The following is a 56,243-nucleotide window of genomic DNA, read 5'->3' as shown; positions in this document are numbered from 1 at the left end:
ACGGTTGCTCGTTTTTTGTAGCAGCTGGCGAAGCCTGCGTTCGGCTGCGTAGCAGTCGCAAAATCAGAAGTCGCGGTGTGTCAGATGAACCCTGCACACTGGATTTACGGCTGCTGTGCAGCCGAACGCAGGCTTCGCCAGCGGCTACAGGGAGTAGGAAAGCGTGGCAGGGTTTGGGGCTGCGTCGCCACCCGGCGGGAGCAAGCTCCCTCGCCACTATGGGAGCCGTCCTACACGTATTACGGACATGCAAAACATCAAAAAATCGCTGCTTTCGTAGCGCCTATTTTTGCGAAACAAACCTGCCCTTTCGCGTCCCTTGCGGATAGACGGAGCGTGTCGCATTGTCCAGATAACCACCCTGGCGCACAAAGCTGGCCACTTCATTGTGCCGACGACTGCGCATCCAGGTGATCCATCCCAACAGTTCAGGGTGCCCCAACGCTTCGATCAACAACAAAAACTGCTCACGCCAGCGTGTACTGCCGCCGATGCCCAACCCTGAGCGTCGTTTAAGGTCCTGGATGCTCTGGCCATCCATCACCCCTTTCACGAAATCGACCCAGAGCTCGGGTCGAATCATCCCGACCAGCGGTGTCCCGGACAGAATGGAGAAGCAGGTCACGCAGGTATCGCACTTGAATTTCGGGCGTATGCCTTTAATTCGATAGGTCCGCGCTCCCCCACACCTGTGGCATGTCGCGTGCTGTGCATTGAGCGTCGTCTCGATCCAGGTGACGACCGCTTGCTGTTGCTCCGCGATGTGCTCGGGTGGTTGCAGGTTTTCCCGGTAATGGCGTGTCGTCCACCACTGATGCAACTCCGGACACTCCTCAGCCATCACCTCCCCGACCGCCTGCCCCCAGTTGAAGTAGACCTTTGGAGTCACTTCCAAGCGAGACGCTATCTGAACGCTGGACCAACCGGCCAGCAGGTACACCGCAAACGTTGACCACAATTCCATCCGATGCATGTTCGCAAAGGGTGAATCGCTCAAACTATTGCAGCTCTTGCGACAGGAACCGCAGTAGTAACGCGGGAGCCGTTGTCGGCCGCGATTGTTATGGAGGGTCACGTTGGTATTGCCACACCAGGGGCAGTACTTCACTCGCCGATACGGCAATTCGTGCAGATAACGGATTAAACGATCGGCGTCGGGGCGCAGGTGCGCCGGGAGGCATACGTCGTAGTCCGGTAGTTCGCCGTGTCCGGGGATGGGTAGTGAGGGAATTTGAGACATCACAGTTTCTAAGACTGCTCCATAAGCAACGCTTGTTCCGCCTGCGCGGCCAGTTCAGCGTTGCGCTTGACTATGGCTGCTTCAAGTTCCGGGGAGCGTTTAACCCACTGCTCGGGAGGCAAGGGTTTTGACCACTCGATGATGTCGGGATAGGGCAAATCGGGTGGCGGATTCAGTTTCCAGCGTTCAAGCACGTCTATCAGCAGCGTGTTGAAAATGAAAATCCCGCAGAAACCTTCCCACAAGATGGTTAAAGGCCAGCCTCTCAATTTTGCGGCTCTTACAAGATCGTCCAGATAGGTCGCCCATATCCCTTTAGTCCTGTCGAAACGTGCCGTCTGATCCTCAACAGCCTCCGGACCAATCTCCATGTAACTGCGCATGCACTCCCACAAGGCCATGGCCGTGGTCCCGCCCCCACAGTTGAAGCCTAGGGAGAAATTCTTGTTGTCGTCCTTTGCTAGCGGGTCTGGGTTTTCAAAACCAATGATCAGTAAACCCATCGTGGCTTTACCAGCCTGACTGACTGACGAGTGCTGGGTGGCGGCGGCTGTCACGCTTTCCCATGGGACGATCCAGTACTCACCATCACCACGGGGGACACAGACTTCTCGGCGTTGGCGGTTGAAGCGCACGGGAAAGGGCACTTCGCGGAATAGGCCATAGACCACAAGCGAAATAGGGATGCCCACGATGATTAGCCCTCCGCCCCATATCAGAGGATCGGGAGTGATGTAGTTCAAAAGCGCAAACAGCAATACCATCGGCCACAGAACCATCACCGCAGAACCAATGCTGTAGCTACCAATATCGAGAAATACCTCGTTCTTGCGCCAGATGGTGTTGAGCACATCTGAGGGTTTTCTACCCGTGGGGATGGGCAACGGCGCCAGATAGTCATTGCGCGAAAACGTCCGTTTTTTCGTGGTGCCTGCCGGTGGCGTGCTCATCGTTTGTCCTTGGGTTGCAGGTACATAGCGCCGGGGTGGTCCTCACCGAGCGGGTAATTGGGCACACGATCCAGTTGGGGCGTCGGGTCGGCCCGCAGTTCTATCACGCCAGTGGTGTCATTCAGGGTAAAGGCAAGCCCTCGCTCGCCGCCGATAAAAGTGCGGGCGCCGAGTATCGCGGTCAATGGCGTGCGATATCGTAAACGTAGCGAAACAGTGCTGGGTTTTGTCCTCAATACGTTTTCCAGCTCTTTGAAGGGGCCGCTCAAGCGTAAGCCCTGACCTTCCTTAAACGGTATCCACTGACAGACGCTGCTGGACAGCCAATGAGGTGTCATATCTCGCCAAGGACGAGGTGGCTTGAAGTTACTGGTCGGGCTGTTTTTGATCAGATGGCGGTAGCCTTGGGTATCCTCCGGGTCACCGACCATGCTTAGTTCCAGGTAGACACTGCCGGGCTCGGCACCTGGCAAGTCGATGGTCAGGGCATTGATGGAACTGACGAAAGCGAGGCCGGAAGGGCCATGATCAGCGGTCGACTCCGAGCTGCTTTGCATGCTGACCCGAGGCGTATAAAGAATGAGGTACAGCCGGTCGAGCTCGTCCTGTTGGGCTTTGGGCGAGATAGGTTCCAGATCAATAGCTCGTGATTTTGACCAGCAGCAGAAGCTCAGGAAGTTTTGCAGCGGCGTCCGCTCAAAAAACCAGGCAGTCAGGTACAGCACACCCAGCACGGCAATAATCCAGTTCAACGGCCCCATGTACAGCGTGTAACGCAAGATGGCGACTTCGACTTCGACTAATCCCGCCAAGGCTCTGCCGGTTTGGGCCATCCCCAACAGTGCCTGAGCACCAAAAGCACCGACCTGCCCAGCGACCACGTTCTGACGCATCTCCAGCCACGGATCGATATGAGTATGTGCTCGCTCTAGCTGAGTTTGCAGAGATCTGTATTCGTTCACTGCGGCGGCAAATGAAAATCCACCAATCACCCCACCAAACAGCGTAAGTGTTGGCGCGGCTGATGAGCGAATAAAGAACCGATCCTTCCCGATCCCCTTCCGCACCTGGCTATCAACCACCGCCACCAACGCCGCCGCCGCATACAACGTCGCCGAAGCCGCGTCATTCACCCGCCGGCTGTCCATCCCCTCCAACACCCCGGCCTCTCTCAAATAGTTATGCGCATTCAGCACGTTCAACAACAACGCCGCCAACGGCACCACCCCGCCGCTGTTGGCCACAACAGGCGAATTAACAATCCGTCCCACACGCCCCGCACCAATGGCCTTCCCCGTCGCCGTCGCCCAGTCGCCCAGTGCTTCGGCCTGCTGCCCCAACAACTTCCACACCTGCCGGCCGGCCTCGGTGACGAACTGCAAACGCGTGTCGCTGCCCAGGCGCGCGGCGACAAAGACGCCCATCCATGAGCGGCTGAAGGCGCCGTCACCCTTGAGCAACAACAACGCAGCCGCCAGCCGGTTGACCAATACACTCCATTGGCTGCTCGCGTCTCGGGCCATGGCCGCGATGTCTTCCAGAACCGCTGCGCTCAACGGCGCCAATACCTGATGAGTGGCGCTGATGTTGTCGGAGGCCAGTGCGGCCATCAGCTCGCCCAGGCGAGAGGTGTTGTTAACGGCCGCATCGATCGAGGGCGTCCAGGCGTTGAACAGTTGTTTCAGGGCACCATCATCCGCGGCGCGCACGTAGTCGGCGTATTGCTCGGCGCCCTGGGCGCGCAGGCATTGGGCGGTCAGGCAGCCGGTGGCCAGTTCGGTCAGCCAGTGGCGAGTCTCCAGGTCGGAGTAGTCGACAAACCAGGTGCCGCTGACGGAACGGTTGAGGTACATGCCCCGGTCGGCAAACAACGCGGTGTGACGCTGTTCGATCTGCTGGTAGTGCGTCGCTGCCGTCTGCGCGAACCAGGTATTCATCGCCTCGAGGTCGATGTATTCGCCGACCTTGGCACTGAAGTGATGGTTGTTGAGGTTGGCATTTTTTTCGACGCGGTATTCGCGGACGACGAATTCCACTTCGTTGTACAAGTCCGCCGGAATAAAGGCCCGTACCGGAGCGACGATGGCCGCGATACGCGCATCGCGGGCGGCGGCTTCGGCATGAGTGGGCTGACCGCCGTATTGACGGGCCTGGGTTTCAGCCTTGAGTTCCTCATCCAGCCGATGCTGGGTGTCGAGCATGACTTGGCCCTGTTCGGGCGTGAGGGTGATTTCGCGGGCCTTGTAGCGGTAGCTGATGGACCCGGCCAGTTCGGCGCCATCTTCAGTGATCAGGCTGCGTACAAACCCGCCGATGCTCAGGCGCAGATTGTTATCCCCCAGCCACTTTTCGTGACGCGCCTCGACCCATTCCTGCTCGTGGTTGATGTCACGCAGCACACCCAGATCATCATCGAGGCAGGCAAAAAAGGAATAAAGGCCCTTGGCTTCTGCCTTGGCGCTGTCCAGCCAATCCTGAGTGCCCTGACCGTCCCACGGCTCGGCGCTCCATTCGCCCGGTGGTTGATCGCTGGCCTCGGGGTGTTGAGCGATGGTTTTCTTGCGCTCACGCGCGCGGCGCATGGCATCGGTGTAGGCCTTGTTGTTGAACGGGGTCGGGTCGCTCAATAGCGTTGCGCCCAGCGCGTCGGTGTCCTCGGCACCTCTTGACTGGTCCACTTTCATGGACCGGGCGAAAGTATTGGGCAGGAGCTCGGCCATGACCTCAACGGCTTTTTCCAGCGGCGGACAATGCTCGGCTTGTAGTTCGTTGGCCACGGTGCGCAAGGCCACATGGCGCATGTGCGCACGACGTTTGACGCTGCTGTCGCTTAGCAATTGGCAGTGCTCGGGGTTCAATGGGAACTCGCTGTAGAGCATCCACGCGTCGTGGATTTTTTCCAGGGCCAGGCCCGTCAGTGTGCCGTCGAGCACCGGGGTCGCATCGGCGTCCAGCGCTTGCTCTTTGAGCAGACCACTCGGCGAGACGGCAAAACGTTTAAGCGGGCCTTTGTCCTGCCACAGATAAACAAATCCGCCCCGCAAGCGACGCGCCGCCATGGGATGACTTTGTGTGGTCACGCCGGGAATGCAGCAAGGACTGTCGGCCTTTTCTTCAGCCAAGGCATAGCGCACGGGGACCACGAACAGCTCGGATTGGCTGGCTGGGCACGGCGCCATCGGGCTGTTGATGTCGACATGAGGCTGAGCCTTGGCCGCGCGCTCGGCCTGAGCAGCTCGGTCAATCATCGCCAGTTTTTCTGCGCTCATACGCCGGACTCCTTGCCAATGAGCTGCTGACGCGTCAGTTCGGCATTCAGGTTATCCAGCCGTTGCTCGGGCATTACACCGGGCTCGGCCAACATGTTTCGGTAAGTGGCGTGACCCGGTGCATCGGGAAAGTCAGTACCCAGCACCGCGTGGAAGCGAGCCCAGAGCAGGACTTCATCGATGGCGCTGTAACCATGACGCCCGGCAGTGTGCTGGCAGTGAGAGGCCCACTGTTGCAGCGCAAAGGCGTCCAGTCCTTGCAGGTATTCGGAAAAGTACTGCTGGCAGTGTTCGATCAACCGTTGGGCGAAGCGTTGTCGTTGGGCGGTGCCCAAGTGCTCCAGTTGCTCTGCAGACAGGAACAACCAAGGCTCATGCGCATACGGTGCCGCGGGTTGATCCGGGTTTTCTTGATGGATATCCAATTCCGGGAGCCGGATCAGTCGTATAGGCCCCATCAAGCGACCACGCTCGCCAGCAGCCAACGGCGCTAGCCACAAAGTCGCAATACGAGGGTCGTGGTAACGGAACAAGACCGTGACATCCCCTTCGACACGAACGTGAATCAGGCTACGTAAATGCTCAAGCACGGCCGTTTCTTGTGCCTCTGACTCCAGCCAGAGGCCACACGTCGCGCTCCAGTCCCGAAAAAAGGTCTGAGCCAACGGGCTATTAGGGGAAACAGGCACCAGTACCGGCCCGGCTTCCTCCAATGGGCTATAGACGGTTGTCTGATAGAGCGATTGAAACGTTGTACTCCCCAGCTCAAACAGACGCTCAGGCAGATGCTCAATCTGGGCGCGATCCAGCAGCAGGTAAGCCTGACTCATGCCGATATCTCCGCCAGTTTTTGACACACGGCGCAGATCGGCGCGGCCTGTTGTGCGGCCTGAGTCAATGCCAGTTTTTGCGCGGCCAGGGATGGCGCAATCAAGGCCTGTGGCGCCACGGGGATCAATGAGCGAGCAGCCTCCGGAGCTATCCCGGCCAACGGCGCCCCACCCTCGACAATGGCGACGCTGCTGAAAATCCCGCCGGCGTTGATCACGATGTGGTGACCGCCAGCCTTAAGCGTCAGGCTCATCCCCGCATCAATCACCACGTTGGCAGCGGTGACGTGGGCTTGCGAACCGGCCTGAATCACCAGCGTGCCGCCTGCCGTCGAGCTGCTATTGCCGGCGATGGTGATCAGTTCGTTGCCGCCGATCACCGTGTTGCGCACGCCTTGGGTGGTGTGCAACTCATCGCCCTTGATCAGGCTGGCACTGTGGTTGTCGACTTGCTCAAAACGGTCGTTACTGATCAGGCTGTGGCTGTCGCGAGTGATCTGCTCGCGGCGGTCGTTACCGATCTTGGTGTCGCTGTCGTTGAGAATCAGCTGTTCGAGGTCGCGTTGGGCGCGCAGATAGATTTGCTCCTGCCCGGCACGGTCTTCAAGCGACAGCTCGTTGAAACCGCCGGTGTGCGGGGAGCTGTGGCTGCGCAAGACGGTTTTGGTTTTGTGCTCGGGCAATGAATACGGCACTGAGGTGACGGTGTTGGCCACACACCCGGTGATCAACGGTTGGTCGGGGTCGCCTTCGAGGTAGGTCACCACCACTTCCATGCCGATGCGCGGGATGGTCACCGCCCCAAAGTTTTCTCCCGCCCAACTGGAGGAAACCCGCAGCCAGCAGCTGCTTTTTTCGCTGTTGAGTTCGGCCCTGCACCAAGGAAATTCGACCTTCACACGGCCAAACTCGTCGCAATAGATCTCCTCGCCGACCGGCCCGGTGACGCGGGTGGTCTGGCTGACCAGCACGGTGTTGCGTAAACGCATCGGCGGACGGTAGAGCACGTCCCACGGAATGGCGCGAAAACTGTTGCGATAGCCTTGGGTAAAGCCGTCTTCGGGTTTGACGTCGCTGGTGATGGCCTCTTCCAGTGACTGAGGTTGCTTGCCAGCGTGCGTCACACTAAGCACCAACCACAAATCGTTGCAGGTTTTGCGTGGGTGTTCGGTCAGTTCAAACAAGTGACCACTGCGTAGGCACGGCTGATCGCTGTTGCCCTCGGCCAACTGGTAATCGGTGCGGTGGCGCTCCAGGGCCTGGCGGGCGAGCTGCTTGCCGCGTTTTTCGTTCTCGATGAACACCGGGTAACGATAATCTTCCAGCTCTGGGCTGAACTCGGCGGTGAAGCGACTTTCCAGCAACAGACTCGGCCGTTTCAAGTCATAGTCCCGGCGCGTGACCGTACTGGTGCGAGTGCTGAAACGCATGGAAAACTGGCTGACCACCGGGTGCTCTGCCACCATGCCGGAGTCTTGTTGATAAGGGGTTTCGCCCAGTTTGGGGAACCAGGTCTGGTCATCGGTGAACACCAGCAGATGACCGTCGGGCGAATGCTGGTGATGCCAGGCGATGCCGTCCTCGGCGCACAGGCGCTGGACTACCTCGAAGTCATTTTCCCCATACTGCGTGCAGTATTCGCGCTCGGGGCTGGTGCTGACATGGAAGGTAAACGCATCGGCCTGAATGCCGTGGCCTTTGAGCACCTGAGCGATGATTTGCGGCACCGTCAGGTTCTGGAAAATCCGCTGATTGTGGCTGAACTGCAAGTAGTGCAGCGCCGGCACCAGGGTCAGGTGATAACGGGTCAGCCGTTTACCAGCCTCACCGACGAATACGTCTTCGATCCGGCCATGAAGGCCTTCGCCGTTATGACCGAACTGGAGAAATGCAGGCTGGCTGAGCAGACTCTCCAGATCGAAATCAGGATTTTCGCTGACCAGTTCAACCTGGATCGCATACAAGGCGCTGATGGCCTCGACACCGTCAAAGGCAAGGACTTTGAAATCGTTGCGAACTGCGGGGATGTGCAGCGCGAATTGCGCCGTATTGGCCGAACCGAACATACGCTTATCCTTAAGCAAAGAGGAAATGAAGCGCGATGTCCAAACCGTCCATGGTCTGTGCACGCGAAATTGGCGGGCACGTTAGCAACGGGGAAAAAGGATTAATGTCGGAAGGGTCTTCGAATACAGTCAGACCTTTCCGCTTTGCAGGCAGTTACGTCTATGCGATGAGAGGCCTGACCTTAAAAGCAGTAAAAACATCGTTCTGTAACGGCATAAGTTAGGCCCGAAGCAATGCTCCAGGCCTTTGGTTTTTACGCTGTTTTACGGAATACGAACACCAGACCGATGATGATCAGCAACATGCCAAGCATGCTCAACGCCGCCAGCCGGTTGCCGAAAATCAGGTAGTCCATCACCGCCGTCACCGCCGGCACCAGGTAAAACAGACTGGTGACATTGACCAGATTGCCCCGTGCAATCAGCCGATACAGCAGCAAGGTCGCCAGCACCGACACCACCAATCCCATCCACAACACCGGTACGATAAAACCGGTGCTGTATTTGAAATGAAAGGGCTGGAACGGCACGAAGACTCCGCAGAGCAACAGCCCCGCCAGGTACTGCACTGGCAGCGTGCCGAGTGGATTGTCGGTGATGCGTTTCTGCATGATCGAGCCGATCGTCATGCTCGCCAGTGCCAGCAATCCGAAGAGCATACCGGCCAGCGACATACCGGCCAGACCGATGCCCTGGTAAACCACCATGATCAACCCGGCCAAGCCCAGTGTCAGACCGAACATTCTGCTGGCTGATCGCTGACGCTCCATGATCACCACCGTGAGAATGGGCTGCACGCCCATGATCGTCGCCATCACTCCCGGGGTGACTTTCAGGTCCAGGGCCAGCAGATAGAAAATCTGATAAGCCCCCAACAACACCACGCCTGTGGCCATCGCATACACCATCGGCTTGCCGCCCTTGGGCAGTTTCAGCTTGAGCAACGGCACCAGCAGCACCAATCCGCAGATTGCGATAGCGAAGCGAAACAGCAGAAAGGCAAAGGGTGACGCGTGGGCCAGGCCCCATTTGGAGAAGATCGCCCCGCTGCTCCACAGCAAAACGAACAGGCTCGTGGACGCCGCCGCGAGAGCGGTGTTTTTCGAAAGGACAAACATGAATACCACCTGTAGTCAGGCAAAAAGCCAACTCAGCCGAAGCTGAAATTCAGTAGTTTTTTCAAGCGGGGGCTTTTTCAGACGGGCGTGGGAACAGCAGAAAAAAGCTGATCAGCCCGAAAAGCCAACGCCTGGCGGTGATACGACTGCGCACACCGGCGAGCTACTGACAGGTGGAGGGTAATGACTGATCTGCGCAGGCTGCTGATTCCCGCACGGCACGACGCCAGCGTTGACCGCTGAATCGACTACCGCGTTGATGTGGGAAGCTGGCATGGGCTGATCTTTTTTGAAGGGTAGAAAGGTGGGTTGGAAAACACCGAGCGCCGACTATAACCAGCGACTGACATGGATTGCAATGGCCAGTAAAAACAGCTCGCTGCAACGCGACCTGCTACAAAAGAGGGTGTTTCACTTGATATTTTTCTGTGTTCGGAATCACCCAAACAACCAATACCCCAACAACGTCAGCACCACCACCGCCAACACCGGTCGCAGCACACGGTAGGCCTTGGGATTGCGACGCTTCCATTGTTTGATCACACCACTGAACTTGTCGCTGGAGTTCTTGCTCCAGGCGTAAACATGGTTAATCCCGCCAACACGTTCATCTTCAAGATTCTGCGGTGCAGTGGCGCGACCCAAAAAGCCACTGATCCAGCGGTTGGTGCGGGTCATTAGGCGGTTGCTCAGCGGTCGTTCGATGTCGCAAAAGAGGATGACCCGAGTCTTGTCGGTTTCATTCTTGACCCAATGCACGTAGGTTTCGTCGAACATCACGTCTTCGCCATCACGCCAGGCGTAGACCTGACCGTCGACGAAGATCCGGCAATCGTCGGAGTTCGGCGTCGACAGCCCCAGGTGATAACGCAGGGAACCGCCGAACGGATCACGGTGCGGGTTGAGGTGGCTGCGGCCTGGCAGCAACGCGAACATGGCGCCTTTGACGTTGGGAATGCTGCTGAGCAGTGCCACGGTTTTCGGGCACAGGGCTTCGGCCGATGGCAGTGGTTTGTCGTACCACTTGAGGTAAAAGCGCTTCCAGCCTTTCTTGAAGAACGAACCGAACCCGGCGTCGTTGTTCCTTTCGGCGGCGCGGATGTAACCCTCGTCGAGCAAATGCATCGCTTCGTCGCGGATGCCTTCCCAGTTGTCCTTGAGCACATCCAGTTCCGGGAACTTGCTGCGGTCAAGATAGGGTTTGGATGGCACGCTGGAGAACAGGTACATCAAGGCGTTGTAGGGCGCGAACAAAGCCGAGTGGTTGACGAACTGACGCAAGACCGGCAAACGCGCCTTGCCGCGCAAATGCACATAGAGAGTGCTACCGAAGAACAACAGCAAAAGCGACGCCTTTGCGGCAAGGGAAACGGTCATCAACAACTCCTTGATAGTAGACAACTCTGCACCACGCCATTTACCCGACGTGGCAGCCGGCCATGATAAACACTACCGGCCTCGGGAAAAACCCGCATAACTCAACATTCAGTGTTAAGGCGTGCGCAATAAAGCACTTCTTAACATAAGGTTCCTGAACGGGGGCTGACCTGAATCACCCCCTCCCACTGGATCAAAAATCGCAACGCCTATTGCTGATTCTCCTGCTCGGTAAACAGATCACTGAACAGCATGCTCGACAGGTAGCGTTCACCGGAGTCCGGCAGGATCACCACGATGGTCTTGCCCTGCATTTCCGGGGTTTCCGCCAGGCGGACGGCCACCGCCATGGCGGCGCCGCAGGAAATGCCGCATAAAATCCCTTCTTCCTGCATCAGGCGCAGGGCCATGGCCTTGGATTCTTCATCGCTGACCAACTCAACCCGATCGACCATCGACAGATCAAGATTCTTCGGCACAAAACCGGCACCAATACCCTGGATCTTGTGAGGGCTCGGCTTGATTTCTTCACCGGCCATTGCCTGGGTGATGACCGGAGACACCGCTGGCTCCACCGCCACCGAGATAATCGGTTTACCTTGGGTATTCTTGATATACCGCGAAACCCCGGTAATGGTTCCACCTGTTCCGACGCCTGCCACCAATACGTCGACTGCACCGTCGGTGTCGTTCCAGATTTCCGGACCGGTCGTTTTTTCGTGGATGGCCGGGTTGGCCGGGTTTTCAAACTGCGACGGCATGAAGTAGGCAGCCGGGTCACTGGCGACAATTTCCGCAGCCTTTTCGATCGATCCTTTCATGCCCTTGGCTGGTTCGGTCAGTACCAGTTCGGCCCCCAGAGCCTTGAGCACTTTGCGTCGCTCGATACTCATGGACGCCGGCATGGTCAGCATCAGCTTGTAACCGCGAGCCGCAGCAACGAATGCCAGGCCGATACCGGTATTGCCTGAGGTCGGTTCGACGATGGTCATGCCAGGCTTGAGTTTGCCGGTGCTTTCGGCGTCCCAGATCATGCTTGCACCGATCCGGCACTTGACCGAGTAACCGGGGTTACGCCCTTCGATCTTGGCCAGGATGGTCACGCCGCGCGGGGCGATACGGTTGATCTGCACCAGCGGTGTATTGCCGATGGAATGGGCGTTGTCAGCGTAGATACGGCTCATGGCTGGGTCCTTATACAGCGTTAAATAAGCTCTCAAAGGTATGCCTGTTGCCCTTGATCGTCCAGTCAGTCGAACGTCCCGTAACCACAGCAGTCAATGACTTTACAACGCCAGAGATTTGCCATCATGAAACGCCGATACAGTTGGCCCCTATGGATCCTCGCCGGCCTCGTTGTGTTGCTGGTTGCCCTGCACATCGCCCTGCCCTATATGGTGCGCGACTACCTGAATGACAAGCTGGCAGACATGGGTGACTACCGTGGCCAGATCACTGATGTGGACCTGGCCCTGTGGCGCGGCGCCTACAAAATCAATGGACTGAAAATCGTCAAGGTCAATGGCAAGGTCCCGGTGCCTTTCGTCAACGCGCCATTGATTGACCTCTCCGTCAGCTGGCACTCGCTCTGGCATGACCACGCAGTGGTGGCCGAGGCGCAGTTCGACAAACCCGAGGTGAACTTCGTCGACGGCGGTGCCAACAAGAAAAACTCCCAGACCGGTGAGGGCACCGACTGGCGAGCACAATTGGAAAAGTTGTTGCCGATAACCCTTAACGAAGTGCGGATCAACGACGGGCGGATCACCTTTCGAAACTTCAATTCAAAACCGCCCGTGAACATGAATGCCACCCAGGTTAATGCCAGCATTTACAACCTGACCAACGTGGTCGACACCAAAGGCAAACGCGACGCTCGCTTCGAGGGCAAGGCGCTGTTACTCGGGCACGCGCCACTGGAAACTACCGCAACCTTCGACCCTTTAAGCAACTTTGAAGATTTCGAGTTCCGCCTGCGGGTCAAGGACATCGAACTCAAACGCATGAACGACTTCGCCTCGGCCTATGGCAAGTTCGACTTCAATGCCGGTCACGGTGATGTGGTCATTGAAGCCGAGGCTAAAAAAGCTCAATTGACGGGTTACATCAAACCGCTGCTGAAGGACGTCGACGTGTTCAATTGGCAGCAGGACGTCGAGAACAAGAACAAAGGGATTTTCCGTTCCATTTGGGAGGCCATCGTCGGGGGCACCGAGAATGTGCTGAAGAACCAGCCGAAAAACCAGTTTGCCACTCGCGTCCAACTCAGGGGCAGTGTGCATCAGCGAGATATCAGCGCATTCGAGGCTTTTTTGCAGATTTTACGCAACGGCTTCATCCAGGCCTTCAATGCCCAATACGAACGGCCCAAGCCGGACGCCGGTTAAGACTTACGCATGACGGTGTAACGACCGGTTTCTTCCGCCGCCCGCGCCGGGTTCGATTGCTGCTGCAAGAAGTCCCAGCCCAGGCAGGCTAGTGCCAGTGATCGCGGAACGGCTTCACGACCACTGCTGTAGCGCGTGATGCTGCGGGCACTGACCCCCAACGCTTCGGCCGCCTGATTGAGCGGCAACCCTGTGCGAGCGCGCCAGTCGATGAAGATCCGGGTATTTTCGTCCGATGCGTTTTGTGCGAGTGCATCCAGATAAAGGGTGTCAGCGCCGATCTGGATGTCCAGTTCGGGCCACTCAACGCTCCAGCCTTCATCACCCAAGGTTGCCCCTTCGAAAGCGCCAACCTCCAGCAATGGCTGCAACCCAGGGTAGGCGCGCAGGTCCCGACTCAAATCGAGGTTCAGTTGCTGACCGTCGATAAAGGTCAGCATAAGGCGGTGATCCGGCAGCGCCTGCACGGACGACAGCCGTGGTCGTTTCATGGGTAACATCGTTTCCAATCCTCCAGCAATTGCACCTGATGGGCCCTGACCCACTCCAGCGCTTCCTTGATAATCAGCGGCGGCAGCCTTGCCCACCATCACTTCAACGGTTTCCAGGCTGAGCATGACGTCCAGCCCACCACCGGTCAGGTGGACATGGGGCGGCGGATGATCCTTCTCGCGCAACTGAATGCGGTACGTATCGCGAAATCGGTATTTAGTAGACATGCCCAGCAAGCTATCGCCAAAATGGCGATATCTCAATACTGGCTAGCGGCCGAGACTGAGTCAAGATGTGACGCCCCATTCAGAGACTGAATAAGCCGTCTGCGTTCACAGTCGACCGGGCACCGCGTTATAGTCGGGTACTACAATTATTGCACCCCGCCCTGCTTCGTTCAGGTCGGCGTTACCGTTCGAGGATTAGCAGATGAAGTTCGAAGGCACCCAGGCTTACGTCGCCACCGATGACCTGAAGCTGGCGGTCAACGCCGCCATCACCCTGGAGCGTCCGCTGCTGGTCAAGGGCGAACCGGGCACCGGCAAGACCATGCTCGCCGAGCAACTGGCCGAGTCCTTCGGCGCCAAATTGATCACCTGGCACATCAAGTCCACCACCAAGGCGCATCAAGGCCTGTACGAGTACGACGCGGTCAGCCGTCTGCGCGACTCGCAGCTGGGCACGGAAAAAGTCCACGACGTACGCAACTACCTGAAAAAGGGCAAGCTCTGGGAAGCCTTCGAGTCCGAAGAGCGGGTGATCCTGCTGATCGACGAAATCGACAAGGCTGACATCGAGTTCCCGAACGACTTGCTGCAAGAACTCGACAAGATGGAGTTCTACGTTTACGAGATCGACGAGACTATCAAAGCCAAGAAACGCCCGATCATCATCATTACTTCCAACAACGAGAAAGAACTGCCTGACGCCTTCCTGCGCCGCTGCTTCTTCCACTACATCGCGTTCCCGGATCGCATCACGATGCAGAGAATCGTCGACGTGCACTACCCGAACATCAAGACGGACCTGGTCAGCGAAGCGCTGGACGTGTTCTTCGACGTGCGCAAGGTGCCGGGCCTGAAGAAGAAGCCATCGACCTCCGAACTGGTGGACTGGCTGAAGCTGCTGATGGCCGACAACATCGGCGAAGCGGTGCTGCGCGAGCGCGATCCGACCAAGGCCATTCCGCCGCTGGCAGGCGCTTTGGTGAAGAACGAACAGGACGTGCAGTTGCTTGAACGTCTGGCGTTCATGAGCCGTCGCGGCACTCGCTGATCCCTCTGTTTAACAAGATAGAGGGCGATAGCCATGCTGCTTAACCTGTTCAATGAAATGCGCGCAGCCAAAGTACCGGTCTCGGTACGGGAGCTGCTGGACCTGATCAACGCGCTGAAGCAACGCGTGACCTTCGCCGACATGGACGAGTTTTATTACCTGTCCCGGGCGATTCTGGTAAAGGACGAAAAGCATTTCGACAAGTTCGACCGGGCGTTTGGTGCCTATTTCAATGGCCTGGAAAAACTCGACGATCACCTTCAGGCATTGATCCCGGAAGACTGGTTGCGCAAGGAATTCGAGCGTTCGCTGACCGACGAAGAGCGGGCGGCGATCCAGTCCCTCGGCGGCCTGGACAAGTTGATCGAAGAGTTCAAGAAACGCCTCGAAGAACAGAAAGAACGTCATGCCGGCGGTAACAAGTGGATCGGCACGGGCGGTACCAGTCCGTTTGGCTCCGGCGGCTTCAACCCGGAAGGCATTCGCGTCGGCGATGCCGGCAAGCGCCAGGGCAAAGCGGTCAAGGTCTGGGATCAGCGCGAGTACAAGAACCTCGACGATTCGGTGGAGCTGGGCACGCGCAACATCAAGGTCGCCCTACGACGGTTGCGCAAATTCGCGCGCCAGGGTGCGGCGGAAGAGCTGGACATCGATGGCACCATCGACCACACCGCACGCGATGCCGGGCTACTGAACATCCAGATGCGTCCGGAGCGGCGCAACACCGTCAAGTTGTTGCTGCTGTTCGACATCGGCGGCTCGATGGACGCCCACGTGAAGATCTGCGAAGAGCTGTTTTCGGCCTGCAAGACCGAGTTCAAACACTTGGAGTATTTCTACTTCCACAACTTCATTTATGAATCGGTGTGGAAGAACAACATGCGCCGCACGTCCGAGCGCACGTCGACCCAGGATCTGCTGCACAAATACGGCGCCGACTACAAAGTGATCTTCATCGGTGACGCCGCCATGGCGCCGTACGAAATCACCCAGGCCGGCGGCAGCGTCGAGCACTGGAACGAAGAAGCGGGTTATGTGTGGATGCAGCGGTTCATGGAGAAGTACAAAAAGGTCATCTGGATCAACCCGTATCCGAAAGATACCTGGGGCTATACGTCTTCGACCAACATCGTGCGGGACTTGATCAACGACCAGATGTACCCGCTGACGTTGCGGGGTTTGGAAGAAGGGATGCGGTTTCTTTCCAAGTAATCTTCGTCGTCTGTTCGACCGCTATCGCGAGCAGGCTCGCTCCCACAGTTGATATCCAGCGAACACATTATTTGTGTACGACCAAAATCCAATGTGGGAGCGAGCCTGCTCGGGATGCTTTTAGCAGTTAAAAAAACGGCGTAAATACTCGACCTGCTCCCGATGCGCGACTTCCTGCACCACCGGCCGCAACCGCACCTGCGCCCCCGGCAAACACTGCGCCAGTCGCGCCAGCGCCAACGGCGTCAACGCCCCCAATCGCGGATAACCCCCAATGGTCTGCCGATCATTGAGCAACACAATCGGCTGCCCGTCCGGCGGCACCTGAACCGCACCCAGCGGGATGCCTTCGGAAATCATCGGTTTACCCTGATACTGCAACGCCGTTCCCAGCAAGCGTATGCCCATCCGGTCGGCACGGCTGTCGAGGGTCCAGATGCTGTTGAACGCGTCAAACGAACTCTGCCCACTGAACTCGCCGATCTGGGCACCGAGCACCAGGTCTAGCGGCGCGTTGAGTTTGAAATCCGGTACCTGTTCGCGCGCCAATTCCCGCAACAGTAGCAGTGAGCTCCCCGAGTAGCTCAACTGCGCATCTTTGGTCAACGCCCGGCCCATGCCATCCAGCCCGCCGAGTTCCTCACGGACAACCGTTGCGCTGCTGCCCAACACCTTTGGCGCATCAAATCCGCCCGGGGCTGCCAAATATGCCCGAGCGCCAAGCAGCGGCTGAGTGAATTGCAATTGCTGACCTTTGTTCAGCCTGAAACTGCGCCACGGCGCCAACGCCTCGCCATCCACCTGCGCCCCCAGATCCGCCCCGGCCAACGCCAGCACGCAATCCTCTTCGGCAACGACGGTGAACCCGCCGAGGGTGATTTCAATCACCGGTGCATCCAGGCCGTTGCCCAGCAACCAATTAGCCCACGACATCGATCGCCAATCCGCCGCCCCGCCCTGGGTCACGCCCAGATGCCGCACGCCGAAACGGCCAGCATCCTGCAACAAACACAGCGGTGTACTCGCTTCTATTGATAGACGACTCATGCCTGCGCCTCCAACGGCGTGTCATCACCGCCCAAATTGATGAATTCGGCATGACTGACGGCTTCGAAGCGCACTGTATCGCCCGGTTGCATCAGGCTGTAGCCGTCGCGTTCGCGGTCGAACAATTTGGCCGGGGTGCGGCCGATCAGATTCCAGCCACCGGGGGACACCACCGGGTAAGCGGCCGTTTGCCGTTCGGCGATGCCGACACTGCCGGCGGCCACCTTTTTACGCGGAGTGTTCAGACGCGGCGCGGCCAGCGCTTCTTCCACCAACCCCATGAAGGCGAAACCCGGCGCGAAACCCAAGGCGAACACCTGATATTCGCGCTCGCTGTGGCGGCGGATCACTTCATCCACGGCCAATCCGCTGCGCTGGGACAACAGGCTCAACTCCGGGCCAACGCTCAAGTCATACCAGACCGGCAACACATGACATTTGCCGCGGGGGCCGGTGTTGGGCGACAGATCGATCAGGGCCTCAGCGATCAGTTCCCGAGCCTGAGCCGGACTCAACGCGGTCAGATCGTAATGCACCATCAACGTCGTATAGGACGGCACCAGATCGATCAGATGCCCGGCGAACGCAGCACGCAGACTTTCACTGGCGGCGAGCATCCACGGCATGTTCGCTTCGGCTATCTCATCGAACAGGCGCACCATCAGGCAATCCAGCGCCACCACTTCGACCCGGATTTTCATGGCGCACTCTGCTGATCAAGTGCTTCGCGAATACGCCGCACGGCGGCTACCGAACTGGCATTGTCGCCGTGTACGCAGAGGGTATTGGCCTGCAAATGCAAGGCACTGCCATCGCTGGCCGTAAGGTTGCCCCCGCGGGCAATGGTCAGCGCCTGCTCAATAATTGTTTCGGGATCGTGATGCACTGCGCCTGGCAGTTGCCGCGAGACCAGCATTCCCGCGCTGTCGTAAGCGCGATCGGCGAAGGCTTCGAACCACAGGGTCACGCCGTATTCATCGCCCAACTGCTGGGCTGCGCTGTTGTCGCGAGTGGCCATCAACATCAGCGGTAACTCACGATCATAGGACGCCACAGCCTGAAGCACCGCGCGCAATTGCGCCGGGTTGGCCATCATGTCGTTGTACATCGCGCCGTGCGGCTTGACGTAACTCACCCGCCCGCCCTGAGCCCGGCAAATGCCGTCGAGGGCGCCGATCTGGTAATGCACAATGTCCTGAAGTTCCTGGGCGGTGTAGGCCATGGAACGGCGGCCGAAACCGACCAGATCCTGATACGCCGGATGGGCGCCGATCTGCACGCCGTTGCTCAAGGCCAGGCTGACGGTCTTGCGCATGATGCTCGGGTCGCCGGCGTGGAAGCCGCAGGCGATGTTGGCGCAATCGATGAAGGGCATGACCTCGGCGTCCAGACCCATGGTCCAGTTGCCGAAACTCTCGCCGATGTCGCAGTTCAATAGCAGGCGGTTCACGGTGAACACTCCTGTAGGTTTGATTCTTTTAGCTGTAGGCATTTGCCCGCAGATTATCAGCTACTCGGCTTCAAGTTGCTTGCCACGGGTTTCCGGCAGGCTCAGGGCCGCAAGGATCACCACCCCGTAGGACACCGCCGCAAAAGCACCGATGCCCACGCTCAATGGCACCTTCTGGCTCATCAAGCCGATCAACAGGGGGAACAACGCCGCCAACGCCCGGCCAATGTTGTAGCAAAAGCCCTGGCCCGAACCGCGAATCCGCGTTGGAAACAGCTCGGTCAAAAACGCGCCCATGCCGCTGAATATCCCCGAGGCGAAGAAGCCCAACGGGAAGCCCAGCCAGAGCATCACGCCATTGCTGACCGGCAATTGGGTGTAGAGCAGAACAATGGTGAACGAGCCGACCGCGAACAGAATGAAGTTCTTTTTACGCCCGAGGATGTCAGTCAAATACGCGCTGATGACATAGCCGACGTAGGAACCGACGATCACCATCGCCAGATAACCGCCCGTACCGAGTACGCTCAAACCGCGTTCGTTCTTCAGAAAGGTCGGCAACCAGGAGGTGATCGCGTAGTAACCGCCCAGGGCACCTGTGGTCAGCACCGACGCGCGAATCGTGGTGGAAAGGATGCCGGGAGCGAATATCTCGTAAAACTTTGCCGGATTACTGGGCTCTTGCTTAGCCTTGGCTTCGCGATAGATTTCCGGGTCCTTGACCAGTCGACGGACGAAGATCACAAAGATCGCCGGCACGATGCCAAGGATGAACAGTGCGCGCCAGGCGTCTTCCGGTGGCAGCACCGAAAACAGCAGCGCGTACAAGATCGCCGTCAGTCCCCAACCCAATGCCCAGCCGGATTGCACCATGCCAACAGCCTTGCCGCGGTCCTTGGCGCGAATCACTTCACCCATCAACACCGCGCCGGCGGTCCATTCGCCGCCGAAACCGAAGCCCATCAGCGTGCGGCTGATCAGCAGTTGTTCGTAGTTTTGGGCGAAACCGCAGAGGAAGGTGAAGAAGGCGAACCACAACACCGTCAGTTGCAAGGTGCGTACGCGACCGATGCGGTCGGACAGAATCCCCGCCACCCAACCGCCGATGGCCGAGGCGATCAGGGTGCTGGTGTGAATCAGCCCGGCCTCGCCGGTGGTGATGCCCCACATCGCAATCAGGGTTGGCACCACGAAGCTGAGCATCTGGGTGTCCATACCGTCCAGGCCATAGCCGATCTTGCAGCTCCAGAAGGTGCGGCGTTCCTGTTGATTGATGTTGCGGTACCAGTCGAAAGGTCCCGGGCGAACCGTGGCTTTTGGGATGTCGAGCGTGTCGGGCGCACTCATGGCAAATCTCCGCGCTAATTTTTATTGGTATTGTTCTGAGCCCCGACGACGCCTATCGTGGGAACCGGATGGCCTGATTTTTGGGCTGCCGGCCCTGCTGCGTCCAACTAATAAAACCCCGCTCTAGACATAAGAAAAACTTGTCCCTATGAACCTGAAGTTTCTCGAGACCTTTGTCTGGGTCGCCCGACTCAAGAGTTTTCGCCTGACGGCAGACAAGCTCTTCACCACCCAGGCGTCGATTTCCAGCCGCATTGCCGTGCTCGAAGGCGAGCTCGGGGTGAAGCTGTTCCTGCGCGATTCACGTGGCGTGAGTCTGACGCCCGAGGGCTTGAAAGTGCTCGAGTACGCCGAGCAAATGATGGACACCATGCAAGCCCTCAAACAGTCGATCGAAACCCGCTCGAGCAAGGTCGGACGGGTTCGTATCGGCGTGATGGACACGGTCATCCATACCTGGCTGAGCCCGTTGGTGGCGCAAATGATGGATCACTATCCGCTGGTGGAAATCGAGTTGGTAGCCGATACCGCACTCAACCTCTGCGATCAGCTGCAAAAAGGCTTTCTCGATCTGATCCTGCAAACTGACCTGTTGCGTCAGGAAAGCGTGCGCAGCCTTGAGCTGGCCAGTCATCCGATGGGCTGGATTGTGGCGACTAACTCGATCTACAACCGCGAGTATTCAGGCATTGCCGACCTGGCGCGGGAACGGATCATTACCTATTCGAAAAACTCCCATCCGCATCAGGAGATTCTCGCCCTGATGCAGGCGAACGGCATCATGACGCCACGCCTGAACTGCGTGAACTCGGTATCGGCGATCACCCGGTTGCTGCGGGACGGTTTCGGTATTGGCGCGCTGCCGCCGGTACTGGTAGCCGAGGAACTGGTGCGGGGGGAATTGACCTTGCTGGCCATCGATCAACGGCCACCGAATTTGCAGGTGGTGGTGTCGTGGCGGGTTGGCGTGGAGTGGGTCGAGGAGATTGTTCAGTTGTGTCAGCAGGTGCTGGATGGGTATGCGAAGAAGGTGGGTGAGAACTACATCGTCCTCGCGCGCTAACCTTGTAGCAGCTGGCGAAGCCTGCTGCTACAGGTCGGTGGCGCTCATTACAGCCCGCGCACATCCCGATCTTCGATCGGCCGGCTCTGGCGCAGGCGTTTGCCACCCAGCACCACCCAGTCGATCAGACGGAACAGGCATTCAATGCCGAACGACAACAGCAACGCCCCGCTCATGCCCCAGATCATCGCTTCCGGCGTCAGCAGGATCTGGTAGCTGTAGCCATTCCAGGTTTCCTTGCGAATATCCGGATCAGCCGCCAGTGCAACCTGCAGGAAGCGGATGTACCACGGGCCTTGCATGGCCTGGAACTGTTTATCGAGGGCCAGTTGACGGGTCAGCAAGGTGCTCAGGCTGTCGGCATCGCTGCGAAAAATCGGGTCTTCGCTGGCGCGGTAATGGGCCACCAGCGCCTGCATGTCACCCTTGAAGAACTGATTGGCAGTGCCCTGAAAACCGCTCAAACCGGTCTGTGCCTCAATCAGATGCGCTTCGACCCGCTTGGCATAATCGCTGATGAACCCCGGCACCTGGACACCGATCAACAGGCCCGCCGCGAACAACACCAGCCGTAGATAACTGAGCAACATGAGGGCAATCCTTATTCGGTCTTGCCTTGGCTGACGCATTCGCCGCGTCGCCAGAGGCTCCATTGGCCCGGTTCGTAGCGGGTCCAGGTTTCGTTTTCGGTCAAGGGTTCGGTGGCGATCACCGTGACCACGTCGTTAGGCGTAGTTTCGGCCTGGAAATCGACGATCACATCGACGTCCTTCAAGCGCGCCGGGCCAAATGGTGCACGACGAGTGATTTGCGCCAGTTTGGTCGAGCAATAGCAGAACAACCAATCGCCATCGCTGAGCAGGCAGTTGAATACGCCTTTGCTGCGGTATTCGGCGCAAGCGGCCACCAGGTCTGGCAGCAGCTCTTCGACCTCTACCGGTTCCGGGAACGCTGCGCGCACGCGGTTGAGCAAATCGCAGAACGCCGCTTCGCTGTCGGTATCGCCGACGGGGCGGTAAAAACTCTTGATCGGTTGAAACTCCGCGAGCTGGCCGTTGTGGGCGAAACACCAGTTGCGCCCCCACAGCTCACGCACAAACGGATGGGTATTGGACAGGCAGACCTTGCCGACATTGGCCTGGCGGATGTGCCCGATCACCACTTCGCTCTTGATCGGATAGCGCTGCACCAGGTTCGCGACTTCGGACTCACAGCTCGCCGCCGGGTCCTGAAACAGGCGCAGGCCACGGCCCTCGTAAAAGGCGATGCCCCAGCCGTCACGGTGCGGACCGGTGCGGCCGCCGCGCTGCATCAGCCCGGTGAAGCTGAACACGATATCGGTCGGCACATTGGCGCTCATGCCCAATAACTCACACATGCTCGGATTCTCGATGAAAGGCAGGGGCAAGGTTACAGACGCGGTTCGACCCGCAATCGCTGAGGGTTGCTCGGCACCGGTGGACGACCGTAACGATCATCGCCCGCCCCGCCGAATGGTTGATCTTCTTCTGCTTCATCGGCCCGGGCCGCAGCCTTGGCAGCGGCAGCCTGTTCCTTGCGAGCGTTGGACGCCCGTTCAATAGGGAACCGGATCGCCACGAACACCAGGTAAATGCCGAAGGCGATCATGCCGTACATGAACAGGTCGGACACCGCGCGCCAGGCGTTGTTGCCGACCTTGAACAATAGATCCAGGGCAGTAATGGCGATGGCCGGAGCGACCTTTTCCTTCACCGGATCAATGATGGTCGGGCTGAACAGCAACACGGCAACCAATAGCCGTAACGGCTCACGCAGCCAGCGCCACATCCAGCGGGTGATACGCATCCACACCAACAGGCAGCCCAAAGCGGCAAAGGCGTAGAGGCCCCAAGCGATCAGATAGTCGTTCTCGGTCATGGTGTCCATGGCAAGGCAGGCAAAGAGGCGCTTATAGTAACGACTTTTCGCACGTCAGGCTTGCCCGCCGTCTGCGAACCCTATTTCGTAAACGCTCGAGAGTCCTTCATGCCCCTATCCGTCAACGTTTCCGACGCTCCCATTGCCCGCAAGGCCGAAGGCGACGACCCGTATGCCTGGCTGCAGGAGCGCGACACCGACGCGGTGCTCGACTACCTGAAAGCGGAAAACCGCTACCAAGAGGCGCAAACCGCCGATCAGGCCGGGTTGCGTGAAACCCTGTTCGAAGAGATCAAGGCCCGGATTCTCGAAACCGACCTGTCCTTGCCCTCCCCTTGGGGTCCGTACCTGTATTACACCCGCACCACGGCCGGTGATGAATATGCCCGTCACTACCGCTGCCCGCGCCCTGCCGATGACAGCCTGCAGCTTGACGAAAGCCAGGAACAGCTGCTGCTGGACCCGAATGCACTGGCCAAAGGCGGCTTCTTTTCCCTGGGCGCGTTCAGTATCAGCCCGGACCACCAGCGTCTGGCTTATAGCATCGACGCCACGGGCGATGAGATTTTCACGCTGTTCGTGAAGGAATTATCCAACAGCCGTGTCAGCGAACTGGAATTCCAGGATTGCGACGGCAGCATGACCTGGGCCAATGACAGCCTGACGCTGTTCTTCGGCGAGCTCGACGACACCCATCGCCCGCACAAACTGTTCCGCTATCGGCTGGACGGTACGGCGGCCGAAGAAGTGTTCCATGAGCCGGACGGTCGATTCTTCATGCATTGCTACCGCTCCAGTTCCGAGCAGCAATTGCTGCTGTCCCTCGGCAGCAAGACCACCAGCGAAGTCTGGGTGCTCGACGCGTTCCAGCCGCAGCAGGCTTTTACCTGCATCGCACCGAGGGTTGAAGACCATGAGTACGACGTCGACCACGGCGCGCTCGACGGTCAATGGACCTGGTTCATTCGCACCAACCGCGACGGCATCAACTTTGCTCTTTACCACGCCGTAGACACCGGCATGGCACCGACCGAGGCCGACTGGCAGAACCTGATCCCCCACAGCGACACGGTGATGATCGAAGGCATGAGCCTGAATACCGGGGCCATGACCCTGAGCCTGCGTGAAGGTGGCTTGCCGATCATCGAAGTTCATCCGCAAGACCTGCCGAGCTACCGCGTGCAATTACCGGATGCGGCCTACAGCCTGCACGTGCAGAACAGTCTGGAGTTCGTCAGCGACAAGATCCGTCTGCGCTACGAAGCGCTGAACCGTCCGGCGCAAATCCGCCAACTGGTATTGGGCAGCGGCGAGCAGAAAGTCCTCAAGGAAACCCCGGTGCTCGGTCCGTTCGACGCCGATGCCTATGTCAGTCAGCGCCTGTGGGCGACCGCACCGGACGGTACGAAAGTGCCGATCAGCCTCGTCGTCAAACGCGAAGCACTCGGCAAGCCGACGCCGCTTTATCTGTATGGCTATGGCGCCTACGGTGAAAGCCTCGACCCGTGGTTCTCCCACGCTCGTTTGAGTCTGCTGGATCGTGGCGTGGCGTTCGCCATCGCTCACGTGCGTGGCGGCGGTGAACTGGGCGAAGCCTGGTATCGCGCTGGCAAGCAGGAACACAAACACAACACCTTCAGCGACTTCATCGCCTGCGCCGAACACCTGATCGCCAATGGTTTCACTGCTTCACAGCAACTGGCGATCAGCGGTGGCAGCGCCGGTGGTCTGCTGATCGGCGCGGTGCTCAATCAGCGGCCGGAGTTGTTTGCTGCTGCGATTGCCGAAGTGCCGTTCGTCGACGTGCTGAACACCATGCTCGACCCGGATCTGCCCTTGACCGTCACCGAGTACGACGAGTGGGGCAACCCTGAAGAACCGGACGTCTATGAGCGGATCAAGGCCTACGCCCCGTACGAAAACGTCACCGCACAAGCTTATCCGGCGACCCTGGTGATTGCCGGCTACAACGACAGCCGCGTGCAGTACTGGGAAGCGGCCAAGTGGGTGGCGAAATTACGCGCGACCAAAACCGACACCAATCCTCTGTTACTCAAGACCGAATTGGGTGCCGGGCACGGCGGGATGAGCGGTCGTTATCAGGGATTACGTGACGTAGCACTCGAATACGCATTTGTTTTCAAGGTTTTGGGCATCGCATGAGGAACTTGGCCCGGCGTGTCGGTCTTAAGACCAGACACCGGGCCCGAGACGACACAACTCCACTGTGGGAGCGAGCCTGCTCGCGAAAGCGGTCGATCAGTCGACATTGATGTTGAATGTGCTGGCCTCTTCGTCGGAACGCCGCCCGGAGCAGGCTCGCTCCCACAGGGGATTGGGGACGTCCAGAAAACCGGAACCAGACACAAGAAAAAGACCGTGACGACATGTCAGAACCGACCTTACTCAACAACGAAATTCGCGACTGGCTGATGGACTGTGGCCTGTTCGATCAACTGCTGCCGGCGGACTTCGCCACGGCCTCGGGCTACTTCAGCATCAGCACCATTGCTCAGGGCGAAGAGATTTTCCATGAGGGTGATGTCGGCAGCTTCATGTGCATCATCCACACCGGCCAGGTGGCGGTGCAGAAAACCAACAGCGACGGGCACCTGGTGACCATGGCAACATTACGCAGCGGTCGGGCGTTCGGTGAAATGGCCGTACTCGACGGCGAACGCCGCTCGGCCAGTTGCGTGGCCGCGAGCAATTGTCAGTTGCTCAATCTGGGCAAGGACTCGTTGGAAAAGATGCTCAACGATGCGCCGAAAATCGCCGCCAAAATCATCCGCGCCCTCGCCGTCTCCCTCTCCAAACGCTTGCGCATGGCCGATGGGCAACTGCTCTCGCAGCAGGTTTAACCGCCGGGTGATTTGGCTTTCGACGGGTTTTGCTCCAGCCCCGGCAGTGGCTGGTCCTTGGTGGGCGGGCTAGGCATTTCAATAGGCACCAACGGCGGACCGCCACTGCCGGGGCCAACCTTGGGTGCGCTGGTCGGGGTGATTTGCGGGTACGGTGTCGGTGTCGCGGTGCCGGGCGAGCCGGGCAGCGGCGCAGGGCTGGTCGGAATGGTTTGCAACTGCTGGGCCTGCACTGCAGTTATCGAGAGCGCGGCCAAGGTAATGACCGTTAGAATGGTGCGCTTCATCAATGGCTCCGTTGGCCTTGTTGTCTTTTTGCAGGCTACTCCCAACTGCGCGTGTTTGCCTTCCCCCTCTTATGCCAATTTCTCTTCAAGTGAGTCCCATGAAACGTTTCGTTCTGCTCGACACCACTCCAATTCCTGAAAATGGCGGTGCCTTGTGCCTGTTCGAATACGGCGAGGATTTCGTCATCAAGATCCAGGGCGGCGACGGCGGGCAACTGATGAACACCCGCATGCACGGCTCGGAAGACGCTCTGGCGGAGATCCCGTGCCGTAAAGTGGCTGGCCGGCCGAATTCGCGCGTGCTGATCGGCGGCCTGGGCATGGGCTTCACCCTCGCCTCGGCCCTCAAGCATCTGGGCAAGACCGCTGAAGTGGTGGTCGCCGAACTGGTGCCGGGCGTGGTGGAGTGGAACCGTGGACCGCTCGGCGAGAAAGCCGGGAACCCGCTGCTTGACCCGCGCACCGTCATTCGCATGGAAGACGTGGCCAAAGTCCTGCAGGCCGAGCCGCAAGGTTTTGACGCGATCATGCTCGACGTCGACAACGGCCCCGAAGGCCTGACCCAGAAGGCCAACAGCTGGCTCTACTCCGCTGGTGGCCTGAGTGCCTGCGCCAAGGCCCTGCGGCCTAAAGGCGTGCTGGCCGTCTGGTCCGCGAGCGCTGACCGACAGTTTTCCGACAAACTGAAGAAGGCCGGCTTCAAGGCCGAGGAAGTCCAGGTCTTCGCCCACGGCAACAAAGGCACCCGCCACACCATCTGGATTGCCGAGAAGCTCAAGGGCTGAGCTAAACTGCGTTTGTTACCGTCATTAGTCTTTTTACAAAGGTGAACCCATGAGTTCGTCAACACCTGCGACCAACACGTCGAAACTGGACCGCATCCTCGCTGACAACCAGCGCGACAAGGAAATGGGTTACCGCGACAAGGCCCTGAAAATGTACCCGCACGTGTGTGGCCGCTGCGCCCGTGAGTTTTCCGGCAAGCGCCTGAGCGAACTGACCGTGCACCACCGCGACCACAACCACGACAACAACCCTCAGGACGGCTCGAACTGGGAATTGTTGTGCCTGTATTGCCACGACAATGAACACTCGCGGTACACCGACCAGCAGTATTTTGGTGAAGGCTCGCTGAGCTCGCCGAAAATCGCCAAGGCGACGCATAACCCGTTTGCGGCGTTGGCGGGTTTGATGAAGAAAGACGAATAATATCTGCAGCGCCTCGACCGGCCCCTTCGCGAGCAGGCTCGCTCCCACAGGGGATTTTCTGTGAACACAACATTTGTGAACACTCAGGATCCACTGTGGGAGCGAGCCGGCTCCGGGCGGCGTTCCGACGAAGGCGGCCGACCAGACACCACCAATCTCAAACCGAACACCCCTCCCCCAATCCCCGTATAATCTCCGTTTTTTCCCCGAAGGCACCCGCTCGTGGCAGACAAACGGTACAGCTGCATTGGTTTGTATAACCCCAAATCACCGGAGAACGTCGGTTCGGTGATGCGCGCCGCTGGCTGTTATGGCGTGGCGTCCGTGTTCTACACCGGCAAACGTTATGAACGCGCCGCCGACTTCGTCACCGACACCAAGCGCGTCCACTACGACATTCCGCTGATCGGCATCGACGACCTGAAAAAAATCCTGCCGCTGGGCTGCGTTCCGGTCGCTGTGGAACTGGTGGTCGGCGCCCGTTCGCTGCCGGAATACACGCACCCGGACCGCGCGCTGTACATCTTCGGCCCGGAAGACGGCTCGCTGGATAAAGAGATTCGTGACTGGTGCGAAGACGTGGTCTACATCCCGACCACCGGTTGCATGAACCTGGCAGCCACCGTCAACGTCGTGCTCTATGACCGCATGTCCAAGGGGCTCAACACCCGCTCCGGGGCGAAATTTCGCTGATTCAGCGTACATTCGATGGAACAAGCCGCCCGCCTCGGCAGTCAGCTTAAGTATCTATTCCTGAAGCAGCTATTCCCGACTGGAGACAGATCATGAGCGAACTCAAACGCGTAGAACGCATCGAATCCACCCCGTTCCAGACTCACACTGAGCAGAACGTGCAGGGTTGGGAACGTATCGGTTCCCTGGCCGGCGGCGTGGTGATGGTCGGCAAGGGCCTGCGTCGCGGTGGTGTGTTCGGGTTGATTCAAGTGGCGATCGGCGGTGTGGCCCTGGCGCGTGGTATTACCGGGCACAGTTCGGCGAAAAGCCTGCTGGAGAAAAGCCGTCAGGACATGAACAACGTAAGGGCGAAGATTCAGCGGGCGGGTGAAGAGTTGAACCGGTTGAAGGCGAATGCCGAAGCGGCGACCAATACCGCTACCGTGACCGGTAATGATTCGTTGCAGTCGCCTAAAACCGGGGTTTGATCCGGGATTTTCATTGAGGCTTAGGGCCCCTTCGCGAGCAGGCTCGCTCCCACATTGGAATGCGGTCACCTGTGGGAGCGAGCCTGCTCGCGAAGGCGGTGCTACTGCAGTAATTCGGTATCGAGGACTTGGGAAGATTCACCAATGATGCTTTCCGCAAGTTGAACAAATTCCTTGGTATCCACGCTCTCCAGATGCATCGCCCCGCGCAACACATCATCCAGCGAACGCTTGTTGCGAGTCTTCAGGCGAATCTCGCGATCCAGTTCCTGCAACAACACGACCGCTTTCGACACCTGCGCCGGGCTGACCTGCTCAGCGCGCAAGGTCGTGACGTTCTGGCTGTCCTTGGCCAACTTCTTCTGCAAACTCTCATACCGCTCATCACTCATGCCGCCGGCGCGGCGCACCAGTTCGATGGCGTAATACTCGGCAAATCCTTCACTGATCCAGTCACTGCGCTGCTGGTCGTTGATCCGTCCAAACACCTGCGCCAACTCCCGCATCAGCGCACTGGTACCGCTTTCGCTGACCAGCGGTAAACGCGTGTTCAGATAGATCGATTCGCGCGCGCCGAGACTGCCACGCCACATCGGGTCGTTGGCGCCGACAATCAGCAGTTTGACGGGATGACGGGGATACACCGCCTGCACTTGCGGCCAGACAAAAGTCAGCAGCGTCAGCACATCCATGCGGCGCATGCCCTGGCCCTGAGGTGAGGCGACGGTGACCTCGGTTTCCCCAAGCCGCGTGCGACGGCTGCCGAGGTGGCCGGCGAGCATCCAGCCGGTGGGCCGGTCGAACAAGCGAGAAACGTTATCGACCCGGAATTTGTTCTTGCCGATTCGCGGCCAGGCTGTTTCAACGCTTTTCCAGCCGATGGGCAATTCGAATTCAAGGCGTGAAACCAACTCAATGCCGTCCTGCTGATCGAGTTTGGCCGCCGGTACCAGATCGTCGCCGCGCATCAGCGCCCAAGTTGGCGTCATGCGTGTATCGAAGCTGCCGCTCTTGCGGCCGTGGCTGATGCGTACGCGGTAAGTCAGGCTGGCCTTGTCGGCGGCCGGACGCCACACACCACGGGCCTGCTTGCCCGGCGTGAGCTGCCATTGGCCGTCGGCTTTGAAATCGCTGTAGTGGCTGCCATCGCCCAGGTCGAAATCCAGACTGCGTACCGCCGAACCCTGAGCCAGGGTCAGCCGCACTTCGGCTTGATCGCTTTGCGGCAACAGGCGCACGTGGTAATCCAGATCAACCTTCTTCGCCGCCCACGCGGGCGAACCCAGGACTAATAGTCCAAGGGTCAACGCCAGCCGCAATCCCACAGCCATACACACTCCTTCGTGAAACGTTAATACGCTTGGCGTTTAACCCGCCCGGAAAATCAGATGGTCTTCCCAATCGTCTTCGGCCACGCTGCCTTCGGCGAGCATGCGCCCTGACTGGGAAATTCGCTCGTGGTGCACCGCATCGCGATCACCGCACACCAGATGGTGCCAGAGCGGCAGGTCCTTGCCTTCGCTGACCAGTCGATAGCCGCAGGTCGGTGGCAACCATTTGAATTCGTCAGCCTTGCCCGGTGTGAGCTGGATGCAGTCGGGGACGAAATCGCGGCGGTTCGGGTAATCGGTGCACTGACAGGTTTTCAGGTCCAGCAGTTTGCAGGCGATACGCGTGTAATAGACGCTGTTGTCGTCTTCATCTTCGAGCTTTTGCAGGCAGCACAGGCCACAGCCGTCGCACAGCGATTCCCATTCCTCTTGATCGAGTTGATCGAGGGTTTTGCGTATCCAGAACGGTTCGACTTTGGCGGCCATGGCTCAAGCATCAACATCAGGTGGTGAAAAGGCCGCCAGTTTAGTGCCAAGGCCCTTGTGGGCCAAGCGTTGGCGACTGCCGGTAGAACGAGCTTGTCAGTTATTGCGCCGCCCAGTAGGGTTTTGCGTCGCCCCTCACCTTCAAACGTAGCAAGGAATCTCCTGATGAGTGCTAATCCACGCGTTGCCGACTATGCCATCCACCCTCAGTTCACCGACCGCTGGTCGCCCCGCGCCTTCACCGGCGAAGCGATCTCCGAAGAAACCCTGCTGAGCTTCTTCGAAGCTGCACGTTGGGCGCCATCGGCCTACAACTCGCAACCTTGGCGGTTTCTGTATGCGCGTCGCGACACGCCGAACTGGGAGCGCTATCTGGGGCTGTTGAACGAATTCAACCGCAGCTGGGCGCAACACGCCTCGGCATTGGTGATCGTGATCTCGAAAACTACCTTCGCGGTGCCTGGCGCCACTGAAGAAACCCCGGCCTTGTGGCACACCTTCGACACCGGTTCCGCTTGGGGCCATCTGGCGTTGCAAGCGAGCATCAGCGGCTGGCACACCCACGGCATGGCCGGTTTCGACCAGGACCTGACCCGCAAGGAGCTGAACATTCCTGAGGGTTATGTGCTGCACGCGGCGGTAGCGGTGGGCAAACTGGGCGACAAGGCGACGCTGGCGGACTACCTGCAAGCGCGTGAAGAGCCAAGCCCGCGTCGTCCGCTGAGCGAGTTGGCGGCTGAAGGCGACTTCACTCTCTAAGCCACACTGCAAAAAATGTGGGAGCGAGCCTGCTCGCGAAGGGGCCGTCACATTCAACGCCAATGTTGAGTGTGAGACCGCTTTCGCGAGCAGGCTCGCTCCCACAATTTGATCGGGGGTGGATTCAATACCCGCGATTGAAATCCACTTCCCCGCGCAACGCCTCACCTGCCTGATACGCCCGCAGGTTCTCGACGAACAGATTCACCATCATCGGTGGCGAGGTCGGTGCCGAGCTGTGGCCAGTCAGCAGCAAGCCCCAAGCGGTCCAGAACGGATGACGTTGCGGCAGCGGCTCCTGACGGCAGACGTCGATCACCGCACCGGCCAGATGCCCCTCTTTCAAAGCTTCCACCAAGTCCGCATCAACCACTGCCACGCCGCGCCCGACGTTGATGAACAACCCGGTCGGCTTGAACTGCTTGAACAGCGCCGCGTCGTACAGGTCGTGGGTGTTCGGCGTATTGGGCAGCAGATTGATCACGTAATCCACTTCACCCACCAGACGCGGCAAATCAGCCAGCGCCCCGACTTCGACAAACGGCGCCTGCTCGCGGGCTTCGCTGGCGATGCCGTACAACTTGACGCCAAACGGCACGAGGAACTGCGCCACGGTCTGCCCGATGTCACCGGTGCCAACGATCAACACTTTGCGGCCGGCCAGGCTTTGGCCCTGGCGACTGTCCCACTTGCGCTCGACCTGGCTGACCAGCCGCGGCAGCACTTCGCGCTCGTGGCCGAGCATGTAGGTCAGCACGTATTCGGCCATGACCTGACCGAAAATGCCCACCGCCCGAGTCAGGCGATAGTGCCGAGGCAAGCCGTCGGCCAGCAGCGGCGTAATGCCCGCCCAGGTCGATTGCAGCCATTGTGGCTCGTGGCCCTGACGCAGCAAGGTCGCCAGCAGGTCCGGCTGACCGAGCCAGATCGGACAATCAGCGGCCTGGCTGGCCAGTTCGGCGGAGTCGCCGCTGGTCAGCACTTCCAGGTCGGGCGCTGCTTGACGCAACAGCTGGGCGTACACCGGGTGGTCGTGTTCAGCAATCAGAACGCGCATGGTTCAAACCTTTCAAAAACAGAGCAGACGGCCGCCGACGGAGTATCGCTCCATCGCCCTGGCCATCGCCAAAATCATTCCAGTGTTTCATACAGGCTCTGAACAGAGCCTGTCTGCCGGTCACATCGGGTCGTTGCGGCGCAGCAATTCCTCCGGCAAGTGTTCGATGTATTCGTCTTCGGCCGGCGGCATTTGCAAGTGGTAACCCTGCTTCTCAAGGTTTTCCAGCACCACGGTGATGTCCTCGCGCGACAGTTTGCGCTCGGGGGTCAGCACCAGGTCGAAGGCGTGATGCGGTTTGCCGAAGGCGGCCATCAGACTTTCCGGGACGCGCTCCAGTGCATCGCTTTTGAGCACATAGAGGTACATCTCGTTTTTTTTCAGGCTTCGATAAATGGAGCAAATACGTTTCAAGGCTGTTCTCCGGCGGTGGCCAGGCTGTCGAGCAGCGCCTGGCCCATCAATTCGCGGCGCCAGCCACGCAGCGAATCAGGCAATTGGTAAGGACCGTTGGGATAGCCGCTCTTGAGCAGCGATTCCAGGGTTTTCTTGCGCAGCATCAGCTCCGGCGCAATGTTCAGGCGCTCGGCTTCGACCTGGCCGATCGCACGCAGCTGTTTGACCAGGGCGGCGGCGTCCACCGGCAAAGGCTCCGGCACCGCAGGCGGCCATTGATCAGGCGACACACTGCCAGAGCGCTTGATCAGATCAAGCAGAAATTCGCCGTCCTGACGCACGGTACGCGGGTGCATGTCTTCGATTTTCGCCAACGCGCCGAGGTTGTCCGGCTGAGTCCGCGCCAGCGGCCACAGGGAATGCTCACGCACGATGCGGTTGCGCGGCAGATCACGGGCACGGGCTTCGCGCTCGCGCCAGGCGCACAGTTCACGCAACACGGCGAGTTGGGCGCGGGAGAGCTTCCAGGCCAGCTTGGCTTCGCGATAGACCTCATACGGATCAACTTCGCGACGCAGGTTGGCCACCAGCTCGGCGCCGTCTTCCAGGACCCAGGCGTACTTGTCGTCAGACAGTTTCGGACGAAGCTGTACGAAAACTTCCGCCAGGTGCAAGGCATCTTCGGCGGCGTAGCTGATTTGGGTGTCGGAAAGCGGACGTTGCAGCCAGTCGGAACGGGTCTCGCCCTTGGGCAGGTCGATGCCGAGCACTTCCTGCACCAGCCGCGAATAGCCCATGGAAAAACCGAGGTTCAGGTAAGCGGCGGCCAACTGAGTATCGAACAACGGCGCCGGCAGGCTGCCGGTCAGGCGCAGCAGGACTTCGAGGTCTTCGCTGCACGCATGGACGACTTTGACCACCGCCGGATTTTCCAGCAACGCGGCCAGCGGCTGCCAGTTATCGATGCTCAGTGGATCAATCAGGTAAGCGCGTACGCCATCGCCGATCTGCAGCAGGCCTGCAATCGGATAAAAGGTGTCGACCCGCATGAATTCGGTGTCGAGGGCAACGAATGGCAGCTGCTGCCACTCGGCGCAAAACTGACCGAGGCTATCGTTGTCGCGAATCCAGTGAATATCGATGGCCACACGGCTCTCCCTTGAAGAATGGCGCGCAGTATATATCGCCCCCGGCGATTTCCGCGCATCCACTGAACAAGAGCTTTAGCGAAAATGCCTGCCAAACAGCAAGAAATGTCTGACAAGCGGAGACTAGCCGGCCTTACGCAGTACGTAGACGCGCATCCGCGCACAGCCGGGCAGGAAGTCCTGATGACTGAGCAAGCGCAAACCTGCGCGCTGGAACTCGGCTTCCACGTCGGCCTTGCTGGCCAACGGTCGGGCCGGAACGCCCTGTGCATCCGTGCGCCGGCCTTTGAAATGAGCATCGACCCGTACCGCCACAATCACCGTATCGCGACTGACCCGATGGAACTCCTTAAGCATGGCCAGGCGATGGTCGGGGCTGGTGAGGTGTTGAAACAGCTGCATGCAAAAAATGCAGTCAACCGCATTCGCCGACAAGCCGATGGTGAACGCTGAACTCTGAAAGGTCTTGACCCGTTTCAGCAGGTTCTGCGGATGATGGGTGCGGGCATGATCGAGTATGTCCTGCGACGGGTCGGCCGCGAGGATCACCCGGTTGGCATGCTCGGCCAGTACCGGCCAGAAGCGCCCGACACCACAAGCCAAATCGAGAACCAGGCCCGGCTCGCCGGCAACCTTGAGCGCGTTGCGCACCAGTTGCTCGTCACGCCAGAACGTCAACCGCCCGGCCAGGCCACGCGGTCGCGGCTGAAGACAGACGCGGGCGTGCTCCTGATCGTAGCGCCGGGCGATCTCAAGCTCGATGGCGGATGGGGGCTGAGCGGACATGTGCAATGGTTCTCGGGGGGAAACTCTAACCGGCCGCAGGTTAGCGGCCGGTGCGTGAAAAAAAGGTTGAAGCACTCACTCTTTGGCCAACACACCGTCGATCACCGCACCGCGACATCCGGCGAACATATCCAGGTCCTGGTTGTAGACCTTGCTCTTGACCTCCAGCAAACCGAGCATCGAATGGAACAGGTTGTCCTGGCTCAAGGGTTTTTCGCGACTCAGTTGCAGGCAATGGGTGTCCACCGAGAACGACTTTTGATAGCTGTCGGAAAACCAGGCCAGCATCGCGACATGCTTTTGTTGTTCCGGCGCCAACATGTAAGGCGTGCCATGGAGGAACAAGTTGTACTCGCCCAGGGATTCGCCGTGGTCCGACAGATAGAGCATCGCGGTGTCGACTTTGTCCTGATTGTTACGCAACAAATCGATCAGGGTGGACAGCACGTGATCGGTATACACCAGGGTGTTGTCGTAGCCATTGACGATACTTTCGCGACTGCAATTGTTCAGCGCGTTACTTTCACAAACCGGGGTGAAGCGCTCGTATTCTTTCGGGTAGCGCTTGAAGTATTCCGGACCGTGACTGCCCATCTGGTGCAACACCAGTACCGTGTCTTTATCCAGGGTATCGATGAAGTGCTGCAAACCCTGCAGCAGGATTTCATCGCGGCATTCGCTATTGGCGCACAGCACCGGGTCTTTCAGGTTACTGACGTCGTCGAGGGTGACCCGATCGCAAGTGCCTTTGCAACCCGATTGGTTATCGCGCCAGATCACCTCGAGACCCGCGCGTTTGAGTACGTCCAGCAGGCCTTCCTGGTTCTTTGCCTTGCTGGCGTTGTAATCCTTACGGCCCATGTCGGAGAACATGCACGGCACCGACACCGCTGTTTCCGTCCCGCAGGAATGCACGTCGGTGAACGCGATCAGGCCAGCCTCTTTATCCAGTTTGGGTGTGGTGTCACGGTCATACCCCAGGATGCCGAAGTTCTCGGCCCGGGCACTTTCGCCCACCACCAGCACGGTCAGGGATTTGCGGCCATGGGTTTGCCAGGCGGGATTTCGCTGGGCATCTTCACCCAGCGTGACAAAGGGTTGCCGCGCAGACGCGACCTGCTCACGCAGATAGCCGGCCGAGGCGCCAATGTAGTTGCTCGGCACCACCATCAGGCGCAACTCATGGTGATTTCGAAACAATGAAGACAAGCCTTGATAGTTAACCAGTGCGACACCACCGATCACAGCAACTGATGCGACACACACGAGAACTTTACTGAATAGTTCACGGTGCCAGCGACGGTAACTAACCGGCGTCCTCCACAACAAACAGGACGGCAAAATACCGAGCAAAACAATATAAACAAGCAACTTAATCGAGAGTAAGTCACGCACTTCCGTCGCATTGGTTTGCGCAAAATTACGCAACATCCCGGTGTCAATCAAAACACCATATTGGCTCATGAAATACGCCACCCCGGCGCTGATCATAAAGATCAGGGTCAAGACCGGTTTGAGTACAGGCCGGAACGCCAGCAGGGTCAGCACGATGTTGAAGGCAGCCAGAATCATCAAGCCGAAAGCCACGCGCATGACGATGCCCTGACCGTCAGATGCCGTGATTTCAAACAGGTGTTGCCAGAGAACGAGATTGAAGCCCGTTAATAGAAAGGTGCTGGCAATCAGTGTCACCCACTCGGGGCCCACGGCTTTAATCTTCAACATGATGATCGGCTGTTCCTGAAAAGAAGTGCCTTCGGCAAATGTGAAAATTTCATTTACCGAGACAGCACTAACTTTAGGCAGCCAACCATCAATTTTTTGTGAAAAAGAAGCCAACGATTAGTTGGCTCGTGGCACTAGGCCAAAACTTTTAACTTATTTGAGAATGGTTCAGGCTCTGTTCAGGCTTGATTCAAATACCAACGCCAGTCCTGTTCGCCGACCTCGCCCATGAACTGTCGATATTCGGCACGTTTTACCGCCAGGTACACGCCGAGGAACTCACCGCCGAACGCCTCCCGAGCCCAGCTTGAACCTTCCAGCGCCCGCAACGTGGTCAGCCAGTCAGTCGGCAACAGCTCCGTGGCCTGAGCATAGCCATTGCCCTCCACCGGCGCGCCAGGATCGAGTTGTTCACGAATTCCGCGATGGATCCCGGCCAGAATCGCCGCAGCCGCCAGATACGGGTTGGCGTCGGCGCCACAGATGCGGTGTTCGATATGCCGGGAAAACGCCGGCCCGCCGGGTACGCGCAAGCTCACGGTGCGGTTGTCCACCCCCCAGGTGGGTGCCAGCGGCGCATAGCTGTTGGTCTGGAAGCGACGGTAAGAGTTGGCGTTCGGACAAAACAGCAGCAATGAATCGAGCAACGTACTGAGCATCCCGCCGACGGCCTGTTTGAGCAACGGCGTACCTTCCGGGGCTTCGCTGGCGAACAGGTTGTTGCCCTCCTTGTCCGCCAGGCTGACGTGCATGTGCATGCCAGTGCCCGCCAGGTCATCGAACGGTTTGGCCATGAAGCACGCCGTCATCCCGTGCTTGTGCGCCACGCCCTTGACCAGTCGTTTGTAGCGCACCGCTTCGTCCATCGCCTGCAAGGCGTCGGTGCGGTGTTCGAGGGTAATTTCCACTTGCCCCGGCGCGTATTCGGAGATCGCCGTGCGCGCCGGAATGCCCTGGAGTTTGCAGGCGCTATAAAGATCGGCCAGAAACGGCTCGATCTGTTCCAGTTCACGCAATCCGTAGACCTGAGTCCCTCGCGGCCGCCCGCCATCGACATCCCGCGCCGGTTGCGGCCGACCGTTGCTGTCGCGCTGCTGATCCAGCAGGTAGAACTCCAGCTCCGCCGCCATCACCGGGTAATAACCGTCGGCCTGCAAGCCCTCGATGACTTTCGCCAGCAGATGCCGTGGATCGGCAATCGTCGCGGGCATGCCCTCCTTCGGGTGCATGCTGACCTGCACCGCCGCCGTAGGAATCAGCCGCCACGGCATGCGCGTCAAACTGCCGCTGATCGGGTACGCCCGGCAGTCGATATCGCCAACGTCCCAGACCAGGCCGGAGTTTTCGACGTCATCGCCGTTGATGGTCAGGCCAAGAATGGTGCTCGGCAATGGCCGCCCGCTTTCGTACACCGCCAGCAGTTCATCGCGGTGCAGCAACTTGCCCCGCGGTACGCCGTTGTTATCGAGGATGAACAACTCGAACATCTCGATATCCGGGTTCTGTTCCAGAAAAGTCAGGGCTTCTTGCTTGGAGGCGAAAGATGTCGTGGCAACACTCATGGGAATTCTCTTATTTCCGCGTCAGGCAAACGCACAGGCGTCGCCGCTTTGATCCCGGCGCATAGCGCGGGACCTGTAAGAACAATCAACGGGAAATGCTGGAATCCGGTGGGCGCGCGTGACGGCAGTGCCACAGCGCCCAAAAGGCTAATTCGGAGGGAAGTGCGACGGGACAACCGTCCATAGAAAAAACCACAGAGAACAGATGACCAGCAGCGTCACACGGGAGGTTAAGTCGTTAAATCGGGATTTGAAGAACTTTGGTTGCGGACTCGCTAAACATTGTTCGCGCCTTTCAGCTTCACACCGCTGTATTTAATTTCTAAATACTGCTCCGGACTTTCTGATTTGCGGCCTGCAGACCTCGCGCGCCTAATCGGCTCCTTGTCATTCAAGGTCCGATAGATGGAAAACGTTCGCGCAACCTCTCGCCCCGCCCTTTGGCTAATGTTCAGCATCATTCTTGTTGCCCTGAACCTGCGGCCTTCCATGGCCGCCGTCGGTCCTTTGCTGTCGGCGATTCGCGGCGACATTGCACTGAGTTTCAGCCTAGCCTCGCTGTTGACCATGCTGCCAGTAATGGCAATGGGGCTGGCGATGTTCTTTGGTCTGGGCGTCAGCCAACGAATCGGCGAACAACGCACCGTGGTGCTCTCGCTGCTGATCATCGGCGTGGCCACGGTGTCGCGGTTATTCCTCGAATCGGCGGCCGAACTGATCCTCAGCGCCGTGCTGGCGGGTATCGGTATCGCGCTGATCCAGGCGTTGATGCCAGCGCTGATCAAATCCCGCTTCAGCGACAACGTTTCCGTGTGCATGGGGCTCTACGTCACGTCGATCATGGGCGGAGCAGCAATTGCAGCGTCGTTTGCGCCGCTGGTGATGATCCGCACCGGCAGCTGGCGCGTGGGCCTGGCGATCTGGGCGGCACTGGCGCTGGTAGCGCTGCTGGTTTGGTGCATGCAACGTGAACGGATGCCGGCGCAGCCTGCTCAAGCGCAACGCAATGGGTCCTTCTTCGGCAATTCCCGCGCCTGGCTGCTCGCCATTTTCTTCGGCCTGGGCACGGCGTCCTACACCTGTGTGCTGGCCTGGCTGGCGCCGTACTACGTGGAAAAGGGTTGGAGCGAACAAAACGCCGGGTTGCTGCTGGGTTTCTTGACCGCCATGGAAGTGTTGTCCGGCCTGCTGACACCCGCCATCGCCAACCGCAGCCGTGACCGGCGCGTGGTGCTGGTGGTGTTGCTGGCGCTGATCATGGCCGGTTTCTGCGGGCTTATTCTCAGCCCGCAATACCTGAGTCTGTTGTGGCCCTGCCTGTTGGGGCTCGGCATCGGCGGACTGTTCCCGATGAGCCTGATCGTGTCCCTGGATCATCTGGACAATCCCCAGCGTGCCGGCGGCCTGACCGCGTTCGTGCAAGGCATCGGCTACCTGATCGCCGGTCTCTCGCCGCTGATTGCCGGGTTGATCCGCGACCAACTCGGCAGCTTCGAATGGGCCTGGTGGTCACTGACCGGCGTTATGGCATTGATGATCCTGATGGTCTTGCGCTTCGATCCGCGGCATTACGCCCAACACATTCGCTGACCCAGGAACCCACATCATGAAACACACCGGTTTCGCCACCGCTCACGTCGGCATGCTGCTCTGGGCACTGTTGATCGCTGCATCGTTTTCTGCGGCAGCACAGGTCAGCCAGGCCATCGACCCGATCCTGCTGACCGGTTTACGCCTGCTGTTCTGCGCCCTGGTGTTTTTGCCGCTGTTGCTGTTCAAGGGCGATACCGCCATGACCGCCTGCGGACTGTTCGGCCATGCCGCGCTCGGCTTGCTGCTGGCGGTGTATTTCGGCTCGCTGTTCGAGGCACTGCGCTACACCTCGGCCATCAATACCGGAACGATGTTCACCTTGGTGCCACTACTGACATTGCTGTTCGAAGCCGTATTGATGCCTGACAGCAACCTGAAACAGCGGGTGCTGCCGATGCTGATTGCCGCTGCCGGGGCCGTGTTGCTGGTTTTGAAAGGCGCAGGCCCTGATGAGCTGCCTTCGCTATATGCAGTGTCGGTGTATGGCGTCGGTTGCCTGGCGATGGCGCTCTACTCGCCCCTGAGTCAACGGCTCAAGGCCAGCAGCCTCAAGGGGCGCGACCCGGTGGGGATGACTTTCTGGAACATGCTGTTCGGCGCACTGTTTCTGCTGGCATTCTGTGGGTTCAGCGGCGGCTGGCGATCGGCGTCATTGCTGACCGTGAGCGATTTCTGGTGGCTGATTTACCTGGCGGTGTTCGCCACGCTGGCGACCTTCTGGCTGCTGCATCGGGCCATCGGCCTCATCGCCCCTTCCTCGGTCATTTCCTACATTTACCTGAGCACGCTGTTTCTCACATTGTTTCACTGGTTCTGGTTACGTCAGTCACCACTGCCGCTGGAAATCATCGGCGCGCTGCTGGTGGGAGTCGGTATGTGGGCACTGCTGATGTCCAGTCGCCGCGCGGTGCCTGCAGCCATTCAGGGCTGAAGGCCTCTGGAACTGCCCCACAACTTTCCATGAAAACTCCTACAGGGCATTCTCCTGGCACCATCGTTCCGTTAGGATCACTCGTACAAGTTTGCGCACAGTCAGCGCAAGGAGCACAGCGAGACGAAACGGATGTTGAACAGTAACTTGCTTAGAAAGCTCGATATGCAGGACCTCATGGTATTTATCGCCGTGTATGAGCAAAGCAGCGTCAGCGGTGTATCCGAGGCGCTCTGCGTCAGCCAGTCCACCGTGAGTTACTGCCTGAAAAAGCTGCGCACCAGTTTCGAAGACGAACTGTTCATCAATACCCGCGCCGGTATGCGCCCCACCTACAAAGCCAGCACCATGTACGCCCACGTGCTGAAGATCCTCGAAAGCATCAACCTGTGTCACGCCGGTGCGCCCGCATTCGACCCCACCCTGCAACCAGTCACCTTCAATATCTGTGCACCGGAATACTTCGAGCAGTTGATCCTGCCACGTCTATTGAAAAGCTTCGATTTCGCTGACCTGCCGGTGATGGTCAACATGCACAAGTTTGAAACCGACATCCCGGCCGAAGAACTGCGCGACGGCAGCCTCGACCTGGTAATTTGCTTCAGCCCGAACTTTCATCGCATTCACGGCGATTTCAAATCCCGGATGTTGCTGGAGGACGACCTGGTCTGTGTCTTCGATAAACGTGCCACACCACCGGAGCCGCGTTTAAGCCTGCAAGCCTTCGTCGAACGCCGGCACGTGTTCCCGACACCCTGGACGTCCACCACCAACATGGTCGACGGCTGGCTGGCGCAGCAGGCGCAAAAACGGCAGATCGTCGCGCGTTCCAACAGCTACAGCGCGGCACTGAAGATGATCACCGGCACCGACTTCATCCTGACTCTGCCTCGGCGTATCCAGCAATTGCTGGCCAACGAGGCGATCTTCAATCATTGCGAAGCGCCCAACGGCTTGCCGGGTTTCAGCCTCGACATGCAGTGGAGCCAGAATGTCGATCAGGACAGCGCCAACACCTGGCTGCGCGAGCAAGTGGTCAAGGCCTGCACCGAGCAGGAAATGGCCTGAAACTCAGTGGCTGATGGCGATCTTGGTGTAGGACTCTCGATCGATGTCGAGGATTTCCACGGCCAGTTGGACTTCAATGTCCGTCGGCCATTCATACAGCTCCTGCACCACAGCCAGCAAACTTTCGGACAACTGCTTCTTGATCTGCGGTGAGCGACCGCTCAACAGTGCCAGTTTCACATGCACAAAGGCTCGCTCAGCTAACACCGTGCCGACCTTGAACGTCTCAACCTTCACCGCTCGGCTCTTGATGTCGTATTCAGCAGCAAACTGACCGGAAGCCACCAACGCATTGTTGAGCCGGATCAACGCCACGTCGGCGTTGAGCTCGGGCAGGTTGGCGGTGTATTCCATGTGCAGGTGAGGCATGACAGAGCTCCTGAATGTGGGCAGAAAGGTCGTACATATAACACAGCACTGCCCTCACTCGGGCAGTGCTAACACCGCGCGTTCACTCATGAACGCCTCCAGCCTCGACCTCAACCAGCGCTCGGCAGGGTCGGTATCGACATGACTGAGCCAGACCATGGACAGATCCAGGGTCGGCGTCTTGAACGGGAATGGTTCCTTGAACAACTGGCCGGACGCGGCCATCGCTTCGGCGGCGTAGTCCGGCAGACTGGCGATCAGATCGGTCCCGGCTAGCAAGGCCGGTAGCGAGCTGTATTGCGGCACGGAAAGGACGACTTGGCGCGTACGACCAATCTCCGCCAGCCACTCATCGGCGTAACCACTGACATTGGCGGTGTGGGAAACCAGCACGTGCGGTCGCGCGCAATACTCATCGAGCGTCAGCATTGTGTCCGATGCGTCCGCGCGCAAAATGCAGGGCAGGATGTGCCGCAACAACTTGCGCTTGGCGTTGGCCGGCAGCCCGCGAGTCTGGCTGATACCAACGGTGATATCGCCGGACGCCAGCAAATCCGGGATCCGCCAGTAATCGACATGCTGCACCACGAACACCACCTTCGGTGCTTCATGGCGCAAGGCTCGCAGCAACGGCGGCAGCAGGCCAAACTCGACATCGTCCGACAGCCCGATACGAAAGGTCATGGTGCTGCTGGCGGGGTCGAAATCATGGGTCAGGCTCAACGCCACCGACAACGAATCCAGCGCCGGAGACAGGTGCAGAATAATCTCCTCGGCCCGCGCCGTTGGCTCCATACGATGCCCGACACGTATGAACAGCGGGTCATTGAACATCGTGCGCAAGCGATTGAGCGCCGAACTGATGGTCGGCTGGCCGAGAAACAATTTCTCCGCCACCCGGGTTACGTTGCGTTCGAGCATCAGCGTTTCAAACACCACCATTAGGTTGATGTCGGCCTTGCGTAGTTCGTTACGATTCATCCACTGACCCCGCTCCCAAATCTGCTGACCGTTTAGGCAGGTGTCGCAATCGGCGTCTATGCGACTCAAGCACATTACGTTTAACGCAAATGCAGACACCTGACCAATCCTACATCCCGTTCCTGATTTCGTTGCTCGTATGGCGGGACTCGCTAGCGCCTCTAAGCTCAGCAACGTTTGGGGCAAAACGGCCCTGGCCATCGAAAACCATTTGAACTCAAGGGAGCCTACCAATGGCTAGAGATAAAGCGAAAGACGACAAACACTTCAACTGCACCCAGGACCATGAAGCCGACTACGTCGCCGGACTTTACCCTCACGCAAAGGAAGAGGTTAAAACGTTCCTGGCATCGGCCTGCAAGGATAAATCCCTGCACAACTCCACCCACAAGGATGTCTACGACCTGATCAAACGAAAACTGGGCCACTCACAACCGTAAGACCGCCCGTTGAAACGAAGCTGCTCTGACCGAGCAGCTTCACCGCCTGAAGCCTAGATTTCCTTGACCGGCGTCTGATCGTGGGTCCCTTTGATCAAGCTGATGGCATGCACACAATCAGCCTTGTTGACGTAAGCCTCCCCGCTGGCAATCGTTTCATGGTTTCCCGCCCTCAAACGCCACCGCCATTGACCTTTGCCAGTCTGTGCGATGCCACGGGTTTGCCTGTAAATCTCAAAATACATTGCTCGCTCCTTGCGATTGCTGATGACGGCAGATCAGTGACCTGCGAAACCAGAGTAGATGAGGATTTTTTGAGGCAACGGGTTTCAATGTCAGGGGATATTTCGGAGAAATACCCTTGATTCGCGGGGCGGCCAATGGATACGGGGGGTGGTAAATAGAGTGACTTGGTTGAGTAGGTTTTCCTAGAAACTGGCTTAATTTTCTTACGCTGTAGCGTTACCTGTTCCGACGTCAGCTGACTAACTTTTCTGCTGAGTTGAATCGTCAGCTGACAAGGCCAGAGGCTGTTCCGGCATTAGCGCTGGATCTTCCTCAAGTGGTGCTGCCGTGGTGGCGACTGGGTCAGGACGGGGTAAAACCCCCCGTACAACCCTATCAATCAGTGAAAGGATTCCATAGGTGATGAAGCCGAAGATAAGCCCGACAACCACAATGCTCAAAGGATGTAGCTGCGCTGCGTCGGGGCTTTCCAACATGTAGCGAAAAGCCTCAACAGCAACGGTCAGGCAGGCCGCAAATGCTGCCACCAGCTTCACAAACACCCAAAGCCGTCGCCACCTGTTCATGCACTCCTCCGTCATCCGGTGATTTGCTCTGTTCTCATGATAGCTAATGACCTGGATGCATCTTACTTTCTGAATCAGTCTGCGCTGCGCTGACAGCTTATCAAGATGAAAAACTAAAACCCCAGAAACGAAAAAGCCCCGTAACTTTTCAGCTACTGGGCTTTTTCTAGGTAATTGTCTCGTCCCGAATAAGGTTTACACCTTCTGACTTCTTATCAGGAAGGTGCAATGGATACGGGCGAAAAACGCAGTCAGCGGGATTACACGCTGACTTTTAAATTGTCGGTCGTCGATCAGGTCGAAAAAGGCGAGTTGAGTTATAAAGAGGCTCAACGGCGTTATGGAATTCAGGCCCGCGTCGTCGGCTCCATGCGGCGGCCGACCCGGATAAACAGCGGATCCTCGAACATCGCACGCAAACGGTTGAGTGCCGAGCTGATGGTCGGTTGCCCGAGAAACAGCTTCTCCGCCACTCGCGTCACGTTGCGTTCGAGCATCAACGTCTCGAACACCACCATCAGATTGATGTCGGCCTTACGCAGCTCATTGCGATTCATCAGCGGCTCCCGGTCCCCAAGACTGACGACAGTTTATGAAGCTGTGGGGAACGCCGCCCTTAAACGCCAGCGCCATTGGCCCTTCCCGGTAAGCGGAGTGCCTCGCGACTGCCTGTCTACTACGACAGCTATCCGCCCGATGATGAACACCATGGGTGGATATACCTCAAAAAAGTCGCTTTTTTGTTCATCACCCGCCAAGGGATAGTCCTGCCATCTCATTGATTTCAGGAAATCCCCCATGTCGCCTCTAAAAGTTGAATATTTTCATGATGTTGTGTGTGGCTGGTGCTTTGTACTGGGCCCTCGTTTGAAAGCGTTGAGCGAAGAGTTCGATCTGGATATCCAGCATCGCAGTTTCGTCCTGCAATCGAACAACGCGCAGATGATCCAGCGTTTCGGTTCGATGCCCAAGGCCAAGGAAGTGATCCTCCAGCACTGGGAACAGTGCGCAAAAGCCGAAGAGGTCAAGCGCATCAATATCGAAGGCATGCGCCAACAGGATTTTGAATACCCCTCGGGCCTGCTGGCCGCCAAAGCCTGTCAGACCGCCCAGTCCCTGGCCGGGCCCAAGGCCCACGAACTGATGTTTGACCGCCTGCAGCACGCCCATCTGGTGGAGAGCCGCAACATCGGCAGCCTGCAGACCATCCTCGAAGTGGCCGAGGAGCAAGGCTTCACCGCGGAACACTTCGCCCAGTACCTGGAACAGCACGCGCTGAGTGACCTGGAAAACGACCTCGCCCGAGGCCAGGCCCTGAACATCAGCTCGGTGCCGAGCCTCGTGGTCGAAGGACTGTGGGTGATACCGGGGGCTCTGTCGCTGGACATGCTGCGCGGCAACTTCACACAAATCCAGCAAGCCACTGCCGATAACCTACCGATTGTCGAGGACAACTGAGATGAAAATGACTTATTGGCTCAGCGGCGGCACTGCGCTGGCAGTGGCTATCGGGATTGCCGCCTTCACCCCGCTGTTGGCCAGCGGCAAAGCCGACAAGCCTGCCGCATCAGTGGCCGCGCTGACTCCGGTGGCCGTGGCCAGCGTGATCTCCGGCCCTATCCCGGTGGAGCTTTCCGGCGTCGGCACCCTCGAAGCGGTGAATCAAGTCCAGGTCTCGCCGGAAGTCGGCGGGCGGATCGTGCAACTGAACTTCACCTCCGGCAAAAGCGTCAGCGCCGGCCAGGTGCTGATCAAGCTCAATGATGAACCCGAGCAGGGTGACATGAGCAAGCTACAGGCCCAGGCCAAGAACGCCCGGCTGGCCCTGGAGCGCACCCGCAAAGTCTTGCTGCTGGCCTCCACGCAATCGCAACTGGATCAGGCTCAGGCCAATTATGACCAGGTGCGCGGGGATATCGCCGGCGTCCAGGCAGTGATCAACCAGAAGACCATCCGCGCACCGTTCGCCGGGGTCCTGGGTATTCGCCGGGCCAACCTGGGCCAGTACCTCAACCCCGGTGATCCGGTAGTGACCCTGACCGACCTCTCGCGCCTGTTCGTCAACTTCCCGATGCCGGAACAGACCGCGGCCCAGTTGCAGCCTGGCCAAGAGGTCCATTTGCGCGTCGACGCCTACCCGGACCGGTTGTTCAAGGCCACCGTCAGCACCCTCGAACAGCAGATCGATCCAGGCGCCCGCTCCATGCAGGTCCAGGCCACGCTGGACAATCCTGACCTATTGCTCAAACCGGGGATGTTCGCCGACGTCACGATTTCACTGCCCAACCCGACCACCGCCCTGACCGTGCCGGAAACCGCGATCAACTACACCGCCTACGGCAACTCGGTGTTTGTGGTGCGCGACAATGGCGGCCAACTGAAGGTCGAGCAGGTGTTCGTCAAGGTCGGCCCCCGTCATCGCGATCGCATCGTCGTACTTGATGCGATCAAACCCGGTGAGCGCGTGGTGATTTCCGGCCAGATCAAGCTGAGCAATGGCATGCCGGTGCGCATCACCGAGGATGCCATGGCCCAGAACAATGGCCCGCTCCTGGATATGGCGCAAAAGCAATGAAGCGTTCCCTTCGCCAACGAGCAACAGAAGAAGGCTCTGTTCCGGTATGAAATTCACCGACCTGTTTATTCGTCGCCCCGTGCTGACGCTGGTGGTCAGCGCGCTGATCGTGATGCTCGGCGTTCTGGCGCTGCTCAATCTGCCGATACGCCAGTATCCGGCACTGGAAAGCGCAACCATCACCGTCACCACCAACTATCCCGGCGCCCGCTCCTCGCTGATGCAGGGGTTCGTCACCCAACCGATTTCCCAGGCGGTGGCCTCGGTCGACGGGGTCGATTACCTGACGTCCAGTTCGACTCAGGGCAAGAGCCTGATCAGCATCCGCCTGAAACTCAACGCCGACTCCAACAAGGCGCTGACGGAAATCATGGCGGCGGTCAATCAGGTGAAGTACCGCCTGCCCGAAGGCGCCTATGACTCGGTGATCGCCAAATCCTCCGGCGAAGGCACAGCGGTGATCTACATCGGTTTCTCCAGCAAGGATATCGGCCTGCCGGCCATTACCGATTACCTGTCGCGGGTGATCCAGCCGTTGTATTCCTCCATCGACGGAGTCGCCAATGCCGAAGTGCTTGGCGGTCAAACCCTGGCGATGCGCCTGTGGCTGGACCCGGTGCGCATGGCGGCGCGTAATATTTCCGCCAGCGACGTGGCCGAGGCGATCCGCAAGAACAACTTCCAGGCAGCCCCCGGCCAGACCAAGGGCGCATACGTTTCGGCCAACATCAACATCAACACCGATCTGACCAGCGTCGAGCAGTTTCGACAGCTGGTGATCAAGAGCAAGGGCGACACGCTGATCCGTCTGAGTGACATCGGCACTGCCGAGCTGGGCGCCACCGCCTATGAAACCAGCGGCATCATGGACGGTGAGAAAAGCGTCTTCATCGGCCTGCACCCGACGCCGAGCGGCAACCCGCTGACCATAGTCAAAGGGGTCGAGGACATGATGCCTCAAGTGCAGAAAACTCTGCCGCCGGGCATGACCATGAACATCGTTTTCGAGGTCGCGCGCTTTATCAAGGCGTCCATCGACGAAGTGATGCGCACCTTGCTGGAAGCAGTGGTCATCGTTGCCGTGGTGATTTTCCTGTTCCTCGGTTCGATGCGCACGGTACTGATTCCACTGGTGACGATTCCGCTGTCGCTGGTCGGCGCCGCGGCGATGATGAGCCTGTTCGGCTTCAGCATTAACCTGCTGACCCTGTTGTCGATGGTGCTGGCGATCGGGCTGGTGGTGGACGACGCCATTGTGGTGGTGGAGAACGTCCACCGACATATCGAGTCAGGCAAGTCACCGCTGCATGCGGCGATGGTGGGAGCACGGGAAATCAGTGGTCCGGTGATCGCCATGACCATCACCCTCGCGGCGGTTTACGCACCCATCGGCCTGATGGGCGGCCTCACGGGCGCACTGTTCAAAGAGTTCGCCTTTACCCTCGCGGGGGCGGTGATCGTCTCCGGGATCGTTGCCTTGACACTGTCGCCGCTGATGAGCTCGTTGCTGCTCACCAGCAAGTCCAACGAAGGCGTGATGGCCCGTGGCGCGGAACGGTTCTTCCACTGGCTGGGCGACAAGTACGGCCGGGTGCTGGACTTCTCGTTGCACCATTCGTGGATCACCGCTGTGATTGCCGTGCTGGTGTTCGCCAGCCTGCCATTTCTCTACCTCAACGCCCAGCGTGAACTCGCCCCCGGCGAAGACCAGGCACAAGTGCTGGCGGTGGCCAAGGCCCCGCAGTACGCCAACATCGACTACACCGAAACCTACTCGCGCAAACTCGACACCTTGCTGGGCACCTACCCGGAAACCGACATGACCTGGGTCGTGGTCGGCAACGACGGACCACGTAGCGCATTCGGCGGCGCCAACCTCAGCGAATGGGACAAACGCACCCGCAGCGCCGACACCATTCAGGCCCAGGTGCAGCAGGAAGCGAACGAGATCGAAGGCATGAGCATCTTTGCCTTCCAACTGCCCTCATTACCGGGTTCCACCGGTGGCCTGCCGGTGCAGATGGTGATTCAGAGCTCCCAGGATCACCGCGTGGTGTTCGAAGAACTGGAACGCATCAAGCAAGCGGCGCGCGCTAGCGGACTGTTCGCTGTGGTCGACAGCGATCTGGACTTCAACAGCCCGCTGGTCAACATCAAGATCGACCGCACCAAGGCCAACGATCTGGGCATCAGCATGCAGGCGATCGGTGATTCACTGGCGGTGCTGGTGGGCGAAAACTACATCAACCGCTTCGCCCTCAATGGTCGGGCCTACGATGTGATCCCGCAGGTGCCGCGCAACCAGCGCATGTCCGGCGAACTGCTGGTGGGCCAATACGTCGAGGCGGCCAACGGCGCGCACATTCCACTGTCGACACTGGTCAGTTTCGAGATGGCGGTGGAAGCGAACAAGCTGACCCAGTTCAACCAGCTGAACTCGGCCACCCTGCAAGCCGTTCCGGCGCCCGGTGTCAGCATCGGCGATGCGGTGAAATTCCTGACCGCGCAAGCCCAGACATTGCCTGCCGGCTTTACCCATGACTGGCTGTCAGATGCCCGCCAGTTCGTTCAGGAAGGCAGTGCGTTGATGATCACCTTCGCCTTCGCGATTCTGGTGATCTACCTGGTACTGGCAGCGCAATTCGAGAGCCTGCGCGACCCGTTGGTGATTCTGATCAGTGTGCCGTTGTCGATCTGCGGCGCGTTGATTCCGCTGTACCTGGGCTACGCCACCGTCAATATCTATACCCAGATCGGGTTGGTGACGCTAATCGGTCTGATCAGCAAGCACGGGATCCTGATGGTCGAGTTCGCCAACGAACTGCAACAGAGCCAGCAACTCGACCGGCGCACAGCCATCGAGCAGGCGGCGCTTATCCGTTTGCGGCCGATTCTGATGACCACCGCCGCCATGGTGGTGGGGCTGATCCCACTGCTGCTGGCCAGCGGTGCGGGTGCCCACAGCCGATTCAGCCTGGGTCTGGTGATTGTGGTCGGGATGCTGGTGGGCACGCTGTTCACGCTGTTCATCCTGCCCACCGTTTATACCTACCTGGCCAAGGATCACCGAGCCGCTCAGCACTCGGCCCGCAATCAAGAACTCAGCCAGGTCAGTAACGCCCTGACGAACTGATTCCGCCCCCAACTGTTTTCATCTCGCCACCTGCCGCAGAACCCGTACCGGGTTCTGCGGGACAGGCTGGCCGAAAAAGAGTACCTGTCATGTTCAGATTGTCTTTGATAACCCTGCTGATCTTCGCCACCCAGGCCAACGCCGTTGAAACGTCCCCACGCAGCACACTGATGTCGGTGTACAGCCAGGTCGTGGAACACAACAGCGAAATAGCCGCCGCTCAGGAAGACTACTTCGCCCGCCGCGAAGCTGTGCCCCAGGCACGGGCCGACCTGTTGCCACAGATAGACCTGCAAGCCCTGAACGGCAGCACCCGGACCAACCTGCATGATGTCGACACACGCAACGGCAGCCTGTACCGCGTGACCTTGAACCAGCCGCTGTTCGATGCCGCACACTGGTTCAACCTCAAGTCTGCCCACGCCCTGAGCGAACAGGCTCAACTGGACTTCTCCACTGTCCAGCAAGAGCTGGTACTCAAGACCGCCCAGAGCTATTTCGACACGCTGCTGGCCGAAGACACCCTGGCCGCCACCAAAGCCGAACTGCGCGCTTTCGAGCGTCAGTTGAACCAGACCCGGCAACGCTACGACGCCGGCCTCTCGGACCAGAATGATGTGCTTTCGGCGCAGGCCAGCTACGACCGCTCCCATGCCAGCGTGATCAATGCCCAGCGCCTGACCGACGATGCTTACCAGGCGCTGAATCGCCTGACCGGCCAGCCTCAGGCACCCTTGATCGGCATCCGCCATACCCTCCCTGTCGAGCCACCGGTGCCTAACGAAGCCCAGTCCTGGGTTGACCAGGCGCTGACGCAAAACCTGCGCCTGCGTGCCAGTCAGGTGAGAACCCAGGCGGCACAGGAAAACCTGCGCAGCAAAAAGGCCGAACACTTACCTACCTTGGGATTGCAATTGGGGTATGCCGAGGGTGACGCCGATGTGATGGACAACCCACCTGCCTTCGGCCAGCGCGGCGGTAATGAGAAACAGAGCTCAGTGCTGCTGAACTTCAAGCTGCCGCTGTACAGCGGTGGACGCACCAGCTCTCGGGTTCGCGAGGCTTATCACCGTTTCGACGAAAGCGAATACGACCAGACCAGCCTGCAACGGGAGGTGGTCGAGGCCTCACGCAATGCCTTTCGTTCGGTCAACAGCGAGCGCGAACAGGTGCGCGCCTTGCGCCAGACCATCATCTCCAGCCAAGGCGCGTTACACGCGACGGAAGTCGGCTATGAAGTGGGTAACCGCAACATCGTCGACATCCTGTCCGCCCAGCGTGATCTGTACAACGCGGTACGCGAATACAACCTGGCTCGCTACAGCTACATCCTCAGCGGCCTGCGCCTGAAGCTTGCAGCCGGAACCTTGAGCCCCGCTGACCTGCAAAGTCTGGCGCAGTACCTGAAACCCGATTACGACCCCGACAAGGACTTCCTGCCGGCAGACCTGGCGCAACAAGACGCCAAGACACTCTGAGGAAAGCTCGATCGCCACAGGTGGGTCACGGTTTCAGAGTGCCAGGGCCAGGGCCTCGGATTTGTCACTCTTGATTCCTTGGCACAGCTCACGAATGATGTCGGTCATCAGCCGGACTTCCGGGTTGAGCTTGTACTCTTCCGGGAAGCCCATATACATCGGCACTTCGCGTTCACGCTGATGACACAAAGGCACCGTGCGCAACTGACCACTCGCCAGCTTCTCGCTGACCATGTGCTCCGGCAGCCAGGCAAAGCCCAGGCCTCGTTCGACAAAGGTCAGCGCGGTGCTCAGGTTGCTCACGGTCCAGCGCTGCGACGTGCCGAGCCAACCGCTGTTCTGCGAGATGCGCATGCCCGAATCGCGAATCACGATTTGCCGGTAGTCTTTCATGTCGGTAAGGCTCAGCTCGCCGTTGAAATGGGCCAGTGCGTGATCGGACGCCACGACGCACAGCAGCGAGACGTTGAGCAAGAATTCCTGCATATAGCCCGCCGGCAGACTGCTGGCGATGCCTAGCTCGACCTTGCCGTCTTCCAGCAGTTCGCGTGCGCCGGACAACGCCGTTTCGTACAACCGGATACGGTGCCCTTGCAAAACGGAGGAAAACCGGAACAGCGCCTGCTCCAGCAAATCGGCGGGAAACAGCATGTCGACCGCCAGCGCGTGTTCGGTAAACAGCCCCGGCTGGTACTGATTGGCCAGTCGCTCAAGTTTTTGCGCCGAGCCCAGCAAGTGCTTGGCCTGAGGCAGCAGGGCTTGGCCCAGAGGCGTCAATACCGCCTTGCGTCCCTCGATCAGAAACAGTTCCTGACCCAGCAGGGCTTCCATGCGATTGACCGAATGGCTGATGGCCGACTGCGACTTGAACATGTGCTCGCCAGCCTGCTGGAAACCGCCACACTCAACCGTAGAAACAAAAGCCTGCCACTGGTCGAGACTGATCTTGGAAAACATTCGAACCTCCTTGTCCGTATCAGGTAAAAATCAAAGCTACTGCGACGTGGCGTTTTACCACAAAAAAACCTCTCACCCTACTCAATCGACGCGCTCGACTCGTGCGTGCTCACTGTCGATCCGTGTCATTTTAGAACACATGAAAACAATGATTGGTTTGACTCAACTTAATTCACTTTTCCAGACCCGCTCTTTACCTTTATCAATGTTACCCAGCGCGAACAATAGTACTCGCGTTCCAAATACCGCTATCGCGCGACACGCCAGGAGTCTATTTTAGAAAAACAAACAAGCGCCACAGGCTAATTAAAAAAGCACAGCCCCTCTCAACTTCCCTGCCACTGACTGGTCATTCCAGTGGGTGCGTAGTCTATTGCCTTGTTATTTAAGATTCTCCAACTCTTGATTGACTCCCTTCTTTAGCGTCCTCCTCCACAAGGCCATTGTCAGAGCCAAAAACCTTGTTTTTCCGAAGGATAAATCGACAAATACCTTAAGCATAACCCTTGTAACTTTTCTGTCACATCCAGCCTCTGCCGTTGTTCATAAAACAGCCACATCGCCGTGTGCAGCAGAATCACCGATTTTTTTAATGAATAATGCCTGCGCCGACACTGCGCATGATGACTGAGGGCTGCCTAAAAAACATTCACATGCATAGGCGTAATGAAAAACATGAAGGGAGGTACTGGATCCAATCTGAATATTTCACTTTTCCAACTTGAGAGGGTTACGGCAATAATTGGTCGTCATTTGATTGCTTACTAAAGCGACGCCGCATTGCAGAACACCAACACCTCACCTATGGAATAAAAGATCATGGAATTAAACATGAAGATCGGCATCGATGACATTGGGTTGTATGTACCGGAGCACTTCTTCCCGCTCCACGAACTTGCCGTGCGGCATAACATTGATCCCAACAAATACCTGGTGGGTATTGGTCAGGAATTCATGGCGGTTCCAGCGCCTGACGAAGACATCGTCAGCATGGCCGCAAACGCCACCCAACCGCTGTTGACCGACGATCTGAGAGCGTCCATTTCGACCGTCATCCTCGCAACCGAGAGTGGTATCGACCAGTCCAAGTCCGCCGGGCTTTTCGTGCACCGGATGCTGGGGCTCAAAGCCGATTGCCGAGTCATCGAGTTCAAACAGGCATGCTACGGCGCGACCGCCGGCCTGCAGATGGCCTGTGCACTGGTGCGCCAGCGTCCAAACGAAAAAATCCTGCTGATTGCCTCGGACATCGCCCGCTACAAACAGGACTCGGAAGGCGAATGCACCCAAGGTGCCGGGGCTATCGCAATGATCATCGCCAAAGACCCACGCATTCTGGAAATTCACCCGCATGAGGGTAAATACAGCCTGGACGTCATGGATTTCTGGCGTCCGAACTTCGCCTCCACCGCGTTTGTCGACGGCAAGCTGTCGATCGATATTTACATGGAATCGCTCAAGCATTCCTGGCAGAACTACCGCAACGACGGTGGCCTGGCGCTCACCGATTTGAGTTACCTGTGCTTCCATCAACCGTTCACCAAAATGGCCAAGAAAGCCTTTTCGGTGTTCGAAACCCTGGAGCCAGCCGCAGCCGCCGCGCTCGGCGAAAGCAGCTACGCTGACAGCCAGATCTACGGTAAAGCCATCGGCAACTGCTACACCGCCTCGCTCTACATCGCACTGTTGTCACTGCTGGAAAACAACGCGCAAGACCTCTCTGGCAAAAACATCGGCCTGTTCAGCTATGGCTCCGGCAGCGTCGGCGAGTTCTTCTCCGGCACGGTGGTCAAGGGCTACGCAAACCATTCGCGCAAGCACTTCCACGCCAACATGCTCAAGCGCCGCACACAGCTGAAACACGCGCAGTACACCGACTGGTTCTATGGCGACAAACAAAGCGATGCCGAAACCTATCAAACGCCACGCATCAGCAGCGCCAGCTATCGCTTCGCCGGTACCGAAGGCTATCGCCGGCTGTATGAAGAAAACACTCAGCAAGCCTTGAGAGTCGCGTAATGAGTGAGGTTCTGCTGAGCTGGATCAATCCAGACGTCGCCTGTCTGACACTGAACAGGCCCCATGCAGGCAACGCGCTGAACGAAGCAATGTTGCTGCAACTGGCCGAGCATCTCGAGCTGCTGGCCAGCCAGGATGACCTTCGGGCCCTGGTGCTCGATGGGGAGGGACCGCACTTTTGCACCGGCGCAGACCTGCACTGGATGCGCCGCAGCCTGGAGTTCTGTCACGCGCAGAACCTGGACGATGCTGAACGCCTGGCCATCGTGCTACAGAGGCTCGACGAGTTCCCGGTTCCGGTGCTCGCCCTGGCCAAGGGCTCGGTGTTCGGCGGCGCCCTGGGCTTGATCAGCTGCGCCGACTATGTGCTCGCCAGCAGCGATGCGCGGTTCTCGTTCAGCGAGGCCCGCCTGGGGTTGGTCCCCGCATTGATCAGTCCCTATGTGGTACGCGCCATCGGTATGCGCCAGGCCCGGCACTACATGCTGTCGGCCGAGATTTTCGATACCGCCAGCGCCGTGCACCTCGGCCTGGTGCATCGACAGACCGCGACCTCGGCACTCCACAGCAGTCGCGATCAGTGGCTTGGACATATCCACAAAGGCGGGCCGCAAGCCTGCCGCGAAATAAAAACCATGCTGCGCCGACTGGGCAAGCACGACGGTCTGCTTGAGGAGCAGCCCGACAACCTTCGCCTGATCGCCAAGGTGCGCACCTCCCCCGAAGGACAGGCCGGCCTGAATGCGTTCTTCAACAATCGCAAACCTGATTGGGCCCTCTGAAACATCGCCCGGACCTGCGTGAACACTCGGTCCACGGGCACGGAGCTGACGCAGTGAAACGTCGCCAACATTATTGATTTTCTCAAGGAAAAATTTTTATGTGTGGTTTTATCGGTATGTATCAAACCGCTCCAAGAGCCATGTCCGAACAGGCCATGGCCGACGCCCTTCAGAGCATCAACCATCGCGGTCCGGACGAAAGCAGTGTCTGGCACGATCCGGCGGGTCGTGCGGCCCTGGGCCATACGCGCTTGAGCATCATCGGTCTGGACAATGGCGCACAACCTATCGTTGCCGACGAAGGCGACCTCGTGATCGTAGTCAACGGCGAACTCTATGACCATGAGCGTATTCGCCTGGAGCTGGAAGCCGAAGGCTGCGTTTTCAAGACCGAGTCCGACAGCGAAATCGCCTTGCACCTGTACCGTCGCTACGGCATGGCCGGCTTGAAGCGCCTGCGCGGCGAGTTCGCGTTCGTGCTGTTCGACCGCCAACGTCGCCTGATACTGGCGGTGCGTGATCGTCTGGGCATCAAGCCGCTGTTCTACACCCAACACGAAGGCACTTGGTATTTCGCCTCGGAAGTCAAAGCCATCCTCGCGGCCGGCGTGCCTTGCGAGTGGGATGAAGATGCTTACGCCAGCCGCGCGTTCTACCTGCGCGACCATACCCTGTTCAAGGGCGTGCGCAGCGTCAAACCCGGTTGCTGGGTGATGGTGGATAACGGCGGCATGCAGAGCGGCCGTTACTGGGACATGGAGTTCGCCCGCAAGGATGCGCCAGACCCTACCGACGAGCAGGGCATGATCGAAGCGATTCGCTCGGCCGTCGAAGAGTCGGTTCGCCTGCGCCTGCGTGCCGACGTGCCAATCGGTGTCTACCTGAGCGGCGGCATCGACTCCTCGGCGATGCTCGGGCTCGCCACGCAGCTGACAGGCAAACCCCTGGATGCGTTCAACCTGTCGTTCACCGACATGGAAGACTACGACGAAAACCGTTTCGCCCGCCTGGCCGCCGAGCACAACGGCGCACGCTTTCACACTATCGAAATTACCCAGGATGACCTGGCAGACAATTTCGAACAGGCGCTGTGGCACAACGAAACACCCTTCTTCAACGCCCACGGCGTAGCCAAATACATCCTCAGCCAGGAAGTGCGCAAGGCCGGCATGAAAGTCGTGCTCACCGGAGAGGGCGCCGATGAAGTGTTCGCCGGTTACCCGCACTTCCGTCGTGACATGCTGCTGTACAACGTCGAACGCCAGGACCCGCAGGTCATCAGCAAGCTGCGCCAGCGCATCCAGGAAAGCGAA

General features: G+C 58.8%; 52 protein-coding genes and 3 pseudogenes (1 of these 55 running past the window's edge). 23 read left to right on the top strand and 32 right to left on the bottom strand.

The features are described 5' to 3' along the window. Positions 1-283 precede the first annotated feature (283 nt). The 8 genes from QFX16_RS07570 to cysK form a co-directional block, all read right to left on the bottom strand. Positions 284-1,240, bottom strand: a complete 957-nt coding sequence (locus QFX16_RS07570) for a hypothetical protein (RefSeq protein WP_283183439.1) — start codon at positions 1,238-1,240, stop codon at positions 284-286. Positions 1,241-1,248: 8 nt separating this feature from the next. Next, entirely contained in the window at positions 1,249-2,190 is a 942-nt protein-coding gene (locus QFX16_RS07565) for a hypothetical protein (RefSeq protein ID WP_283183438.1), read from the bottom strand. Continuing rightward, positions 2,187-5,459: a toxin VasX gene (locus QFX16_RS07560; protein WP_283183437.1), complete on the bottom strand. Its 3,273-nt coding sequence runs from the start codon at positions 5,457-5,459 to the stop codon at positions 2,187-2,189. Before QFX16_RS07560 ends, QFX16_RS07565 begins: the two co-directional genes overlap by 4 nt. Next, positions 5,456-6,289: a DUF4123 domain-containing protein gene (locus QFX16_RS07555; protein ID WP_283183436.1), complete on the bottom strand. Its 834-nt coding sequence runs from the start codon at positions 6,287-6,289 to the stop codon at positions 5,456-5,458. Before QFX16_RS07555 ends, QFX16_RS07560 begins: the two co-directional genes overlap by 4 nt. Then, positions 6,286-8,355, bottom strand: a complete 2,070-nt coding sequence (locus QFX16_RS07550) for a type VI secretion system Vgr family protein (RefSeq protein WP_283183435.1) — start codon at positions 8,353-8,355, stop codon at positions 6,286-6,288. Before QFX16_RS07550 ends, QFX16_RS07555 begins: the two co-directional genes overlap by 4 nt. Positions 8,356-8,609: 254 nt before the next feature. After that, positions 8,610-9,473 (bottom strand): DMT family transporter, encoded by an 864-nt coding sequence (locus QFX16_RS07545; RefSeq protein ID WP_283183434.1) that lies wholly within the window; start codon positions 9,471-9,473, stop codon positions 8,610-8,612. Positions 9,474-9,911: 438 nt separating this feature from the next. Next, a complete protein-coding gene (locus tag QFX16_RS07540) occupies positions 9,912-10,850 on the bottom strand; it encodes an aspartyl/asparaginyl beta-hydroxylase domain-containing protein (protein WP_283183433.1) in 939 nt (312 codons plus the stop codon). Between the two features lie 209 nt (positions 10,851-11,059). Further along, entirely contained in the window at positions 11,060-12,034 is a 975-nt protein-coding gene (gene cysK, locus QFX16_RS07535; protein WP_283183432.1) for a cysteine synthase A, read from the bottom strand. A 96-nt stretch (positions 12,035-12,130) separates the two neighbouring features. Between cysK and QFX16_RS07530 the strand changes: the two genes are divergently transcribed. Further along, a complete protein-coding gene (locus QFX16_RS07530; RefSeq protein WP_439900107.1) occupies positions 12,131-13,237 on the top strand; it encodes a DUF748 domain-containing protein in 1,107 nt (368 codons plus the stop codon). On the opposite strand, the gene QFX16_RS07525 is transcribed toward QFX16_RS07530, so the two are convergent. Continuing rightward, the gene (locus QFX16_RS07525) at positions 13,234-13,737 is read right to left on the bottom strand and encodes a DUF2442 domain-containing protein (RefSeq protein ID WP_283183430.1); all 504 of its coding nucleotides are present in this window, start codon (positions 13,735-13,737) and stop codon (positions 13,234-13,236) included. The genes QFX16_RS07530 and QFX16_RS07525 overlap by 4 nt on opposite strands. Continuing rightward, positions 13,725-13,956: pseudogene (locus QFX16_RS07520) on the bottom strand (DUF4160 domain-containing protein). Before QFX16_RS07520 ends, QFX16_RS07525 begins: the two are co-directional and overlap by 13 nt. Before the next feature lie 202 nt (positions 13,957-14,158). Here QFX16_RS07520 and QFX16_RS07515 point away from each other — a divergent pair. Both QFX16_RS07515 and QFX16_RS07510 read left to right on the top strand, forming a co-directional pair. Then, positions 14,159-15,004, top strand: coding sequence for an AAA family ATPase (locus tag QFX16_RS07515; protein WP_283183429.1), 846 nt, complete (start codon positions 14,159-14,161; stop codon positions 15,002-15,004). 33 nt (positions 15,005-15,037) lie between these two features. Beyond that, positions 15,038-16,216: a vWA domain-containing protein gene (locus QFX16_RS07510; RefSeq protein ID WP_046046088.1), complete on the top strand. Its 1,179-nt coding sequence runs from the start codon at positions 15,038-15,040 to the stop codon at positions 16,214-16,216. 120 nt (positions 16,217-16,336) lie between these two features. Here QFX16_RS07510 and QFX16_RS07505 read toward each other — a convergent pair whose 3' ends face one another. The 4 genes from QFX16_RS07505 to QFX16_RS07490 are packed head-to-tail and all read right to left on the bottom strand — an operon-like array spanning position 16,337 to position 20,060. After that, complete coding sequence (locus QFX16_RS07505; protein WP_283183428.1) at positions 16,337-17,263, bottom strand: 5-oxoprolinase subunit C family protein; 927 nt, start codon at positions 17,261-17,263, stop codon at positions 16,337-16,339. Beyond that, a complete protein-coding gene (locus QFX16_RS07500) occupies positions 17,260-17,964 on the bottom strand; it encodes a 5-oxoprolinase subunit B family protein (RefSeq protein WP_283183427.1) in 705 nt (234 codons plus the stop codon). Before QFX16_RS07500 ends, QFX16_RS07505 begins: the two co-directional genes overlap by 4 nt. Next, positions 17,961-18,713 (bottom strand): 5-oxoprolinase subunit PxpA, encoded by a 753-nt coding sequence (locus tag QFX16_RS07495; protein WP_134422161.1) that lies wholly within the window; start codon positions 18,711-18,713, stop codon positions 17,961-17,963. The genes QFX16_RS07500 and QFX16_RS07495 overlap by 4 nt, the downstream gene beginning before the upstream one ends. A gap of 60 nt (positions 18,714-18,773) precedes the next feature. Then, positions 18,774-20,060 (bottom strand): MFS transporter, encoded by a 1,287-nt coding sequence (locus tag QFX16_RS07490; RefSeq protein WP_283183426.1) that lies wholly within the window; start codon positions 20,058-20,060, stop codon positions 18,774-18,776. A gap of 148 nt (positions 20,061-20,208) precedes the next feature. On the opposite strand from QFX16_RS07490, the gene QFX16_RS07485 reads away from it, so the two are divergent. Further along, on the top strand, positions 20,209-21,123 hold the full coding sequence (locus tag QFX16_RS07485) for a LysR family transcriptional regulator (RefSeq protein WP_283183425.1): 915 nt from the start codon (positions 20,209-20,211) through the stop codon (positions 21,121-21,123). Between the two features lie 47 nt (positions 21,124-21,170). Here QFX16_RS07485 and QFX16_RS07480 read toward each other — a convergent pair whose 3' ends face one another. From QFX16_RS07480 to QFX16_RS07470, 3 genes are read right to left on the bottom strand one after another with little or no spacing between them, the layout of a single operon-like run. Further along, positions 21,171-21,713, bottom strand: a complete 543-nt coding sequence (locus QFX16_RS07480; protein ID WP_123366761.1) for a DUF2937 family protein — start codon at positions 21,711-21,713, stop codon at positions 21,171-21,173. A gap of 11 nt (positions 21,714-21,724) precedes the next feature. Next, positions 21,725-22,501: a class II glutamine amidotransferase gene (locus QFX16_RS07475; protein ID WP_046046095.1), complete on the bottom strand. Its 777-nt coding sequence runs from the start codon at positions 22,499-22,501 to the stop codon at positions 21,725-21,727. Positions 22,502-22,533: 32 nt separating this feature from the next. After that, on the bottom strand, positions 22,534-23,031 hold the full coding sequence (locus tag QFX16_RS07470; RefSeq protein WP_283183424.1) for an MFS transporter: 498 nt from the start codon (positions 23,029-23,031) through the stop codon (positions 22,534-22,536). A 99-nt stretch (positions 23,032-23,130) separates the two neighbouring features. Between QFX16_RS07470 and QFX16_RS07465 the strand changes: the two genes are divergently transcribed. Together QFX16_RS07465 and QFX16_RS07460 are read left to right on the top strand one after the other, a co-directional pair. Continuing rightward, a complete protein-coding gene (locus QFX16_RS07465; protein ID WP_283183423.1) occupies positions 23,131-25,185 on the top strand; it encodes a S9 family peptidase in 2,055 nt (684 codons plus the stop codon). Between the two features lie 224 nt (positions 25,186-25,409). Beyond that, on the top strand, positions 25,410-25,883 hold the full coding sequence (locus QFX16_RS07460) for a cyclic nucleotide-binding domain-containing protein (RefSeq protein WP_283183422.1): 474 nt from the start codon (positions 25,410-25,412) through the stop codon (positions 25,881-25,883). Here the strand turns inward: QFX16_RS07460 and QFX16_RS07455 are convergent. Next, the gene (locus tag QFX16_RS07455) at positions 25,880-26,170 is read right to left on the bottom strand and encodes a hypothetical protein (protein WP_283183421.1); all 291 of its coding nucleotides are present in this window, start codon (positions 26,168-26,170) and stop codon (positions 25,880-25,882) included. The two genes, QFX16_RS07460 and QFX16_RS07455, sit on opposite strands and share 4 nt — an antisense overlap. A gap of 98 nt (positions 26,171-26,268) precedes the next feature. On the opposite strand from QFX16_RS07455, the gene QFX16_RS07450 reads away from it, so the two are divergent. The 4 genes from QFX16_RS07450 (at position 26,269) to QFX16_RS07435 (ending at position 28,542) form a co-directional block, all read left to right on the top strand. Further along, positions 26,269-26,955 (top strand): spermidine synthase, encoded by a 687-nt coding sequence (locus tag QFX16_RS07450; RefSeq protein WP_007898703.1) that lies wholly within the window; start codon positions 26,269-26,271, stop codon positions 26,953-26,955. A 49-nt stretch (positions 26,956-27,004) separates the two neighbouring features. After that, positions 27,005-27,379: a YajD family HNH nuclease gene (locus tag QFX16_RS07445; RefSeq protein ID WP_283183420.1), complete on the top strand. Its 375-nt coding sequence runs from the start codon at positions 27,005-27,007 to the stop codon at positions 27,377-27,379. A 222-nt stretch (positions 27,380-27,601) separates the two neighbouring features. Further along, entirely contained in the window at positions 27,602-28,072 is a 471-nt protein-coding gene (locus QFX16_RS07440; protein ID WP_283183419.1) for an RNA methyltransferase, read from the top strand. 92 nt (positions 28,073-28,164) lie between these two features. Further along, positions 28,165-28,542, top strand: a complete 378-nt coding sequence (locus QFX16_RS07435) for a YgaP family membrane protein (RefSeq protein WP_283183418.1) — start codon at positions 28,165-28,167, stop codon at positions 28,540-28,542. Between the two features lie 101 nt (positions 28,543-28,643). Here QFX16_RS07435 and QFX16_RS07430 read toward each other — a convergent pair whose 3' ends face one another. Then, on the bottom strand, positions 28,644-29,873 hold the full coding sequence (locus tag QFX16_RS07430) for a hypothetical protein (RefSeq protein ID WP_283183417.1): 1,230 nt from the start codon (positions 29,871-29,873) through the stop codon (positions 28,644-28,646). A 36-nt stretch (positions 29,874-29,909) separates the two neighbouring features. Continuing rightward, on the bottom strand, positions 29,910-30,359 hold the full coding sequence (locus tag QFX16_RS07425) for a YcgN family cysteine cluster protein (protein ID WP_007898698.1): 450 nt from the start codon (positions 30,357-30,359) through the stop codon (positions 29,910-29,912). A 165-nt stretch (positions 30,360-30,524) separates the two neighbouring features. Between QFX16_RS07425 and QFX16_RS07420 the strand changes: the two genes are divergently transcribed. Further along, positions 30,525-31,118, top strand: coding sequence for a nitroreductase family protein (locus QFX16_RS07420; protein WP_283183416.1), 594 nt, complete (start codon positions 30,525-30,527; stop codon positions 31,116-31,118). Positions 31,119-31,242: 124 nt separating this feature from the next. Here QFX16_RS07420 and QFX16_RS07415 read toward each other — a convergent pair whose 3' ends face one another. The 6 genes from QFX16_RS07415 to QFX16_RS07390 form a co-directional block, all read right to left on the bottom strand. Beyond that, on the bottom strand, positions 31,243-32,175 hold the full coding sequence (locus QFX16_RS07415; RefSeq protein WP_283183415.1) for a D-2-hydroxyacid dehydrogenase: 933 nt from the start codon (positions 32,173-32,175) through the stop codon (positions 31,243-31,245). A 120-nt stretch (positions 32,176-32,295) separates the two neighbouring features. After that, positions 32,296-32,589 carry a YcgL domain-containing protein gene (locus QFX16_RS07410; RefSeq protein WP_007898694.1) on the bottom strand — a complete coding sequence of 98 codons (294 nt, stop codon included), beginning with the start codon at positions 32,587-32,589 and terminating at the stop codon, positions 32,296-32,298. Continuing rightward, entirely contained in the window at positions 32,586-33,719 is a 1,134-nt protein-coding gene (gene rnd, locus QFX16_RS07405; protein WP_283183414.1) for a ribonuclease D, read from the bottom strand. The genes QFX16_RS07410 and rnd overlap by 4 nt, the downstream gene beginning before the upstream one ends. A gap of 123 nt (positions 33,720-33,842) precedes the next feature. After that, entirely contained in the window at positions 33,843-34,505 is a 663-nt protein-coding gene (locus QFX16_RS07400; protein ID WP_283183413.1) for a class I SAM-dependent methyltransferase, read from the bottom strand. A gap of 75 nt (positions 34,506-34,580) precedes the next feature. Continuing rightward, positions 34,581-36,230, bottom strand: a complete 1,650-nt coding sequence (locus tag QFX16_RS07395) for a phosphoethanolamine transferase (protein ID WP_283183412.1) — start codon at positions 36,228-36,230, stop codon at positions 34,581-34,583. 179 nt (positions 36,231-36,409) lie between these two features. Further along, positions 36,410-37,792, bottom strand: coding sequence for a glutamine synthetase family protein (locus QFX16_RS07390; protein WP_283183411.1), 1,383 nt, complete (start codon positions 37,790-37,792; stop codon positions 36,410-36,412). A gap of 405 nt (positions 37,793-38,197) precedes the next feature. Here QFX16_RS07390 and QFX16_RS07385 point away from each other — a divergent pair, with 405 nt between their 5' ends. The 3 genes from QFX16_RS07385 (at position 38,198) to QFX16_RS07375 (ending at position 41,384) form a co-directional block, all read left to right on the top strand. After that, the gene (locus QFX16_RS07385) at positions 38,198-39,382 is read left to right on the top strand and encodes a cyanate transporter (RefSeq protein WP_283183410.1); all 1,185 of its coding nucleotides are present in this window, start codon (positions 38,198-38,200) and stop codon (positions 39,380-39,382) included. A 16-nt stretch (positions 39,383-39,398) separates the two neighbouring features. Beyond that, a complete protein-coding gene (locus tag QFX16_RS07380; protein WP_283183409.1) occupies positions 39,399-40,316 on the top strand; it encodes a DMT family transporter in 918 nt (305 codons plus the stop codon). Positions 40,317-40,448: 132 nt separating this feature from the next. Then, the gene (locus tag QFX16_RS07375; RefSeq protein WP_283183408.1) at positions 40,449-41,384 is read left to right on the top strand and encodes a LysR family transcriptional regulator; all 936 of its coding nucleotides are present in this window, start codon (positions 40,449-40,451) and stop codon (positions 41,382-41,384) included. Between the two features lie 3 nt (positions 41,385-41,387). Here QFX16_RS07375 and QFX16_RS07370 read toward each other — a convergent pair whose 3' ends face one another. Both QFX16_RS07370 and QFX16_RS07365 read right to left on the bottom strand, forming a co-directional pair. Beyond that, positions 41,388-41,753, bottom strand: a complete 366-nt coding sequence (locus tag QFX16_RS07370) for a 5-carboxymethyl-2-hydroxymuconate Delta-isomerase (protein WP_283183407.1) — start codon at positions 41,751-41,753, stop codon at positions 41,388-41,390. Positions 41,754-41,807: 54 nt separating this feature from the next. Then, positions 41,808-42,734, bottom strand: coding sequence for a LysR substrate-binding domain-containing protein (locus QFX16_RS07365; RefSeq protein WP_283183406.1), 927 nt, complete (start codon positions 42,732-42,734; stop codon positions 41,808-41,810). A gap of 233 nt (positions 42,735-42,967) precedes the next feature. Between QFX16_RS07365 and QFX16_RS07360 the strand changes: the two genes are divergently transcribed. After that, positions 42,968-43,174: a hypothetical protein gene (locus tag QFX16_RS07360; RefSeq protein ID WP_283183405.1), complete on the top strand. Its 207-nt coding sequence runs from the start codon at positions 42,968-42,970 to the stop codon at positions 43,172-43,174. A gap of 53 nt (positions 43,175-43,227) precedes the next feature. Here the strand turns inward: QFX16_RS07360 and QFX16_RS07355 are convergent, their stop codons facing one another. Both QFX16_RS07355 and QFX16_RS07350 read right to left on the bottom strand, forming a co-directional pair. Next, positions 43,228-43,419 carry a YegP family protein gene (locus tag QFX16_RS07355; RefSeq protein ID WP_283183404.1) on the bottom strand — a complete coding sequence of 64 codons (192 nt, stop codon included), beginning with the start codon at positions 43,417-43,419 and terminating at the stop codon, positions 43,228-43,230. A 240-nt stretch (positions 43,420-43,659) separates the two neighbouring features. Then, complete coding sequence (locus QFX16_RS07350) at positions 43,660-43,986, bottom strand: hypothetical protein (protein WP_283183403.1); 327 nt, start codon at positions 43,984-43,986, stop codon at positions 43,660-43,662. A gap of 228 nt (positions 43,987-44,214) precedes the next feature. Here QFX16_RS07350 and QFX16_RS29680 point away from each other — a divergent pair. After that, positions 44,215-44,343, top strand: a pseudogene (locus QFX16_RS29680) (IS3 family transposase); the annotation flags it as partial. Here QFX16_RS29680 and QFX16_RS07345 read toward each other — a convergent pair. Then, a pseudogene (locus QFX16_RS07345) lies at positions 44,337-44,543 on the bottom strand (LysR family transcriptional regulator); the annotation flags it as partial. The pseudogenes QFX16_RS29680 and QFX16_RS07345 sit on opposite strands and share 7 nt — an antisense overlap. A 241-nt stretch (positions 44,544-44,784) precedes the next feature. On the opposite strand from QFX16_RS07345, the gene QFX16_RS07340 reads away from it, so the two are divergent. From QFX16_RS07340 to QFX16_RS07325, 4 genes are all read left to right on the top strand, one after another. Further along, positions 44,785-45,444, top strand: a complete 660-nt coding sequence (locus tag QFX16_RS07340; RefSeq protein ID WP_283183402.1) for a DsbA family oxidoreductase — start codon at positions 44,785-44,787, stop codon at positions 45,442-45,444. A gap of 1 nt (position 45,445) precedes the next feature. Next, the gene (locus QFX16_RS07335) at positions 45,446-46,561 is read left to right on the top strand and encodes an efflux RND transporter periplasmic adaptor subunit (RefSeq protein ID WP_283183401.1); all 1,116 of its coding nucleotides are present in this window, start codon (positions 45,446-45,448) and stop codon (positions 46,559-46,561) included. Positions 46,562-46,607: 46 nt separating this feature from the next. Then, positions 46,608-49,694, top strand: a complete 3,087-nt coding sequence (locus QFX16_RS07330; RefSeq protein WP_283183400.1) for a MexW/MexI family multidrug efflux RND transporter permease subunit — start codon at positions 46,608-46,610, stop codon at positions 49,692-49,694. A gap of 89 nt (positions 49,695-49,783) precedes the next feature. After that, positions 49,784-51,172 (top strand): TolC family outer membrane protein, encoded by a 1,389-nt coding sequence (locus QFX16_RS07325; protein ID WP_283183399.1) that lies wholly within the window; start codon positions 49,784-49,786, stop codon positions 51,170-51,172. Between the two features lie 33 nt (positions 51,173-51,205). Here QFX16_RS07325 and QFX16_RS07320 read toward each other — a convergent pair whose 3' ends face one another. Continuing rightward, entirely contained in the window at positions 51,206-52,129 is a 924-nt protein-coding gene (locus QFX16_RS07320) for a LysR family transcriptional regulator (RefSeq protein WP_283183398.1), read from the bottom strand. 819 nt (positions 52,130-52,948) lie between these two features. Here QFX16_RS07320 and QFX16_RS07315 point away from each other — a divergent pair. From QFX16_RS07315 to asnB, 3 genes are all read left to right on the top strand, one after another. Next, positions 52,949-54,148: a hydroxymethylglutaryl-CoA synthase gene (locus tag QFX16_RS07315; protein WP_283183397.1), complete on the top strand. Its 1,200-nt coding sequence runs from the start codon at positions 52,949-52,951 to the stop codon at positions 54,146-54,148. Next, positions 54,148-54,930 carry an enoyl-CoA hydratase-related protein gene (locus QFX16_RS07310; RefSeq protein ID WP_283183396.1) on the top strand — a complete coding sequence of 261 codons (783 nt, stop codon included), beginning with the start codon at positions 54,148-54,150 and terminating at the stop codon, positions 54,928-54,930. Before QFX16_RS07315 ends, QFX16_RS07310 begins: the two co-directional genes overlap by 1 nt. A gap of 98 nt (positions 54,931-55,028) precedes the next feature. Next, positions 55,029-56,243 carry the 5' portion of an asparagine synthase (glutamine-hydrolyzing) gene (gene asnB / locus QFX16_RS07305; protein WP_283183395.1) on the top strand. It continues 732 nt past the right edge of the window, so the window shows 1,215 of its 1,947 coding nt (coding positions 1-1,215); its start codon is at positions 55,029-55,031; its stop codon lies off the right edge, out of view.

The organism is Pseudomonas svalbardensis (genome assembly GCF_030053115.1).
Taxonomy (GTDB): domain Bacteria; phylum Pseudomonadota; class Gammaproteobacteria; order Pseudomonadales; family Pseudomonadaceae; genus Aquipseudomonas; species Aquipseudomonas svalbardensis.
Note: the sequence above shows the minus strand (reverse complement) of the source record. Positions and strands in the feature narration are given on the sequence as shown.

What these genes read in the sequence shown, in the direction of transcription:
- QFX16_RS07570 (WP_283183439.1), bottom strand. Translation starts at nt 1,240, where the DNA reads ATGTCTCAAATTCCCTCACTACCCATCCCCGGACACGGCGAACTACCG.
- QFX16_RS07565 (WP_283183438.1), bottom strand. Translation starts at nt 2,190, where the DNA reads ATGAGCACGCCACCGGCAGGCACCACGAAAAAACGGACGTTTTCGCGC.
- QFX16_RS07560 (WP_283183437.1), bottom strand. Translation starts at nt 5,459, where the DNA reads ATGAGCGCAGAAAAACTGGCGATGATTGACCGAGCTGCTCAGGCCGAG.
- QFX16_RS07555 (WP_283183436.1), bottom strand. Translation starts at nt 6,289, where the DNA reads ATGAGTCAGGCTTACCTGCTGCTGGATCGCGCCCAGATTGAGCATCTG.
- QFX16_RS07550 (WP_283183435.1), bottom strand. Translation starts at nt 8,355, where the DNA reads ATGTTCGGTTCGGCCAATACGGCGCAATTCGCGCTGCACATCCCCGCA.
- QFX16_RS07545 (WP_283183434.1), bottom strand. Translation starts at nt 9,473, where the DNA reads ATGTTTGTCCTTTCGAAAAACACCGCTCTCGCGGCGGCGTCCACGAGC.
- QFX16_RS07540 (WP_283183433.1), bottom strand. Translation starts at nt 10,850, where the DNA reads ATGACCGTTTCCCTTGCCGCAAAGGCGTCGCTTTTGCTGTTGTTCTTC.
- cysK (WP_283183432.1), bottom strand. Translation starts at nt 12,034, where the DNA reads ATGAGCCGTATCTACGCTGACAACGCCCATTCCATCGGCAATACACCG.
- QFX16_RS07530 (WP_439900107.1), top strand. Translation starts at nt 12,131, where the DNA reads ATGACTTTACAACGCCAGAGATTTGCCATCATGAAACGCCGATACAGT.
- QFX16_RS07525 (WP_283183430.1), bottom strand. Translation starts at nt 13,737, where the DNA reads ATGTTACCCATGAAACGACCACGGCTGTCGTCCGTGCAGGCGCTGCCG.
- QFX16_RS07515 (WP_283183429.1), top strand. Translation starts at nt 14,159, where the DNA reads ATGAAGTTCGAAGGCACCCAGGCTTACGTCGCCACCGATGACCTGAAG.
- QFX16_RS07510 (WP_046046088.1), top strand. Translation starts at nt 15,038, where the DNA reads ATGCTGCTTAACCTGTTCAATGAAATGCGCGCAGCCAAAGTACCGGTC.
- QFX16_RS07505 (WP_283183428.1), bottom strand. Translation starts at nt 17,263, where the DNA reads ATGAGTCGTCTATCAATAGAAGCGAGTACACCGCTGTGTTTGTTGCAG.
- QFX16_RS07500 (WP_283183427.1), bottom strand. Translation starts at nt 17,964, where the DNA reads ATGAAAATCCGGGTCGAAGTGGTGGCGCTGGATTGCCTGATGGTGCGC.
- QFX16_RS07490 (WP_283183426.1), bottom strand. Translation starts at nt 20,060, where the DNA reads ATGAGTGCGCCCGACACGCTCGACATCCCAAAAGCCACGGTTCGCCCG.
- QFX16_RS07485 (WP_283183425.1), top strand. Translation starts at nt 20,209, where the DNA reads ATGAACCTGAAGTTTCTCGAGACCTTTGTCTGGGTCGCCCGACTCAAG.
- QFX16_RS07480 (WP_123366761.1), bottom strand. Translation starts at nt 21,713, where the DNA reads ATGTTGCTCAGTTATCTACGGCTGGTGTTGTTCGCGGCGGGCCTGTTG.
- QFX16_RS07475 (WP_046046095.1), bottom strand. Translation starts at nt 22,501, where the DNA reads ATGTGTGAGTTATTGGGCATGAGCGCCAATGTGCCGACCGATATCGTG.
- QFX16_RS07470 (WP_283183424.1), bottom strand. Translation starts at nt 23,031, where the DNA reads ATGGACACCATGACCGAGAACGACTATCTGATCGCTTGGGGCCTCTAC.
- QFX16_RS07465 (WP_283183423.1), top strand. Translation starts at nt 23,131, where the DNA reads ATGCCCCTATCCGTCAACGTTTCCGACGCTCCCATTGCCCGCAAGGCC.
- QFX16_RS07460 (WP_283183422.1), top strand. Translation starts at nt 25,410, where the DNA reads ATGTCAGAACCGACCTTACTCAACAACGAAATTCGCGACTGGCTGATG.
- QFX16_RS07455 (WP_283183421.1), bottom strand. Translation starts at nt 26,170, where the DNA reads ATGAAGCGCACCATTCTAACGGTCATTACCTTGGCCGCGCTCTCGATA.
- QFX16_RS07450 (WP_007898703.1), top strand. Translation starts at nt 26,269, where the DNA reads ATGAAACGTTTCGTTCTGCTCGACACCACTCCAATTCCTGAAAATGGC.
- QFX16_RS07445 (WP_283183420.1), top strand. Translation starts at nt 27,005, where the DNA reads ATGAGTTCGTCAACACCTGCGACCAACACGTCGAAACTGGACCGCATC.
- QFX16_RS07435 (WP_283183418.1), top strand. Translation starts at nt 28,165, where the DNA reads ATGAGCGAACTCAAACGCGTAGAACGCATCGAATCCACCCCGTTCCAG.
- QFX16_RS07430 (WP_283183417.1), bottom strand. Translation starts at nt 29,873, where the DNA reads ATGGCTGTGGGATTGCGGCTGGCGTTGACCCTTGGACTATTAGTCCTG.
- QFX16_RS07425 (WP_007898698.1), bottom strand. Translation starts at nt 30,359, where the DNA reads ATGGCCGCCAAAGTCGAACCGTTCTGGATACGCAAAACCCTCGATCAA.
- QFX16_RS07420 (WP_283183416.1), top strand. Translation starts at nt 30,525, where the DNA reads ATGAGTGCTAATCCACGCGTTGCCGACTATGCCATCCACCCTCAGTTC.
- QFX16_RS07415 (WP_283183415.1), bottom strand. Translation starts at nt 32,175, where the DNA reads ATGCGCGTTCTGATTGCTGAACACGACCACCCGGTGTACGCCCAGCTG.
- QFX16_RS07400 (WP_283183413.1), bottom strand. Translation starts at nt 34,505, where the DNA reads ATGTCCGCTCAGCCCCCATCCGCCATCGAGCTTGAGATCGCCCGGCGC.
- QFX16_RS07395 (WP_283183412.1), bottom strand. Translation starts at nt 36,230, where the DNA reads ATGTTGAAGATTAAAGCCGTGGGCCCCGAGTGGGTGACACTGATTGCC.
- QFX16_RS07390 (WP_283183411.1), bottom strand. Translation starts at nt 37,792, where the DNA reads ATGAGTGTTGCCACGACATCTTTCGCCTCCAAGCAAGAAGCCCTGACT.
- QFX16_RS07385 (WP_283183410.1), top strand. Translation starts at nt 38,198, where the DNA reads ATGGAAAACGTTCGCGCAACCTCTCGCCCCGCCCTTTGGCTAATGTTC.
- QFX16_RS07380 (WP_283183409.1), top strand. Translation starts at nt 39,399, where the DNA reads ATGAAACACACCGGTTTCGCCACCGCTCACGTCGGCATGCTGCTCTGG.
- QFX16_RS07375 (WP_283183408.1), top strand. Translation starts at nt 40,449, where the DNA reads ATGTTGAACAGTAACTTGCTTAGAAAGCTCGATATGCAGGACCTCATG.
- QFX16_RS07370 (WP_283183407.1), bottom strand. Translation starts at nt 41,753, where the DNA reads ATGCCTCACCTGCACATGGAATACACCGCCAACCTGCCCGAGCTCAAC.
- QFX16_RS07365 (WP_283183406.1), bottom strand. Translation starts at nt 42,734, where the DNA reads ATGAATCGTAACGAACTACGCAAGGCCGACATCAACCTAATGGTGGTG.
- QFX16_RS07360 (WP_283183405.1), top strand. Translation starts at nt 42,968, where the DNA reads ATGGCTAGAGATAAAGCGAAAGACGACAAACACTTCAACTGCACCCAG.
- QFX16_RS07355 (WP_283183404.1), bottom strand. Translation starts at nt 43,419, where the DNA reads ATGTATTTTGAGATTTACAGGCAAACCCGTGGCATCGCACAGACTGGC.
- QFX16_RS07350 (WP_283183403.1), bottom strand. Translation starts at nt 43,986, where the DNA reads ATGAACAGGTGGCGACGGCTTTGGGTGTTTGTGAAGCTGGTGGCAGCA.
- QFX16_RS07340 (WP_283183402.1), top strand. Translation starts at nt 44,785, where the DNA reads ATGTCGCCTCTAAAAGTTGAATATTTTCATGATGTTGTGTGTGGCTGG.
- QFX16_RS07335 (WP_283183401.1), top strand. Translation starts at nt 45,446, where the DNA reads ATGAAAATGACTTATTGGCTCAGCGGCGGCACTGCGCTGGCAGTGGCT.
- QFX16_RS07330 (WP_283183400.1), top strand. Translation starts at nt 46,608, where the DNA reads ATGAAATTCACCGACCTGTTTATTCGTCGCCCCGTGCTGACGCTGGTG.
- QFX16_RS07325 (WP_283183399.1), top strand. Translation starts at nt 49,784, where the DNA reads ATGTTCAGATTGTCTTTGATAACCCTGCTGATCTTCGCCACCCAGGCC.
- QFX16_RS07320 (WP_283183398.1), bottom strand. Translation starts at nt 52,129, where the DNA reads ATGTTTTCCAAGATCAGTCTCGACCAGTGGCAGGCTTTTGTTTCTACG.
- QFX16_RS07315 (WP_283183397.1), top strand. Translation starts at nt 52,949, where the DNA reads ATGGAATTAAACATGAAGATCGGCATCGATGACATTGGGTTGTATGTA.
- QFX16_RS07310 (WP_283183396.1), top strand. Translation starts at nt 54,148, where the DNA reads ATGAGTGAGGTTCTGCTGAGCTGGATCAATCCAGACGTCGCCTGTCTG.